57 protein-coding genes are annotated in these 55,119 nt (G+C 66.3%); 32 read left to right on the forward strand and 25 right to left on the reverse strand.

What is annotated here, in order from left to right; genetic code table 11:
* The 3 genes from ACQR1H_RS14005 to flaF all read left to right on the forward strand — a co-directional run.
* A partial coding sequence (locus tag ACQR1H_RS14005) for a flagellin (RefSeq protein ID WP_434907704.1) occupies positions 1-1,143 on the forward strand: 1,143 nt, incomplete at its 5' end.
* Between the two features lie 228 nt (positions 1,144-1,371).
* Positions 1,372-2,943 carry a flagellin gene (locus ACQR1H_RS14010; protein ID WP_434907705.1) on the forward strand — a complete coding sequence of 524 codons (1,572 nt, stop codon included), beginning with the start codon at positions 1,372-1,374 and terminating at the stop codon, positions 2,941-2,943.
* A gap of 371 nt (positions 2,944-3,314) precedes the next feature.
* Positions 3,315-3,680, forward strand: a complete 366-nt coding sequence (gene flaF, locus ACQR1H_RS14015; protein WP_315715999.1) for a flagellar biosynthesis regulator FlaF — start codon at positions 3,315-3,317, stop codon at positions 3,678-3,680.
* A 489-nt stretch (positions 3,681-4,169) separates the two neighbouring features.
* Here flaF and ACQR1H_RS14020 read toward each other — a convergent pair whose 3' ends face one another.
* The 4 genes from ACQR1H_RS14020 to ACQR1H_RS14035 form a co-directional block, all read right to left on the reverse strand.
* Positions 4,170-4,556 carry a hypothetical protein gene (locus ACQR1H_RS14020; RefSeq protein WP_316180416.1) on the reverse strand — a complete coding sequence of 129 codons (387 nt, stop codon included), beginning with the start codon at positions 4,554-4,556 and terminating at the stop codon, positions 4,170-4,172.
* Positions 4,557-4,768: 212 nt separating this feature from the next.
* Positions 4,769-5,254: a hypothetical protein gene (locus ACQR1H_RS14025; RefSeq protein WP_316180418.1), complete on the reverse strand. Its 486-nt coding sequence runs from the start codon at positions 5,252-5,254 to the stop codon at positions 4,769-4,771.
* A gap of 56 nt (positions 5,255-5,310) precedes the next feature.
* Positions 5,311-5,697, reverse strand: coding sequence for a flagellar assembly peptidoglycan hydrolase FlgJ (gene flgJ, locus ACQR1H_RS14030; RefSeq protein WP_316180420.1), 387 nt, complete (start codon positions 5,695-5,697; stop codon positions 5,311-5,313).
* Positions 5,697-6,821 (reverse strand): flagellar basal body P-ring protein FlgI, encoded by a 1,125-nt coding sequence (locus tag ACQR1H_RS14035; protein ID WP_315738786.1) that lies wholly within the window; start codon positions 6,819-6,821, stop codon positions 5,697-5,699. The genes flgJ and ACQR1H_RS14035 overlap by 1 nt, the downstream gene beginning before the upstream one ends.
* 270 nt (positions 6,822-7,091) lie before the next feature.
* On the opposite strand from ACQR1H_RS14035, the gene ACQR1H_RS14040 reads away from it, so the two are divergent.
* Positions 7,092-7,505, forward strand: coding sequence for a flagellar assembly protein FliX (locus ACQR1H_RS14040; protein ID WP_316180422.1), 414 nt, complete (start codon positions 7,092-7,094; stop codon positions 7,503-7,505).
* 16 nt (positions 7,506-7,521) lie between these two features.
* Here ACQR1H_RS14040 and ACQR1H_RS14045 read toward each other — a convergent pair whose 3' ends face one another.
* Positions 7,522-7,896 carry a winged helix-turn-helix transcriptional regulator gene (locus ACQR1H_RS14045; RefSeq protein ID WP_315804303.1) on the reverse strand — a complete coding sequence of 125 codons (375 nt, stop codon included), beginning with the start codon at positions 7,894-7,896 and terminating at the stop codon, positions 7,522-7,524.
* Between the two features lie 143 nt (positions 7,897-8,039).
* On the opposite strand from ACQR1H_RS14045, the gene ACQR1H_RS14050 reads away from it, so the two are divergent.
* The 5 genes from ACQR1H_RS14050 to ACQR1H_RS14070 all read left to right on the forward strand — a co-directional run bounded on the left by ACQR1H_RS14050 (position 8,040) and on the right by ACQR1H_RS14070 (position 13,610).
* On the forward strand, positions 8,040-8,651 hold the full coding sequence (locus ACQR1H_RS14050; protein WP_434837863.1) for an NAD(P)-dependent oxidoreductase: 612 nt from the start codon (positions 8,040-8,042) through the stop codon (positions 8,649-8,651).
* Between the two features lie 228 nt (positions 8,652-8,879).
* Positions 8,880-9,245 carry an RNA polymerase-binding protein DksA gene (dksA, locus tag ACQR1H_RS14055; RefSeq protein ID WP_170323279.1) on the forward strand — a complete coding sequence of 122 codons (366 nt, stop codon included), beginning with the start codon at positions 8,880-8,882 and terminating at the stop codon, positions 9,243-9,245.
* 238 nt (positions 9,246-9,483) lie between these two features.
* A complete protein-coding gene (locus ACQR1H_RS14060; RefSeq protein WP_434872501.1) occupies positions 9,484-11,541 on the forward strand; it encodes a sensor histidine kinase in 2,058 nt (685 codons plus the stop codon).
* A gap of 97 nt (positions 11,542-11,638) precedes the next feature.
* Positions 11,639-12,676 carry an SDR family oxidoreductase gene (locus ACQR1H_RS14065; protein ID WP_434872500.1) on the forward strand — a complete coding sequence of 346 codons (1,038 nt, stop codon included), beginning with the start codon at positions 11,639-11,641 and terminating at the stop codon, positions 12,674-12,676.
* Positions 12,677-12,818: 142 nt separating this feature from the next.
* Entirely contained in the window at positions 12,819-13,610 is a 792-nt protein-coding gene (locus ACQR1H_RS14070) for a 2-keto-4-pentenoate hydratase (protein ID WP_316238736.1), read from the forward strand.
* A gap of 358 nt (positions 13,611-13,968) precedes the next feature.
* Here ACQR1H_RS14070 and flgH read toward each other — a convergent pair whose 3' ends face one another.
* The 4 genes from flgH to flgF are packed head-to-tail and all read right to left on the reverse strand — an operon-like array spanning position 13,969 to position 17,416.
* A complete protein-coding gene (gene flgH, locus ACQR1H_RS14075) occupies positions 13,969-14,748 on the reverse strand; it encodes a flagellar basal body L-ring protein FlgH (RefSeq protein ID WP_315804298.1) in 780 nt (259 codons plus the stop codon).
* A gap of 5 nt (positions 14,749-14,753) precedes the next feature.
* Positions 14,754-15,818: a flagellar basal body P-ring formation chaperone FlgA gene (flgA, locus tag ACQR1H_RS14080; protein ID WP_316180435.1), complete on the reverse strand. Its 1,065-nt coding sequence runs from the start codon at positions 15,816-15,818 to the stop codon at positions 14,754-14,756.
* Positions 15,819-15,840: 22 nt separating this feature from the next.
* Positions 15,841-16,629, reverse strand: coding sequence for a flagellar basal-body rod protein FlgG (gene flgG / locus ACQR1H_RS14085; RefSeq protein ID WP_315804296.1), 789 nt, complete (start codon positions 16,627-16,629; stop codon positions 15,841-15,843).
* Positions 16,630-16,651: 22 nt separating this feature from the next.
* A complete protein-coding gene (flgF, locus tag ACQR1H_RS14090; protein WP_316180437.1) occupies positions 16,652-17,416 on the reverse strand; it encodes a flagellar basal-body rod protein FlgF in 765 nt (254 codons plus the stop codon).
* 376 nt (positions 17,417-17,792) lie between these two features.
* Here flgF and fliL point away from each other — a divergent pair, with 376 nt between their 5' ends.
* From fliL to ACQR1H_RS14115, 5 genes are all read left to right on the forward strand, one after another.
* The gene (gene fliL, locus ACQR1H_RS14095; protein WP_316238733.1) at positions 17,793-18,287 is read left to right on the forward strand and encodes a flagellar basal body-associated protein FliL; all 495 of its coding nucleotides are present in this window, start codon (positions 17,793-17,795) and stop codon (positions 18,285-18,287) included.
* Positions 18,288-18,307: 20 nt separating this feature from the next.
* Positions 18,308-19,510 (forward strand): flagellar motor switch protein FliM, encoded by a 1,203-nt coding sequence (gene fliM / locus ACQR1H_RS14100; RefSeq protein ID WP_315804293.1) that lies wholly within the window; start codon positions 18,308-18,310, stop codon positions 19,508-19,510.
* Positions 19,507-19,986, forward strand: coding sequence for a DUF6468 domain-containing protein (locus ACQR1H_RS14105; RefSeq protein WP_315804292.1), 480 nt, complete (start codon positions 19,507-19,509; stop codon positions 19,984-19,986). Before fliM ends, ACQR1H_RS14105 begins: the two co-directional genes overlap by 4 nt.
* Positions 19,983-20,753, forward strand: coding sequence for a flagellar protein FlbB (locus ACQR1H_RS14110; RefSeq protein ID WP_315804291.1), 771 nt, complete (start codon positions 19,983-19,985; stop codon positions 20,751-20,753). Before ACQR1H_RS14105 ends, ACQR1H_RS14110 begins: the two co-directional genes overlap by 4 nt.
* A gap of 103 nt (positions 20,754-20,856) precedes the next feature.
* Positions 20,857-24,636, forward strand: coding sequence for a tetratricopeptide repeat protein (locus tag ACQR1H_RS14115; RefSeq protein ID WP_434907706.1), 3,780 nt, complete (start codon positions 20,857-20,859; stop codon positions 24,634-24,636).
* A 445-nt stretch (positions 24,637-25,081) separates the two neighbouring features.
* On the opposite strand, the gene fliP is transcribed toward ACQR1H_RS14115, so the two are convergent.
* Complete coding sequence (gene fliP / locus ACQR1H_RS14120) at positions 25,082-25,837, reverse strand: flagellar type III secretion system pore protein FliP (protein ID WP_316238731.1); 756 nt, start codon at positions 25,835-25,837, stop codon at positions 25,082-25,084.
* Entirely contained in the window at positions 25,834-26,901 is a 1,068-nt protein-coding gene (locus ACQR1H_RS14125; RefSeq protein WP_434907707.1) for a flagellar biosynthetic protein FliO, read from the reverse strand. The genes fliP and ACQR1H_RS14125 overlap by 4 nt, the downstream gene beginning before the upstream one ends.
* Positions 26,902-27,257: 356 nt before the next feature.
* Here ACQR1H_RS14125 and flgB point away from each other — a divergent pair, with 356 nt between their 5' ends.
* The 9 genes from flgB (at position 27,258) to ACQR1H_RS14170 (ending at position 35,637) form a co-directional block, all read left to right on the forward strand.
* A complete protein-coding gene (gene flgB / locus ACQR1H_RS14130; protein WP_315804287.1) occupies positions 27,258-27,665 on the forward strand; it encodes a flagellar basal body rod protein FlgB in 408 nt (135 codons plus the stop codon).
* A gap of 30 nt (positions 27,666-27,695) precedes the next feature.
* Complete coding sequence (gene flgC / locus ACQR1H_RS14135; RefSeq protein WP_315716023.1) at positions 27,696-28,121, forward strand: flagellar basal body rod protein FlgC; 426 nt, start codon at positions 27,696-27,698, stop codon at positions 28,119-28,121.
* A 16-nt stretch (positions 28,122-28,137) separates the two neighbouring features.
* Positions 28,138-28,494 carry a flagellar hook-basal body complex protein FliE gene (fliE, locus tag ACQR1H_RS14140; protein WP_315738761.1) on the forward strand — a complete coding sequence of 119 codons (357 nt, stop codon included), beginning with the start codon at positions 28,138-28,140 and terminating at the stop codon, positions 28,492-28,494.
* A gap of 133 nt (positions 28,495-28,627) precedes the next feature.
* Positions 28,628-28,891, forward strand: coding sequence for a flagellar biosynthesis protein FliQ (gene fliQ / locus ACQR1H_RS14145; protein ID WP_008965881.1), 264 nt, complete (start codon positions 28,628-28,630; stop codon positions 28,889-28,891).
* 218 nt (positions 28,892-29,109) lie between these two features.
* Positions 29,110-29,877, forward strand: a complete 768-nt coding sequence (gene fliR, locus ACQR1H_RS14150; protein WP_315716025.1) for a flagellar biosynthetic protein FliR — start codon at positions 29,110-29,112, stop codon at positions 29,875-29,877.
* Positions 29,878-29,889: 12 nt separating this feature from the next.
* Positions 29,890-30,969, forward strand: coding sequence for a flagellar biosynthesis protein FlhB (gene flhB, locus ACQR1H_RS14155; RefSeq protein ID WP_434907708.1), 1,080 nt, complete (start codon positions 29,890-29,892; stop codon positions 30,967-30,969).
* Positions 30,970-31,124: 155 nt separating this feature from the next.
* A complete protein-coding gene (gene cckA / locus ACQR1H_RS14160; protein WP_316218141.1) occupies positions 31,125-33,692 on the forward strand; it encodes a cell cycle histidine kinase CckA in 2,568 nt (855 codons plus the stop codon).
* A gap of 167 nt (positions 33,693-33,859) precedes the next feature.
* Positions 33,860-34,825 (forward strand): Tim44 domain-containing protein, encoded by a 966-nt coding sequence (locus ACQR1H_RS14165; RefSeq protein ID WP_434907709.1) that lies wholly within the window; start codon positions 33,860-33,862, stop codon positions 34,823-34,825.
* A 107-nt stretch (positions 34,826-34,932) separates the two neighbouring features.
* Positions 34,933-35,637 carry a glutathione S-transferase gene (locus ACQR1H_RS14170; RefSeq protein WP_434907710.1) on the forward strand — a complete coding sequence of 235 codons (705 nt, stop codon included), beginning with the start codon at positions 34,933-34,935 and terminating at the stop codon, positions 35,635-35,637.
* 296 nt (positions 35,638-35,933) lie between these two features.
* On the opposite strand, the gene ACQR1H_RS14175 is transcribed toward ACQR1H_RS14170, so the two are convergent.
* The 4 genes from ACQR1H_RS14175 to ACQR1H_RS14190 form a co-directional block, all read right to left on the reverse strand.
* A complete protein-coding gene (locus ACQR1H_RS14175) occupies positions 35,934-36,158 on the reverse strand; it encodes a hypothetical protein (protein ID WP_315804283.1) in 225 nt (74 codons plus the stop codon).
* 163 nt (positions 36,159-36,321) lie between these two features.
* A complete protein-coding gene (locus tag ACQR1H_RS14180; protein WP_434907711.1) occupies positions 36,322-36,801 on the reverse strand; it encodes a hypothetical protein in 480 nt (159 codons plus the stop codon).
* Positions 36,802-36,945: 144 nt separating this feature from the next.
* Positions 36,946-37,263, reverse strand: coding sequence for a Kazal-type serine protease inhibitor family protein (locus ACQR1H_RS14185; protein ID WP_434883462.1), 318 nt, complete (start codon positions 37,261-37,263; stop codon positions 36,946-36,948).
* Between the two features lie 103 nt (positions 37,264-37,366).
* Entirely contained in the window at positions 37,367-38,047 is a 681-nt protein-coding gene (locus tag ACQR1H_RS14190; RefSeq protein ID WP_316218137.1) for an alpha/beta fold hydrolase, read from the reverse strand.
* Positions 38,048-38,163: 116 nt separating this feature from the next.
* On the opposite strand from ACQR1H_RS14190, the gene ACQR1H_RS14195 reads away from it, so the two are divergent.
* Genes ACQR1H_RS14195 through ACQR1H_RS14205 form a run of 3 tightly spaced genes read left to right on the forward strand, consistent with a single transcriptional unit; the run spans position 38,164 to position 41,150 of the window.
* Positions 38,164-39,819 carry a fumarate hydratase gene (locus ACQR1H_RS14195; protein ID WP_434907712.1) on the forward strand — a complete coding sequence of 552 codons (1,656 nt, stop codon included), beginning with the start codon at positions 38,164-38,166 and terminating at the stop codon, positions 39,817-39,819.
* A 3-nt stretch (positions 39,820-39,822) separates the two neighbouring features.
* Complete coding sequence (locus ACQR1H_RS14200; protein WP_410053177.1) at positions 39,823-40,458, forward strand: hypothetical protein; 636 nt, start codon at positions 39,823-39,825, stop codon at positions 40,456-40,458.
* Positions 40,452-41,150 carry a DUF429 domain-containing protein gene (locus tag ACQR1H_RS14205; RefSeq protein ID WP_434837876.1) on the forward strand — a complete coding sequence of 233 codons (699 nt, stop codon included), beginning with the start codon at positions 40,452-40,454 and terminating at the stop codon, positions 41,148-41,150. The genes ACQR1H_RS14200 and ACQR1H_RS14205 overlap by 7 nt, the downstream gene beginning before the upstream one ends.
* An 846-nt stretch (positions 41,151-41,996) precedes the next feature.
* Here ACQR1H_RS14205 and ACQR1H_RS14210 read toward each other — a convergent pair.
* The 4 genes from ACQR1H_RS14210 to ACQR1H_RS14225 all read right to left on the reverse strand — a co-directional run bounded on the left by ACQR1H_RS14210 (position 41,997) and on the right by ACQR1H_RS14225 (position 45,114).
* Positions 41,997-42,293: a hypothetical protein gene (locus ACQR1H_RS14210; RefSeq protein ID WP_315804278.1), complete on the reverse strand. Its 297-nt coding sequence runs from the start codon at positions 42,291-42,293 to the stop codon at positions 41,997-41,999.
* A 119-nt stretch (positions 42,294-42,412) separates the two neighbouring features.
* On the reverse strand, positions 42,413-42,964 hold the full coding sequence (locus tag ACQR1H_RS14215; RefSeq protein ID WP_315804277.1) for a septation protein IspZ: 552 nt from the start codon (positions 42,962-42,964) through the stop codon (positions 42,413-42,415).
* 25 nt (positions 42,965-42,989) lie between these two features.
* Positions 42,990-43,574: a hypothetical protein gene (locus ACQR1H_RS14220; RefSeq protein WP_316238723.1), complete on the reverse strand. Its 585-nt coding sequence runs from the start codon at positions 43,572-43,574 to the stop codon at positions 42,990-42,992.
* A gap of 115 nt (positions 43,575-43,689) precedes the next feature.
* Positions 43,690-45,114, reverse strand: coding sequence for a carotenoid oxygenase family protein (locus ACQR1H_RS14225; protein ID WP_316238722.1), 1,425 nt, complete (start codon positions 45,112-45,114; stop codon positions 43,690-43,692).
* 121 nt (positions 45,115-45,235) lie between these two features.
* Here ACQR1H_RS14225 and ACQR1H_RS14230 point away from each other — a divergent pair, with 121 nt between their 5' ends.
* From ACQR1H_RS14230 to ACQR1H_RS14240, 3 genes are all read left to right on the forward strand, one after another.
* Positions 45,236-45,952 carry a TetR/AcrR family transcriptional regulator gene (locus ACQR1H_RS14230; protein ID WP_434907713.1) on the forward strand — a complete coding sequence of 239 codons (717 nt, stop codon included), beginning with the start codon at positions 45,236-45,238 and terminating at the stop codon, positions 45,950-45,952.
* 45 nt (positions 45,953-45,997) lie between these two features.
* On the forward strand, positions 45,998-46,282 hold the full coding sequence (locus tag ACQR1H_RS14235) for a hypothetical protein (RefSeq protein WP_316218132.1): 285 nt from the start codon (positions 45,998-46,000) through the stop codon (positions 46,280-46,282).
* A 237-nt stretch (positions 46,283-46,519) separates the two neighbouring features.
* Entirely contained in the window at positions 46,520-47,185 is a 666-nt protein-coding gene (locus tag ACQR1H_RS14240; protein WP_434872488.1) for an SET domain-containing protein, read from the forward strand.
* Positions 47,186-47,211: 26 nt separating this feature from the next.
* On the opposite strand, the gene ACQR1H_RS14245 is transcribed toward ACQR1H_RS14240, so the two are convergent.
* The 3 genes from ACQR1H_RS14245 to ACQR1H_RS14255 all read right to left on the reverse strand — a co-directional run bounded on the left by ACQR1H_RS14245 (position 47,212) and on the right by ACQR1H_RS14255 (position 48,604).
* Positions 47,212-47,829, reverse strand: a complete 618-nt coding sequence (locus ACQR1H_RS14245; RefSeq protein WP_316238720.1) for a class I SAM-dependent methyltransferase — start codon at positions 47,827-47,829, stop codon at positions 47,212-47,214.
* Between the two features lie 118 nt (positions 47,830-47,947).
* Positions 47,948-48,346: a hypothetical protein gene (locus ACQR1H_RS14250; protein ID WP_434847212.1), complete on the reverse strand. Its 399-nt coding sequence runs from the start codon at positions 48,344-48,346 to the stop codon at positions 47,948-47,950.
* A 27-nt stretch (positions 48,347-48,373) separates the two neighbouring features.
* Positions 48,374-48,604, reverse strand: a complete 231-nt coding sequence (locus tag ACQR1H_RS14255) for a hypothetical protein (RefSeq protein WP_316218128.1) — start codon at positions 48,602-48,604, stop codon at positions 48,374-48,376.
* A gap of 100 nt (positions 48,605-48,704) precedes the next feature.
* Here ACQR1H_RS14255 and ACQR1H_RS14260 point away from each other — a divergent pair, with 100 nt between their 5' ends.
* Together ACQR1H_RS14260 and ACQR1H_RS14265 are read left to right on the forward strand one after the other, a co-directional pair.
* Complete coding sequence (locus tag ACQR1H_RS14260; RefSeq protein WP_315804268.1) at positions 48,705-49,523, forward strand: helix-turn-helix domain-containing protein; 819 nt, start codon at positions 48,705-48,707, stop codon at positions 49,521-49,523.
* A 66-nt stretch (positions 49,524-49,589) separates the two neighbouring features.
* The gene (locus ACQR1H_RS14265; RefSeq protein WP_315804267.1) at positions 49,590-50,255 is read left to right on the forward strand and encodes a DsbA family oxidoreductase; all 666 of its coding nucleotides are present in this window, start codon (positions 49,590-49,592) and stop codon (positions 50,253-50,255) included.
* Here ACQR1H_RS14265 and ACQR1H_RS14270 read toward each other — a convergent pair.
* The 3 genes from ACQR1H_RS14270 to ACQR1H_RS14280 all read right to left on the reverse strand — a co-directional run bounded on the left by ACQR1H_RS14270 (position 50,233) and on the right by ACQR1H_RS14280 (position 53,254).
* Complete coding sequence (locus ACQR1H_RS14270; RefSeq protein WP_434907861.1) at positions 50,233-51,375, reverse strand: GNAT family N-acetyltransferase; 1,143 nt, start codon at positions 51,373-51,375, stop codon at positions 50,233-50,235. The two genes, ACQR1H_RS14265 and ACQR1H_RS14270, sit on opposite strands and share 23 nt — an antisense overlap.
* A gap of 232 nt (positions 51,376-51,607) precedes the next feature.
* Positions 51,608-52,654 (reverse strand): HD-GYP domain-containing protein, encoded by a 1,047-nt coding sequence (locus ACQR1H_RS14275; RefSeq protein ID WP_315804266.1) that lies wholly within the window; start codon positions 52,652-52,654, stop codon positions 51,608-51,610.
* A 210-nt stretch (positions 52,655-52,864) separates the two neighbouring features.
* On the reverse strand, positions 52,865-53,254 hold the full coding sequence (locus ACQR1H_RS14280; protein ID WP_434907714.1) for a hypothetical protein: 390 nt from the start codon (positions 53,252-53,254) through the stop codon (positions 52,865-52,867).
* Positions 53,255-53,496: 242 nt separating this feature from the next.
* On the opposite strand from ACQR1H_RS14280, the gene ACQR1H_RS14285 reads away from it, so the two are divergent.
* Positions 53,497-54,993 carry a caspase family protein gene (locus ACQR1H_RS14285; protein ID WP_316182499.1) on the forward strand — a complete coding sequence of 499 codons (1,497 nt, stop codon included), beginning with the start codon at positions 53,497-53,499 and terminating at the stop codon, positions 54,991-54,993.
* The last annotated feature ends 126 nt before the right edge of the window (positions 54,994-55,119 follow it).

Raw genomic sequence — 55,119 nt, forward strand, 5'->3', positions numbered from 1 at the left:
TCGGTCGTCCAGAACGACAATACGACTCCGGCGGCGATCACCGGCTCGACCAAGCTGTCGGGTACGTCGGGCACCTCGTCGAACGACCTCGCCAGCGGCATCACGTCGGGTGAGACGCTGGTCGTCAACGGCACCACCTTCACCTTCGTCACCGGCACGTCCTCGACCGGCACCAACATCGGCATCGGCGACAGCGTCAGCAACCTGCTGTCGGCGATCCAGACCCAGACCGGCGTGACGGCGTCGATCACCGCGGGTGCGATCACCCTGACGCCGCCGGCGGCGGGATTGACGCTCTCGGGCAGCAGCGGCACCTTGGCCAAGCTCGGGCTGACTGCCGTCGGCGATGGCTTGTCGGGACAGACCTTGACGATCGGTGCCACAGGAGGTGGCACGGCGACGAGTGTCACATTCGGTCTCGGGACAGGGCAGATCAAGTCGCTGAACGACCTCAATACCCAGCTCGCAGCCAACAACCTGCAGGCCTCGATTGATACCACCGGCAAGATCTCGATCACCACGACCAACGACGCGGCGTCGGCGACGATCGGCGCGATCGGTGGTACGTCGGCTGCATCCAGCCAGGCCTTCAACGGTCTGACGGCGGCGGCTCCGGTGACCGACGCGACGGCGCAGACGCAGCGCGCGAGCCTGGTCTCCCAGTACAACAACGTGCTGGCGCAGATCAACACCACGGCGCAGGACGCCTCGTTCAACGGCGTCAACCTGCTCAACGGCGACACGCTGAAGCTGACCTTCAACGAGACCGCCAAGTCGACGCTGTCGATCACCGGCGTGACCTTCAACACCGGCGGTCTCGGCCTGTCGAACCTCACCTCGGGCACCGACTTCCTCGACAACAACTCGGCGAACAAGGTGATCACCCTGCTGAACTCGGCGAGCTCGACGCTGCGGTCGGAAGCGTCCACGCTGGGTTCGAACCTGTCGGTGGTGCAGATCCGTCAGGACTTCAACAAGAACCTGATCAACGTGCTGCAGACCGGCTCGTCGAACCTGACGCTGGCCGACACCAACGAGGAAGCGGCCAACAGCCAGGCGCTGTCGACCCGCCAGTCGATCGCGGTGTCCGCGCTGTCGCTCGCCAACCAGTCGCAGGCGAGCGTGCTGCAGCTGCTGCGCTGATCCGCACGCATCGCATCTCGACGACCAAGGCGGCGGGGGAAACCCCGCCGCTTTTTTTCGCCTGGTTTGGCCGTCCGGCCCGTATCAATACTGGTCTGGAACCGGACGCGAGTGGAGCTGAGGGATCGCAACCAGTCGTTAAGCAAGAAATTTAAAGCGCCATTAACCATGTTTTAAAAGTGGGTGGACTAGAACCTCCTGGTGAATAACTAGGAAGGTTTCACACACATGTCCGGTATCGTTCTCTCGGCTTCGGTTCGCCAAAACCTGCTGGCGCTGCAAAACACCGCATCGCTGCTGGCCACGACTCAAAACAACCTGGCCACCGGCAACAAGGTCAACACGGCGCTCGATAACCCCACCGAATTCTTCACCGCGCAATCGCTCAACAACCGCGCGAGCGACATTGCGAACCTGCTCGACAGCATCGGTAACGGTGTCCAGGTTCTCCAGGCTGCGAATACCGGTCTCACCTCGCTGCAGAAGCTGGTCGACAGCGCCAAGTCGATCGCAAGCCAGGTGCTCCAGGCTCCCACGGGCTACACGACAAAGTCGAGCGTGACCTCCGCGGTCATTCCGGGGGCGACGGCCAACAACCTGCTCGGCAGCTCCTCGAACAAGTTCGTGACCGGCTCCGCGGTCAACAACGACAACACCAGCACGGCGGTCGCGATCACTGGCTCCACCAGGCTGTCCGGCACGGCGAGCTCTACCTCGAACGACCTGGCGAGCAGCGTCACGACCGGCGACACGCTCGTGGTCAACGGCGTGGTGTTCACCTTCGTGGCCGGTTCGGTCTCGGCCGGCACCAATATCGGCGTCGGCGACACCGTCAGCAACCTTCTTGCAGCCATCGACTCCGTGACCGGTGCGACTGCGACGCCGTCCACTGTGAGCGGCGGCCAGATAACTCTCGCGACAGGCACGGCGCAGGATCTGACGGTCTCGGGCACGGCCCTGGCCAAGCTCGGATTGACGGCCGCAACCACGACGCGCAATCCGCCTGCATTGTCAGGACAGACACTGACCATAGCCTCGACAGGAGGCGGTGTCGCCACGAACATAACGTTCGGCACCGGCGCCTCGCAGATATCGACTCTGGCGCAGCTCAACACCGCGCTTGCGGCGAACAATCTGCAGGCAAGCCTCAGCACGAACGGCCAGCTCACGATCCTGACGACCAACGAATCGGCGTCGTCGACGATCGGCGCGGTGGCCGGCTCCTCCACGGCGGCAAGCCAGGCCTTCAATGGTGTGACCGCATCCACGCCGGTGGCCGACACCAACTCGCAGACCACACGCGCCGGATTGATCGCCCAGTACAACAACGTGCTGGCGCAGATCGACACCACGGCGCAGGACGCCTCGTTCAACGGCATCAATTTGCTGAACGGCGATACGCTCAAGCTGGTATTCAACGAGACCGGACGGTCCACGCTGAACATCACCGGCGTGACCTTCAACAGCACCGGTCTCGGGCTGTCGGCGCTGGTCGTCGGAACCGACTTCCTCGACAGCAACTCGGCCAACAAGGTGCTGTCGACGTTGAACAGCGCATCGACGGCGATCCGCTCCGAGGCGTCATCGCTCGGCTCGAACCTGTCGATCGTGCAGGTCCGTCAGGACTTCAACAAGAACCTGATCAACGTGCTGCAGACCGGCTCGTCGAACTTGACGTTGGCCGACACCAACGAAGAGGCGGCCAACAGCCAGGCGCTGTCGACCCGCCAGTCGATCGCGGTCTCCGCGCTCGCGCTGGCCAATCAGTCGCAGGCGAGCGTGCTGCAGCTCCTGCGCTGAGCGCGAACGCGCTGGAATAATATCTCATCGAAGCGGCGGGCCTTGCCCGCCGCTTCTGCGTTTGGCCATGCCGAGCGTGCCGGCACTGGTCTCCGTTCGATGTCGGGGAGCGGTAGTTGAGCTCTGCGAGAACGCCGTTGTTCGTGTAGTTCGCGCCGCCGGGTTGGATGAACAACGTACGATCTTCGTCCGGACATTTTGAATCAGCGCGTTCGCAAGAAATTAAGAGGTGCACCAAACAAAGCGATTTGCGGTGCTCCGTGACGCGACGAAACAAATTCCGCTAACGGCCGCTAACCATATTTTAAAGGCACACAAAGTACAAAACCTGAGCAGTTTGGTCGTGTCCCTGCGTCAGTCCGGAGTAGTTGATGTCATATGCCGCTCAAGCCTATGCCCGCACGTCGCAGACGACGGCATCACCACGGGAGATCGAAGCCCAGGCTCTGTTGAAGGCGGCACGGCAGCTGCAGGAAGTCCAGGCCAATTGGAATGGCCCCGATCGCAACATGTACAAGGCTCTGCTCTTCAATCGCCGCTTGTGGACGATCTTCATGAGCGCGATGGAGGCGGACGACAATCCGAATCCGCTCGACATCCGCCAGAACATCGCAAACATCGGCGTGTTCGTGATGAAGCAGACGATCGAGATGCAGATGGATCCGGATCCGGCGAAGCTCAAGTCGCTGATCGACATCAACTGCCACATCGCCGCGGGATTGTCCGGGCGGAGCTGACCACAGGGGCAGGGGCGGGAGGCGCGCCATCGCGACCGATATCGCCAGCATCCCGTCTGCGTCCGACAAGTCGAACCTGTTCAATACGGCGCGAAGCAACAGCAGATACGTGGCCGTCGATCCGAGCTCCATCAGGGCGGCTGGCGCGGAAGATATGCCAACGGGACGTCGTTCACGGTCTCGATCGCCAACGTCGAGGGCTTTCACGCCTAGGTTCGCTACCAGCGCGACGGCGTGAACAAGTATCAGGACATGCTGATCAAGCACAATGCGTTCAGGATCGGCGATACGAAGTTCACGCTGCCCGGCAACGGCAAGGCCTAGATCGAGAACGTGGTCACTGACGCCGCCTCGGGCCAGACCTATCTCGACACCGCCTACGCGATACGGAGCAGTTGATCCGCCAGAGCTGCGCCGCTCGATACGGCAACGCCGCCCGGTGGGGCGGCGTGCAGGCGGCGGAATGAAGCGGCTCGATCCCGCGGGGGCTCAGGCTGTGCGATCGGTCGCCACGACGCGCGGCACGTCCGCCTTCTGCAGATCCTTCTGCAGATCGAGCGTGTTGAAGTAGGCCCGGCGGCGCAGCACGGCCTCATCTGGATATTGGGTCACGACCTGGTCGGTCTTGCGGTTGACCACCTGGAACACCAGAGCGGCAGCGGCGCGATCGTAATAGGCCTGGCGCGACACCGAAAGATCGTTCGCGATGTTGACCGGGATGTCGTTGCGCACGGGGGCGCCGGGCTCGGCCGCGGTCACGGTCTGGCTGGGAGGAAGGTCCGTTGGAACAGCGCTCACCACCGCCTGGCTCGACGGTGGAATTATCGGAACGGACGCTGGCGTCCCTACCGGTCTTACGCTGAAATCGGAACTCATGGCAGCCTCCTCATGGCCATCGAGTCAATTCCCAACCCATCCCGCTTGCAACTATGCCGATGACCAATCAACGTTATGTTAGGAAATAGGATGAACGGCGCGTTGTGATTCGCCCGGGCCTTTTAAGCTTATCCGAGCGTTAAGCGGCGATGGCCGCGCGGCCCGTGAGGCGGCGCGGCGCTGCGATGCAGATGGGGGTCTGGCGGTGAGGCTCAGAGCGTCCGGCTGACGGCGAGCGGGGTGAGGTGCCGCGCCCCCGGGGCGGCGCGGCGGCCGCCGGCGGTATAGGTGCTGGGGATGTTCTTGCGCTGAACCTCGGCATTGACGCCGCGCACGATCTTTTCCGAGATCGCGTGCGCAGTGGCCAGCACGGTCAGGTTCACCTGCAGCATGGCGCGGAAGGTGTCGTGGTGACGGTGCAGGGTGGCGAGCAGCTCCGGCGCGGTCTGCTTCATGAAATTCTGGCTCGCCTTGAGGCGGCCCACGGCCGTGACGTAGTGACGGGACAGCTCGGTCTTCCTCGGGCCGAACGCCATGCCTTCGCGCAGTTTGCCGGCGCGGACCAGCTCGGTCTCCTGCTCGATGACGGCGATCAGCTCGCTCATGACGCTCACCATCTCGTCGGCGAGCGCGCGTGCCTCGGCGGCGCTGGTGGCGGCGGTGTAGGTCGTCTTCTTCGCCTGGCCCTGTGCGGTCATTTCATAACTCCCTTCGGCGCGAGCGTTTGCCGCCCACGCGCTTGTCACGCGAACATCTACGCTTTGCCGTTGGCGCCGGAGCTGCTGCCGGCCTGTTGCAGGATGAGAGTGCGGAAGACGTCGTTTGAGATGCCGACGCCGCCGGCCTTGGCGAAGTTCTTGGAATATTGCTCCGTCAGCATCGAGCGCCAGACGCCCGTGCCCGGCGTGTCGCCGAACGGACCTTCGCCCTTCACGCCGCTGGTCATCTGCGAGAACATGCTGTTGAGGAACATCGCTTCGAAGTCGGTCGCCGTCGCCTTGGCCCTGGCCTGCGCCTTGGGCGAGACCTTGGTCAGCGCCTCGGCGAGATCGAGATCGGTGCGCGGCGCGGTGACCGCCGCCGCCGTCGGCATGCTGAGGGCGACGCGGCCATGATAGGAGTCGATGAAGGACGTCGCCATCACATCACCTCGATGTCGGCTTCGATCGCGCCGGCCGCCTTGATGGCCTGGAGGATGCTGATCAGGTCGCGGGGACCGATGCCCAGGCCGTTGAGGCCGTCGACCAGCTGCTGCAAGGACACGCCGTCCTTGACGACCGCGAACTTCTTGCCTTCCTCGGTGACGCCGACGCTGGTGCGCGGCGTGACCACGGTGCGGCCGCGGGACAGCGGGTTGGGCTGGCTGACCTGCGGACTTTCGGAGATCGTGACGGTGAGGTTGCCCTGCGCCACCGCGACGGTCGCCACGCGCACGTCGCGGCCCATCACGATGATGCCGGAGCGCTCGTCGATGACGATCTTGGCGGCAAGGTCAGGATCGACCTGCAACTGCTCGATCTCGGTCAGGAAGGCGACGACGTTGCCCTTGAACTCCGCCGGGACGCTCAGTTGCACCGTCGACGGGTCGATCGGCTCGGCGGTCTTGACGCCGAGGAAATCGTTGATCGCGGCGGCGATGCGCTTGGCGGTGGTGAAGTCGGCGTTGCGCAGGGCAAGCCGTACGTTCGGCAGCCGGTTCAGCGCAAACTCGATCTCACGCTCGATGATGGCGCCGTTGGCGATGCGGCCGACGGTCGGCACGCCGCGCACGATCTTGGCGGCCTCGCCCTCGGCCTGGAAGCCGGAGATCGCGAGCGAGCCCTGCGCCACCGCATAGACGTTGCCGTCGGCGCCGAGCAGCGGGGTGACGAGCAGGGTGCCGCCCTGCAGGTTCTTGGCGTCGCCGAGCGCGGAGACCGTCACGTCCATGCGCGTGCCTTGCGTGGCGAATGGCGGCAGGTTTCCGGTGACCATGACTGCGGCGACGTTGCCGGTGCGGATGGTGGCGCCGCGGATGTTGACACCCATGCGCTCGAGCATCGCCTGCAGCGACTGCTTGGTGAACGGGATGTTGTTCAGCGTATCGCCGGTGCCGTTGAGGCCGACCACGAGGCCGTAGCCGATCAGCTGGTTCTGGCGCACGCCCTCGATATTGGCGAGATCCTTGATCCGCGAGGTCGCATTCGCAGACATGACGGTAGATGCCAGCGCCAGCACGGCGGCGCAGGCGACCTGAAACAGGCGCGTAGTTCGGACGCGTCGCATCCTATGCTCCCCTCGAACACTTCAAGTGATCACTCGGCCACTCCCATGACCGCATGATCGGCATCAACTATGCGAGCACCGTGCCAGGGCGATGCTCCGGGCTAACTCATTGAAAGAGTGTGAAATCAATCGCGAGCCTTGTTGCGATCCCGGGGTACGCCGGGGGAACGAAGCTGCCGCCCCGGCAGAATTTGCCGGGCCGTTTACGCACCGTTAACCACGACGGAGCCAATCTCCCCGTCGAGAGGCGGAAGCTTGCGGGAGCCATCGATGCGCATCTACGGACCGAAAGGCACGACGCTGGGCTCGTCGACGAGCGCGACGCGGAAGACCTCGTCCGGCGGCTTCAGGCTGCCTGATGCCGGCACCACGCAGGACACGCGCGCGACGCTCGCGCCGAAGCAGACTGCGAACATCGATGCGCTGCTGGCGCTGCAGGGCATCGAGGAGGAGCCGGCGGAGCGCCGCAAGCGCTCGGTCCAGCGCGGCAAGCGCGCGCTCGACGTGCTCGATGATCTCAAGCTGTCGCTGCTGTCCGGCAGGCTCGACACCGCGATGGCGCTGCGGCTGCGCGATGCCGCGGCCGACCTGAAGCAGACCTCGGGTGACCCGGGACTGGATGCGATCCTCTCCGAGATCGAGCTGCGCGTCGAGGTCGAGCTCGCCAAGGCCGGGCGGGGCTGAGACGCATCGCGCGCGTTCAAGCCGCCTTCGACGGCTGCTGCGCGTCGTAGCGGCGCTGCGCCGCGGTGACCTCCTTGAGATGGCGCTCGGCCCAGTCGCGCAGCGGATCGACCGCAGCGGCGAGCGTCAGCCCAAGCGGCGTGATCGAATATTCGACCGTGACCGGAACGGTCGCGATCGCGCGCCGCCGCACCAGGCCGTCGCGCTCCAGGCTCTTCAGAACCTGGGACAGCATCTTCTGCGAAATGCCTTCGATCGTCCGCCGCAACTGATTGAAGCGCAACGGTTCGTTGCGCAGCAGGATCAGGATCAGCACGGCCCATTTGTCGCCGACGCGATCCAGGATCTGGCGGGTCGGGCAGTCGGCGGCGTAGACGTTCGCGGCTCTCATCGGTTACTCCGGCGTGACCAGGTGATCTTAAAGTGCGCTCTTAACACCAGCGTTCGTTCGGCTATCTAGTCACTATCGGATACCGAGGTGGCTGCGTCCAGTCTCGGATCCGACCTCGTGATCTCGAACATAGGAGCTGCCCCATGAAGATCGCCGTCGCCGGCGCGTCCGGCCGTGCCGGATCCCGTATCACCGCCGAGCTGGCCAGCCGCGGCCACCAGGTCACCGGCATCGCCCGCAACCCGGACAAGATCGAGAAGCGCGCCAACGTCACGGCGGTGCAGGGCGATGCCAACGACCGCGCCGCGCTGGCGAAACTGTGGGCCGGCCATGATGTCGCGATCAGCGCGATCCATTTCCTGGTCAGCGATGTCGAGACCCTGATCGGAGCCGCCAAGGACTCCGGCGTATCGCGTTACCTCGTGGTCGGTGGTGCCGGCTCGCTCGAGGTCGCGCCGGGTGTGCGGCTGGTGACGACGCCCGGCTTTCCGGCCGCCTACAAGGCCGAAGCGGTGAAGGGCGCCGCGTTCCTCGACCGTCTGCGCCAGGAAAAGGAGCTCGACTGGACCTTCCTGTCGCCCTCGGCAATGATCGATTTCGGCGCCCGGACCGGCAAGTTCCGGCTCGGAACGGACCAGCTGCTGGTCGATGCCGACGGCAAGAGTTTCATCACCTTCGAGGACTTCGCGGTCGCGATGGCCGACGAAATCGAGCGTCCGGCGCACCGGCGGGCCCGTTTCACGGTCGGTTACTGAGGCCATCCACGGCGTCCCGCCGGCCGGGGTCGAATTTGCCTGTGCAACGGCCCGAACGGCGGGGCGCCCGTGCCGATGGAAATATTGTCTGTCACATGAGGCCGCTATATAACGCGGCCGCGAACGGGCGTATTCCGTCCGCCGGTGCCGAAACCGGCGCCAGCACGTACAGATGGGCTGACCTTGGAAAAGTTGAAGAACTACAAACCTTCCGAAAAAGAGCCTTTCATGAACGAACGCCAGCGCGACTATTTCCGCGCCAAGCTGCTGGCATGGAAGGAGGAGATCCTGCGGGAATCGAAGCTCACCCTGCAGGCTCTGCAGGAGGAGAACGTGAACCATCCGGACCTCGCCGACCGCGCGTCGTCGGAGACCGACCGGGCGATCGAGCTTCGCGCCCGTGACCGCCAGCGCAAGCTGATCTCCAAGATCGACGCGGCGCTCCAGCGTATCGAGGACAACACCTACGGCTATTGCGAGGAGACCGGCGAGCCGATTTCGCTGAAGCGGCTCGAGGCCCGTCCCATCGCGACGCTGTCGGTGGAGGCGCAGGAACGCCACGAGAAGCGTGAAAAGGTCTATCGCGACGAGTAGATCGCGACGCTGACCTGAACGAGCAGGGATTGCGGCCGCTTGCCGGGTGCGGCCGCAGTGTTGACGGCCGAGACGCGTTCGTGCGGTCCGCACAGGCTGTGCGGGAGCGAACGCAAGCGCCTTTGTTCTCCAAACATCCGGAACTTTTCGGCGTCTGCTGAATTATCTGCGGTTCCATCTCGGAACGCCGCGGGGAATCATGGGCGAGCCGAACATAGCCAGAGGCGCGCTGGCAACGATGCAGCGTTCCTACGGCGTCCTGAGCATCAAGGGACGCCTCCTTCTGCTGGCCGGCATTCTGTTCCTGCCCTGCGTCGGGCTGATCGCCTATGTCATCGTGTCGATGGCGCAATCTGCCGACGCCTCGATCCGGCGCGGCCTGTCCTATGCCGCGCAAACGATCTCCGGTGCCGTCGACGCCGAACTGCGGCGCTACATCGCGCTCGCGGAGGTGCTGGCGAAGTCGCCTGATCTCAGCGCTGCCGATCTCAGCAGCTTCGAGGCAGAGGCGCGCCGTGTCGGTGCGGTCAGCGGCGAAGGCTGGATCATCGTGTCCGACGCCAGCGGCCGGCTGCTGCTCAACACCATCGCAACGCCGGGCAAGCCGCTCGGCGAGCGCACTCCCGAGGGCCGGCGCTCGCAGGAGCGGGCGTTTCAGTCGGGGCGGCCGTCGATCTCGGACATCTTTACCGGCCCCAACTCCGGCGCGTGGGTGGCGACCGTCGATGTCCCCGTCTTCAAGGACGGCAAGCCGTTCCGCTGCCTTTCGATTGCCATGCCGGCCGCGAGCTACACCCGGCTGCTGGCCCAGCAGCAGCTGCCGGCCGACTGGCTGGTCGGCATCATGGACGGCCAGGGCCGCTACGTTTCGCGCATCCCGAAGAACGCGACCACGACCGGGCAGCCGGCGTCTGCCGGCTGGCGGGCGACGGCCAAGGCCGAGGGGATTGCGGAGTTTCCGTCGATCGAGGGCGATCGGGTCATCAACGCCAATGCGCGTCCCCAACTGAGCGACTGGACGGTCGGGGTCGGCATCAAGCAGGCGGCCTTCGCCCAGGCGATCTCCTCGACGGTCCAGACCGCGACCATCGTGGCGACGACGATCTGTGCCTTGGCGCTGCTGCTGGCGGCCGGCATCGGCCGAAGCATCGCCCGGCCGCTCGAAAGCATCGCCGTCAAGAGCGCCATCCCCGGCGAGGCCGCGCCCGCCGATCCCCCGGAGGTCCGGGCGCTCAACGCCCGACTGGCTGCGGCCGAAAGGGCGCAGGCGGAGAGTGCACGCGTCATCCAGGAGAATTTCGGGATGCTCGCCCAGGCCAGGGACGATGCGTCGCGCACGGCCGGGCAGCTCAAGCTCGCCGCGAAATACGGACGGCTTGGCACCTTCACCTGGGACGGCAGATCCGGCGCCAGCCACTGGTCCGATGAGATCGAAGAGCTCTATGGGCTTGCGCCGGGCACGTTCCCCGGGACCTATGACGCCTGGCTGGCGCTGGTGCATCCCGAGGATCAGGCGCGTGCCGACCGGGACAACAAGCAGGCGCTGATCACCGGGGAGCTCGATTCGGAATGGCGGGTGCCGCTGCCCGACGGCTCGATCCGGTGGATCGAGGCGCGCGCCCGCATGCTGGGCGGCGAGGGCGGCGGCGATCCGTACATGATCGGCGTGAACATCGACGTCACGGCCGCGAAGGAAGCCGACCGCAAGCGCGAGCTGCTGGTGCATGAGCTCGCCCATCGCGTCAAGAACAGCCTCGCCGTGGTGCAGTCGCTGGCGCATCAGCTGCTGCCGCGCCACGACGCCAAGGTCCGCGATTTCACCTCGCGCCTGCATGCGCTGGCGACGGTGCACACCAGCCTCGCCGAGAACGACTGGCAGGGCGCCGATCTCGCCGTGCTCATCAGGAGCCAGGTCGCGCCGTTCGCCGGCACACCGGATCAGCTCGCGACCAGCGGCCCCGCCGTCCTGGTCCCGGTCGAGCTGACGACGCAGCTGGCGCTCGTCATCCACGAGATGGCCTGCAACGCCAGCAAATACGGCGCGCTTACCACGCCCAACGGTCACGTCGATGTCAGCTGGTCGCTGGCGCAGGACGCGCTGCATGTCCGTTGGCAGGAGAGCGGCGGCCCGCCGGCAACAGAGCCGCCGGTGGTCGGCTTCGGCAGCCGGCTGCTGACCCGCACCGTCAGGCATCTGCAGCGGACGTTTGCCGAGAGCGGGCTGACCTGCCAGTTCGAGCTGCCCTGGCTCAGGACGCCTGGCGAGAGTTCGGTGGCCGCAACGGAAGCGAGCTGAGCGCCGGCGCGCGAAGCGCAGCGGGTCCCGACATGGCCTTGCCATCGCGCACTGCCATCCTTGCGCCCAGGAGTCCTGCCCGGAGAACGCAATTCTGATGAGCGAGGTTCTGGTTACCGGCGGCTCCGGCTTCATCGGGGCGCATGCGATCCTGCAGCTGCTGGCCGCGGGCCACCGTGTCCGCGCGACCTTGCGCAGTCCCGATCGGCGAAGCGAGGTTTTGACAATGCTCCGGCGCGGCGGTGCGACCGACACCGGGCCGCTGTCGTTTCATGCCGCCGATCTCAACAGCGACGAGGGCTGGTCGGCCGCGGTCGACGGGTGCGATTATGTCCTGCACATCGCCTCGCCGCTGCCAGCCGCCGTGCCCAAGGATGAGAGCGAGCTCATCGTGCCGGCCCGCGAGGGCACCTTGCGGGTGCTGCGGGCGGCGCGCGATGCCGGTGTCAGGCGCGTGGTGGTGACCTCATCCTTCGCCGCGGTCGGCTACGGCCACGAGGGGCGGCGCCGGCCGTTCGACGAGACCGACTGGAGCCGGCTCGATGGTCCGGGCATTCAACCCTATCCGAAGTCCAAGACCCTCGCCGAGCGCGCGGCCTGGGAGTTCATCGCCCGCGAGGGCGGCGCGCTGGAGCTTGCAACGATCAATCCGGTCGCCGTGCTCGGCCCTGTCCTGGGCCCGGATTTCTCGACCTCTATCGCGATGGTGCAGGCGCTGCTGGCCGGCCAGGCCCCCGCCGTGCCCCGCATCAGCTTTGGCCTCGTCGACGTGCGCGATGTCGCCGACCTGCATCTGCGGGCGATGACAGACCCGGCCGCCAACGGCGAGCGCTTCCTGGCGATGGCGGGCCGGAGCGTCTCGCTGCTGGAAATCGCGCAGGTCCTGCGCGCGCGGATGGGCGTCGGCGGGCGACGGGTGCCACGGCATGAGCTGCCTGACTGGCTGGCGCGCCTGCTCGGCGTGGTGGTGCCGCAGCTACGCGCCGTGCAGCCGCTGCTTGGGCGTTATTGCGAGGCGAGCGCCGACAAGGCGCGGCGTCTGCTCGGCTGGAGTCCACGCTCCAACGAGGACGCGATCGTCGCCACTGCGGAAAGTCTGCTCGAACTCGGTATCGTGAAACGTGAAATCGGTTGAACGAGCCGCTTGCGCCGCGGCCGCGCCGTCTCAAATTGTTGATGAAGCTGAGATGGGAGTCCAAAACTCGTTTATAAACAATCCGTTCACCATAGATCCTGCGATGCCGGTTCGGGCCGCGGGCCAGGGGAGTTGAAGGGCCATGGGAGCAGACGAGATCCTTGCCGCTGCGCGACTGATCGTGGATGCCCGCAAGCAGCGGGCGCCCCTGGGGGCTCTGCCGCCTCAGCTTCAGCCGAAGGATGAAGCGGCCGGCTATGAGATCCAGCGCGAAGTCCATTGGCTGCTCGCCGAGCAGGCCGGTGACTTCGCCGGCTACAAGATCGGCTGCACCAGCAAGGTGATGCAGGACTATCTTGGCATTCCGCATCCCTGTTCCGGCGGAGTGTTCGCGTCCGGTATTCACCAGACAGGTGTCGAACTGCGCACGGCCGACTTCGTCCGCGTGGGCGTCGAATGCGAGATCGCCGTGCGGCTCGAGCACGACCTGCCGCCGTTGGACGCGCCGTTCACCATGGATCGGGTCATCGAGGCGATCGGCGACTGTCATGCGGCGATCGAGATCGTCGACGACCGTTATGTGCAATGGCAGACGCTGGGAGCGCCGACGCTGGTCGCCGACGATTTCTTTGCTGCCGGCTGTGTCCTCGGCCCGGCGCTCCCACGCGCTGCCGTGGCGGACCTGGCCGCTGTGCAGGGCCGTGCCATCGTCAACGGCACCCTGGTCGGCGAGGGCACAGGCGCGGATGTGCTGGGACATCCGGTCCATGCGCTGGCCTGGCTTGCTAATCATCTCGCCGCGGGTGGTGACGGGCTCGAGGCCGGGCAGCTCGTCCTGACCGGCAGCCTGGTCAAGACGATCTGGCTGGGCGCGGGCGACCGGGTACGGATGGAGCTGGACGGCCTCGGCGTGGTCGAGGCCGCGTTGGTGTGAGCCGAGGTGGCGCTGGAACGCTTTGAGCTGGCGTCCATCAGCTCGGGTGTGACAACTAAAACGAACACGGCCTCCGGCAGGGGAGCTACCGGAGGCCGCGTATACATCACCCGCCGCGCCTAGGTTCGCATAGGGCAATGTGGGAGCTCGTTTTCAGAGAAGGGCGGCGGCTGCGGGGTCATGCGCCATGACCCATATCGCGCTCGGCCAATCCCTTGTCCGACCCTCCCGCCTGGGGAGGGATTTCGGTCGTGTGTCCTGGTCCTCGTTTCGATTCGCGCCTTGCGAGGTCATCGCATGGGCGGCTTCCAGTGCGACCGGGCGGCGCTCCGTCCGGTCCTTGATGCTGAGGTTTGCCTCAGAACGGCAGCAGGATGTCCATGACCTGCTGGCCGTAGCGCGGCTGCTGGATGTCGGTGATCTGGCCGCGGCCGCCGTAGGAGATGCGGGCCTGGGCGATCTTGGTGGAGTCGATGGTGTTGTCGCTCTGGATGTCCTCGGGGCGGACGATGCCGGCCACGATCAGCTCGCGGATCTCGTAGTTGACCCGGATCTCCTGCTTGCCTTCGACGACGAGGTTGCCGTTCGGCAGCACCTGGGTCACGACCGCGGCGACGCTGGTGGTCAGGGACTCCGACCGCTGGATGGTGCCCTTGCCGTCGGAGGACGAGGTGCCGTCGGCGGTCAGGATGCGGCCGGGCAGCACCTTCTGCGCCTGCACGCCGAGCGTCTTCGCGCCGATGAAGTCGGTGATGCCCGAATCCTCCTTGTTGGTGCGGCTGCGCTGGGTTTCGTTGGCGAAATTGGCCTTGTCGGAGATGCTGACCGTGACGGTCAGGAGGTCGCCGACCTGACGGGCGCGCTGGTCCTTGAAGAAGGCGCGCGAGCCGTTACGCCACAGCGAGTTCGGCGCGTAGGACACGGTCTCGGGTTTCGGCATCGGCATCTGTACCGGCTTGTAGCCCGGCTGCGTGGTCGGATTGTCGATCTCCGTCAGCTTCGGCCGCTCGCCGATCTGGCTGAGACGGTCGATCGAGGAGCATCCGCCGGCGATCGACAGCACCGCGAAGGAGACCGAGATCAGCGCGACCCGGCGCAGGCTCGATGCGCCCCGATCATCAAACTTGAACTTCGACATGAAACTTACTCGGCTTTCGGGGTGGCGGAGGTGGGAAGGCGGCTGGCGACGGCCACGGGCGCGGCGATGTCCGCTTCGGAGGTCTGCGCCGGCTTGGCGACGGCGATGTCGACGGAGACCTGGCCGCGACCCGAGACGCGGCCGGTCACGGTGCGCTTGGACTGCAGATTGAGCACGCTGACGACATCGCCTTCGGTGCCCGACTCCAGCGCCTTGCCGCGCGTGGTGAGATAGATGCCGGCGGTCTGAAAGATCAGCGTGACCGCCTGGTCGCGCTGCACGAGGTCGGGCTTGGCGAGGTCGGTGGTCTTGAGCGCCTGGCCCGCGCGCGCCGGGCGGCGCATCTGCATGCCCACCGCGAGCTCGCGCGAGGCGGGTTCGCCGCCGCCGAGCTCGGCACGCGGCCGTCGCTCGGTCTGCAGGTCGCCGGAGCGGATCATCTCGTTGCGATCGATGTTGCGGGTCAGCACCACGGCCTCGACGGTCTCGATCGCCGTGCCGGTGTAGCGCAGCTTGGTCGTACCAGCGCCATTGGCCTGGCCGAGCTCCAAGGTGATGTCGAAGCGGCCGCTGCGTGGGTCGAACCGGACGCTGGTCGGCGCCAGCGTGCCCGACATCGACGCCTCGAATTTGAGGTCCTGCACCGGCTGGTCGAAGCTGATGCTGAGGTTGGCGGCATCGCCAAGGCCGTTGCGGTGATCGAGCGCCTGGGCCACCGCCGCGCCGATCTCCTTGGCATCGACGGCGCGCGCCAGCCGCGTGACCGCGACCTCCTTGATGTCGCGGACCTCGACGCCGATCACCTGGTGGGTGCGCAGGGTCGCGATCACCTGCGCGGCCGGCAGCACGCCGGTGGTGCCGAGGTCGGGCGCGCGGTAGACGGCGATGTTGGCCGCGACGCCCGCATTGTCGATCAGGTCGCCGACGCGAACGATGTCGCCGGTGACGTTCACGGTGGAGCGCAGCACGGGCGCCTTGATCTGGTCGTCGGCCTCGCCGGCCAGCGCCGAGAGCGCAGTCGAGGCGAGCAGGGCAGCCGCAAGAAGGAAGGGACGGACGGTACGGGTCATGACGGTGATCTCCCTTCGAACCTCAGCGGAACAGCGCCGTGGTCGACTGCAGCATCTGGTCCGCGGCCGAGATGACCTTCGCGTTCATCTCGTAGGCGCGCTGCGCGGCGATCAGCTCGCTCATCTCGCTGACGACGTCGACATTGGCCTGCTCCAGGCTGCCCTGGGTGATGCTGCCGAGACCGTCCTGGTTGGCGACGCCGTCCTGCGGCGGCCCGGAGGAGGGGGTGTCGGTGAACTGGTTGTTGCCGACCGGCTGCAGGCCGGCCTTGTTGATGAAGCGCGTGATCTGGAGCTGGCCGATGATGTTCGAGGTGGTCGAGCCCGGCAGCGTCACCGAGACCTGGCCCTGCGCGTTGACCGTGATGCCCGAGGCGTTCTGCGGGATCGTGATGGTCGGCTGCACCGGGTTGCCCTGGGCGGTGACGATGCGGCCCTGATTGTCCATCTGGAAGGTGCCGTCGCGGGTGTACTGGAAGGTGCCGTCGGGCATCAGCACCTTGAAGAAGCCCTCGCCCGAGATCGCGAGGTCGAGGTCGTTGCCGGTCTGCGACAGCGTGCCCTGGGTCATCGAGCGCGGCGTGCCGACGGTCTTGACGCCGCCGCCGATGTCGATGCCGACGGGCAGGATCGTGCCCTGGTCCGACGACTGCGCGCCGACGCGGCGCATGTGCTCGTAGATCAGGTCCTGGAACGCCACCGTCTGCTTCTTGAAGCCGGTGGTGCGGAGGTTGGCGATGTTGTTGGAGATCACCTGAACGTTGAGTTCCTGTGCCGCCATTCCGGTCGCAGCGGTGTGAAGCGCCTGCATGTCACGTCTCCTTCAAGATCTGTCAGGCCGGAACGTCGGCGAGTTTCTCGATCGCGTTCTTGCGCAGGTCGCTCTGGACCTGCAGCATGTTGGCGACCTGGGTGTAGGCACGCATCACTTCGACCATCTTGCTCATCTCGCCGACCGCGCTGACGTTCGACTTCTCGATGTAGCCCTGCTGCACGGTCGACTTGGTGTCCTGCTGTGCGGTGGCGCCGGCGGCGGCGGCGTAGAGGTTGTTGCCCTGCTTCTGCGCGGCCTGCGGATCGGCGAAGTTGACGATGCGCAGCTTGCCGCGGATCGAGTCGGTGCGGTTGAGGCCCTCGACCACCGTCACGGTGCCGTCGGGCGAGATGTTGATGTCGTGGTCGGTCTGCTGGAACACGATCGGACCGCCGGTGCCGAGCACGAGGTCGCCGGCGGCGGTGACGAGCTGGCCGAGGTTGTTCATGTGCAGATTGCCATCGCGGGTGTAGCGCTCGCCGGCCGCGGTCTGCACCGTCAGGAAGCCGTCGCCCGTGACGGCGACGTCGAGCGCGTTGCCGGTGCGCTGCATCGAGCCCTGCGAGAAGTCGCGATAGGTGCCGCGGTCCTGCACATAGGAGACCCTGCGGCCGGCTACCGGAAAATTGTCCTCATGCGCGCCGGAGGAGAGATACTCCTCGAACAGCTGCTGATCGGCCTTGAAGCCGTTGGTGTTGACGTTGGCGACGTTGTTGGCAACGACGTCGAGTTGTCGCTCCAGCACCATCTGCCGCGACAATCCGATGAGAAGCGCATTCTCCACCGGTCGATCTCCCCTCTTAACGAATCCCGTTCGCGGCACCTCTCCCAAGGCGGTCTCGACCGGGTCTTCCAGAACCGTTCAGCTCTCCCAAGCCGGCGGGTTCGCAAGGGGTACAGCGAAAGCCGTGCCAACTCTGAAACTATCGATAAATCAATGGTTTGGATTTCAGTGCGGGTTCCGAACACCCGGCAATAACGTCTCGCTAACCATAATTGCCCGGCAAGTTTTTCCCACCGCCTCGGCAAAAGAAAGCTTCCGTTAACCATTGTTACCGTAGCGTTCCCTCAACAAAGCGCAGATGCGCTGGGAGCGTTGGTTTCGCGTCATTAAGCTTTCTGGCGGCATCGGCTCGATTTTCCGGAAGGATCCGAAAGCTATGGCCGAGAACGAAGCCGGAGCAGGCGAAGGCGAGGAGCAAGCAGGCTCGCCGAAGAGCAAGCTCAAGCTGATCATCATGGTCGTCGGCGCGCTGGCGCTGCTCGGCGTCGGCGGTGCGGGCTATTTCTTCTTCTTCAGCCACAAGAACGACGAGCATCACGCCGAGGCGGCGCCGCCGCCGAAGCCGCCGGCCTTCGTCGAGGTGCCGGACCTTCTCGTCAACCTGGTCGGCAATCCCGGTGACCGCGTCCAATATCTGAAAGTGAAGATCGTGCTCGAGGTGAAGGAGGAGAAGCAGGTCGAGACGATCAAGCCGACGCTTCCGCGCGTCACCGACATCTTCCAGACGTATTTGCGCGAGCTCCGGCCGAGCGACCTCAACGGCTCGGCGGGCCTGTTCCGGCTCAAGGAGGAGCTCACCAAGCGGGTCAACGTCGCGCTGGCGCCCAACCAGGTCAACGCGGTGTTGTTCAAGGAAATCGTGGTCCAGTAAGGCAAAGAAGCGCAACGATCATGGCTGGCAACGATCAAGTCGACCAAGATGCGATAGCCGCGCAATGGGAAGCCTCGCTCGACTCGGAGGATCCCACAGAGGCCGCGGAAGCCGCAGCAGCCAACGAACTCACCGAATCGATGGCCCTGCAATGGGCCGCGATGGTCGAGGACGGCAGCCGCGATTTCGGCGCGACCAAGAATGGCGGCGAGCGGGTGCTGTCGCAGGAGGAGATCGACAACCTCCTCGGCTTCACCGCCGGCGAGGTCAGTCTCGACGACCATTCCGGCATTCGCGCGATCATCGATTCGGCGATGGTCTCCTACGAGCGTCTGCCGATGCTCGAAATCGTCTTCGACCGCCTGGTGCGGCTGATGACGACGTCCTTGCGCAACTTCACCTCCGACAACGTCGAGGTCTCGCTCGACCGCATCACCTCGGTGCGCTTCGGCGACTACATGAACTCGATCCCGCTGCCCGCCGTGCTCAGCGTGTTCAAGGCGGAGGAGTGGGAGAATTTCGGGCTCGCCACCGTCGACTCGACCCTGATCTATTCGATCATCGACGTGCTGCTCGGCGGCCGCCGCGGCAACACCCAGCTCCGCGTCGAGGGCCGCCCCTACACGACGATCGAGACCAACCTGGTCAAGCGCCTGATCGAGGTGGTGCTGAGCGATGCCGAGCAGGCGTTCCGGCCGCTGTCGCCGGTGCGCTTCACCATCGACCGGCTCGAGACCAACCCGCGCTTCGCCGCGATCAGCCGGCCCGCCAACGCCGCGATCCTGGTGAAGCTGCGGATCGACATGGAAGACCGCGGCGGCAACATCGAGCTGCTGCTGCCCTACGCGACCATCGAGCCGATCCGGCCGGTGCTGTTGCAGATGTTCATGGGTGAGAAGTTCGGCCGCGATCCCGTCTGGGAAGGCCACTTCGCCACCGAGATCACCAAGGCCGAGATCGCCGTCGACGCCGTGCTCTACGAGGCCGACGTGCCGCTGAAGCAGCTCATGAAGCTGAAGGTCGGCGACACCCTGCCGCTCGACATCCGTCCCGATGCGCTGGTCGCGGTCCGCTGCGGCAGCACCATGCTGACGGAGGGGCGGATGGGGCGGGTCGGAGACCGCGTCGCGATCCGTGTCACCAAGAATTTGCGCAAGCCGAATACGACGCTTGCGATGTTCGAAGGCGCCGAAGGCCAGAACAAGTTGATGGAGGCCCAATGAACCACTCCCTCGGATTGATCATCGAAAGCCTGGTGGCGGTCCTATTGGTGCTGACCATCGGCTATTGCATGCTGCTGAATTCCAGGCTGAAGCGGCTGAAGGCCGACGAGCATTCGCTCAAGGCCGTGATCGCTGAGCTGATCACCGCGACCGAGATCGCCGAGCGCGCGATCGGCGGCCTCAAGCTCGCGGTGCGCGACGTCAACGACAATCTCGGCAATCAGCTCGCCGCCGCGACGCAGATGTCCGACCAGTTGCGCAAGCAGCTCGCCGAGAGCGACGGCGTGGTGCGCCGTCTCTCGCGCATCGCCAGCGCCGCGCGACCCATCACCTCGCCTGACGCCGCGCCCGAGCCGGCGCCGGCGCCTGTGCCGGCGATCACGACCGAGCCGGTGCGCGTCTCCGGTGCCAAGGCGGTTGCCGCCGCGGCCCAGGCATTCTCCGAACGTCGAAGGACTGGTGGCCTTGCCGCATGAATGCGTTTCGTAACATCCGCGTCATTCCCGTCGTCCTGATCGCGGTGGCCTGCCTCGCCGTCCTGAAGGTGGCCGGCCTGGTGATCGATGGCGGCTACGTTTTCGACTACGACCCTCACCCGACCAAGCGGTCCTGGGCTCAGGAGAACCTCGGCTATCCAGGCCGCGAGGACAATGACATCGTCACCGGCTCCACGCACGGCGCGCCGAAGGAGAAGAAGGAGGAGGCGCCCAAGCCCGCCGCTCCGGACACCAAGCCCGAGGGCGTCGTGATCAAGCCCGAGGAGAACCAGCAGCAGGTGTCGCCGGCGGAGAAGGCGATCCTCGAGCGGCTGCAGTCGCGCCGCCAGGAGCTCGACGCGCGCGCGCGCGAGATCGACATCCGCGAGAGCCTGTTGCGCGCCGCCGAGCAGCGCATCCAGTCCAAGACCGAGGAGATGAAGGCGATCGAGGGCCGCATCTCCGGCGCGCAGGCCGCCAAGACCGAGGCCGACAACGCCCGCTTCAAGAGCATCGTCACGATGTACGAGGGCATGAAGCCGAAGGACGCCGCCAAGGTGTTCGACCGGCTCGAGATGTCGGTGCTGATCGAGATCGCCTCGCAGATCGCGCCACGCAAGATGTCCGACATTCTCGGCCTGATGACGCCGGAGGCGGCCGAACGGCTCACGGTCGAGCTCGCCCGCCGGGCCGGCGCCGAACGGCCCGAGGCGAGCGCCGAGCTGCCGAAGATCGAAGGCAAGATCGTGCCCGTGAAGAGCAATTGAGCCGCATGTTTAATGCGCCCTTAAACGCCGGCACCTAGATTTCCGGCGTGGCGGGGCAGGCGTATCCGTCAAGTTGCGGATGTCGAACCGGAAGCTTGTGACCATGGCGCGCACGACTCCCATTGGATTGCGGTCGAAGGCCCGCGCACGGGCGCGCGCCGGCCTCGCGCTGCTGTCGGCCATCGTCATCGGCCTGGTGCTGTCCACGGTCGCGGCGGGCGCTGCACCGGTGCCGGGCGAGGCGAGCCTGTCGGCTCAGGACGGCTATGCGCGGCTGGTGCTGAAATTCGCCGAGGACGTCAGCGCCGACGTCACCACCGCCGGCTCGATTCTGCTGATCAGGTTCGATCGCCCCGCCACCGTTCCGATCGACCGCTGGGTCGATGCGGCGCCCGACTACATCTCGTCGGCCCGCGGCGACCCCGACGGCTCGGCGCTGCGGCTGTCGCTGTCGCGCAAGGTCCGCGTCAACACCATGACCGCGGGCGAGCGCGTCTTCATCGACCTGTTGCCCGACAGCTGGACCGGCCCGCCGCCGCCGCTGCCGGCCGAGGTCGTGCGCGAGCTCGCCGAGCGCGCGCGCGCCGCCGAGAAGGCGCTGCGGCTGCAGCGCGCCGAGGCGGAATCGAAGAAGCGGCCGCCGATCCGCGTGCGCGCGCTGGTGCAGCCAACCTTCGTGCGCTTCGTGTTCGAGATCCCCGACGGCGTCGGCATCTCCTCGGTGCTCAACGACCAGAAGCTGTCGCTGTTCTTCACCGCGCCGCTGTCCTTCGATCTCGCCGACGCCAAGATCGTTTCGCCGCCCAACGTCGCCGCGATCAACCAGCGCATCGACGGCAGCAGGACCGTCGTCGAGATCGGCCTGATCGGCGAGGTCGACGTTCGCGCCTTCCGCGAGGAGAAGAACTACAACATCGACGTCGCCTATCAGCAGCCGGACAAGAAGGTTTCCGCAGTCTCCTCGGACACGCTGCCGGGCGCCAAGGCGGCCGCGGCCGAGAAACCCAACGGCAGCAAGCCCAATGGTGACAAGCCGAAGCAGGCTGCGCAGCCGGAGATCGTGCCGCCGACCTCCGACACCATCGCCAAGGAGATGAAGACGGAGGCGAAGCCGGCGCCTGCGGTCGCGGCGCCAGCCACCGAGCCCGCGGCCGAGCCTGCGCCGTCGGCAGCTGCTGCTGCCGCGCCGGCCGCCGCGAAGGCCGAAGCCGCGCCCGAGCTCCCCAAGCCTGAAGCTGCCGCGCCTGAAGCTGTCAAATCCGAGGCGGCCAAATCCGAACCGGCGAAGCCCGAGGCGATGAAGCCGGAGGCCGGCAAAGCCGAAGCCGCCAAGCCCGTCGAGAGCAAGTCGGCCGATGCCAAGGCTGTAGAGGCCAAGTCAGCCGAAACCAAGCCTGCCGAAACCAAGCCGGCCGAGAAGGCAGCCAATGGAGCCGCCACCCTGGAGGCCTTGCGCGACAGCGAGGGCCTGCGGCTCACCTTCGGCTTCGGCCAGGTCACGCCGGCGGCGCTGTTCCGCCGCGGCGATACGGTATGGATGGTGTTCGATTCGACCAAGCCCGTCGACGTCGAGCCCATCCGCGCCAAGGGCGGCGCCATCATCGGCGAGGTCAACAGGATGCCGCTCGATAACGGGCAGGCGATCCGGATCCGGCTCAACCGCCCGCAGATGCATTCGCTCGGCAGCGATGATGGCGGGCGCAGCTGGACGCTGTCGTTCGCCGACAAGGGCCAGGCCAATCAGCAGCCGCTGATGGTGATGCGCAACGTCACCGATCCCGCGCTTGCCAATGTGATGGTGCCGCTCGCCAATCCCGGAGCCGGCATGCTGCACCGCCTGACCGACCCGGATGCCGGCGACACGCTGCTGGTCGTGACGGCGCCGCCGCCGATCCGGGGCTTCATCAAGCGCCAGGATTTCGTCGATCTGTCGCTGCTCGATTCCATCCACGGCATCGCGGTGCGTCCGAATTCGGATGACATCGCCGTCGAGATCGCGCCTGACAAGGTGATCCTGGGCCGGCCGGGCGGGCTGACGCTGTCGTCGATCGGCTTTTCGCCGGAACGGGCGCCGACCGCTGTCAGGCCGATGTTCGACATCGACGAATGGCAGCAGAACCAGACCCAGCCGTTCGTGCCGCGCGAGGATCTCCTGATCAAGGCCGCGGCCAACGCCGAGCCGGAGCGGCGGGCGCAGACGCGGCTGGCGCTGGCGCGCTTCTACATGGCGCGAGCGATGTATCCGGAAGCGCGCGGTGTCACCAATCTGATGATCTCCGACGCCGATCCGCGCACCGACGAGACCGCCATGCTGATGATCCACGCGGTGGCAAGCATCCTGATGGGCCGGCCGGACCAGGGCCTCAAGGATCTCGCCACGCCGTCGATCGGCAACAATTTCGACTCCCAGATGTGGAAGGGCCTCGCTTTCGCCCGGCAGGGCAAGTTTGCGGACGCGCGCGAGAAGCTGAAGAACGTCGAGTTCGCCATCGCCTCGCTGCCGCTCGACCTGCAGCGCATCGTGATCGCGGATGCGATGAAGTCGGCGCTCGAGATCAAGGATTTCGCCGGTGCCGCCAAGCGGCGCGCCGAGATCGACGTGATCGGCGTGCCCGCGGACATGAAGCCCGACATCGCCGTGCTGCGCGGCCGGCTCGCCGAGGCGATGGCGCAGGAAAAGGATGCGCTCGACGACTATCGCTTCGCCGTGAACTCCGACGACCGCCCGGCAGCCGCCGAGGCCAAGCTGCTGGAGATCAAGCTCCTGCAGAAGCGCGGCGAGATCAAGCCGTCCGACGCGCTGAAGGAGCTGGAGACCTTGCAGGCGATCTGGCGCGGCGATGCGATCGAGGTGCAGACGTTGCAGATGATGGCGCAGCTCTATGAGGAGGCCGGGCGCTACGCGGACTCGCTCGAGGCCGCGCGCCAGGCCACCCGCCTGATGCCCAACTCCGACTTGGCGCGGCAGGCCCAGGATGCAGCCTCCCGCCTGTTCTCGCAGCTGTTCCTGAGCGGCAAGGCCGACGAGCTTCCGCCGGTCGATGCGCTCAGCATCTTCTACGGGTTTCGCGAGCTGACTCCGATCGGCCGCCGCGGCGACGAGATGATCCGCAAGCTCGCCGACCGCCTGGTCGGCATCGACCTGCTCGACCAGGCCGCCGAGCTTCTGCAATACCAGGTCGACCATCGCCTCGAAGGTGCGGCGCGCGCCCAGGTCGCCGCGCGTCTCGCCATGGTCTACCTCACCAACCGCAAGCCGGACCGTGCCATCGAGGCGCTGCGCACCACCCGCATCGCCGATCTCGCGGGCGAGCTGCGCCAGCAGCGGCTGCTCTTGGAGGCGCGCGCCAACAGTGACATCGGTCGTTACGACCTCGGGCTGGACATCATCAGCAACATCGGCGGCCGCGAGGCGATCCGGCTGCGCTCCGACATCTACTGGGCGTCGCGGCGCTGGCGCGAGGCGTCCGAGCAGATCGAGCTCTACTACGGCGATCGCTGGCGCGATTTCCGTCCGCTCAATCCGGCCGAGCGCGGCGACATCCTGCGGGCCGTGGTCGGCTATGCGCTCGCCGACGACGCCATCGGCCTCGCCCGCTTCCGCGAGAAATATGCGCCGCTGATGACCGGCGAGGCGGACAAGATCGCGTTCGACGTCGCCAGCAAGCCGGCGAGCGGCTCCAGCGCCGAATTCGCCCAGATCGCGAAGATGGCGGCGAGCGTCGACACGCTCGACGGCTTCCTGCGCGACATGCGGGCGCGCTTCCCGGATGCCACCGGCAAAGGACCGGACGGCGGCAAGGATGCTGCGAAGGCCCCGTCGGAGGCGACCGGCGCCCTGCCGCGCATCCAGGGTGTCAAGCAGGCGATCGCCGGCCGTTGATCTCAGCGCAGAGCGGGAGATCCAATCAGATGACCAAGCCGGCCAGGGAAAGCTACTTCCCCTCACCCTGAGGGCCTGCCGTCGGCGGGCGTCTCGAAGGGCGGGGCCCGGATCGTGGCCTCATGGTTCGAGACGCGCCGCTATTCTAACTATTCGTCATGGCCCGATTGGTGATGCGGCGCTCCTCACCATGAGGAGCCAGCTCCGATGCCGGAGCTGGCACGCCGGCCATGAGCAGCGTGCTCGTGGAGAGGATCAAGCGCCGAGAACGGCTCTGCACACGACCATGAGGTCGCTGTGGACTCCGACAGCCCCCCTGAGAGGGTGGAGAGCGGTTGCTGCGGTCGATCTCGAAGGCAGGAGGGAGTACTTCCCCTCACCCTGAGGGCCCGCCATAGGCGGGCGTCTCGAAGGGCGAGGCCCGGATCGGGCCCCATGGTTCTTCTTACCCTCCATAGCTCTGCACCAGGCTGCCTGCCACCAGCGACCAACCGTCGACCAGCACGAAGAAGATCAGCTTGAACGGCAGCGACACCACGACCGGCGGCAGCATCATCATGCCCATCGACATCAAGACCGAGGCGACCACGAGGTCGATGATCAGGAACGGCAGAAACAGCAGGAAGCCGATCTCGAAGGCGCGCTTCAGCTCGGAGATCATGAAGGCCGGCACCAGGATGCGCAGCGACAGCTCGTCGGGCGTCGCCGGCGGCGGCTCGCCGGAGAGGTCCATGAACAGCTTCAGGTCCTTCTCTCGCACGTTCTTCTGCATGAAGCCGCGCAGCGGCACCGAGGCGCGCTGCAGCGCGTCCTCGACGCCGATCTGGTTCTCGACCAGCGGCCGGATGCCGTCATCATAGGATTTTTGCAGCACCGGGCCCATCACGAACGCCGTGAGGAACATCGCGAGCGCGATGATGACCGAGTTGGGCGGCGCGGTCGCTGTGCCCATCGCCGTGCGCAGCAGCGACAGCACGACCACGATGCGCGTGAACGACGTCATCATGATCAGGATCGACGGCGCGATCGACAGCACCGTGAGCAGCGCGATCAGTTGGACCGCGCGTTCAGTGACGCCGCCGCCGCCACCGCCGCCGAGATTGATGCTGATGTCCTGCGCAGCAGCAGGTCCCGCCAGTAAACCGGCGGCAGTCAGAACAGCGATGAAGACAACTCTACGCGGGGGAAGCAGCGATCTCACTGCGACGACTTCGGACGTCCGAGCAGCGAGGCCATCTCGTCCTCCAGATTCTCGAAGCTGGTCTTGACCGGCGCGGCTTGCGCCGGAGCCGGCTCGTTGCGCGTGGCCGCCCGGAGCGCCGGGGGACCCGAGGCCGGAGCAGCCGACGGATCGGCTGACGGACGCCGCAGCGCGGCCTCGAGCCGTTGCGCCATCTCGGCCAGATTGGCTTCGGCGCTCGAATCGGCCGCTGCGGGCGGCGGGGCAGCCGGGGGCGGTGGCGGCGGCATCTGGGCCACCGGCGGCAGCGGCGGCGCCGCCACGCGTTCGACGCGCTCGGCTGCGCGCTCAGCATTCCGCACCGGCGGCAGCCGGGGCCCCTCGGAAGCGCGCGGCGCCTCGGCCTGGCGTTGCGGCTCGGCGGGGCGCAGCGGGCGTGGCATTCCCGGCTCGCCGCGGATCACCCGCTCAGGGCGGGGCTCCAGGCGGGCTTCGTCTCCGCCGCGCGGTTCTCCACGGACGTCCGCCCGGAGGTCCTGGCGGGGATCGGGACGGCGCGGAGGGAGCGGTGGTTCCGGCGGGAATGCCGGTGCCGGCTCACGCCGCTCTGCGGCAGCCGGCGCCGTGCGGCGAACCTCATCGATGAACGACGGCCGCATCGGGCGCTGCGGCGGCTCCGGCATCTGCAGCTCGGCAGGCTCGGCGGCCTCGGTCTTCGGCTCGTTGTCGGCCCAGGACGGCGCATCCGGCAGTGGCGCAATGCGCGCCGCCGGCGGCTCGGCATTGATGCCCGGCCGCTGCGGCAATTGCTCGCGCGCCGGCATGGCGCGCACGATATTGGACTCGACCACGATGTCGGTGGGCCCGCCGATCATCAGAAGATGCTCTATGTTGTCACGGCGCACGAGCACGAGACGGCGGCGGCCATCGACGGCGGCGGCATCGATCACGGCGAGCCGGGGCATGCGGCCGCGATTCGGGTTGGTGCCGAGACGATTCCCCGCGAATCGACGAACCAGCCACGCGGCGAGGCCGATCAGCGCCAGCACCGCTACGAATGCAAAAAAGAACGTCAGTGCCTGCATCTCTGTCCCCGGCAAATACCGCGTCCTTTCGAAGTCTCTCGTCTGTCCAACGCATCGCCGGCAGCGAACGGAGCTTCAGAACCGGAACCAACCTGTTAACGCATGACGGCAGGAACTGCCGCTCGGCCTCTTAATAACCCATGAATCGGCCGGGCCAAAACGACTTCTTGGCGAGCCGTGCCGTCCCGGAATGATGCATCGGTCGGCCGGGAGCCCGGCACTTTCCTAAGAAATCGTCAAAACACCGGGATCATCCCGGGGGTCACCGCACCGTTTCTTAACTCCCTGTTAACCATATGCACGGCAATTTCTACCTACCCAAACCGTCCGGTAGTCGGACACAACCGAGCAGCGCCATGTCCATCAACGATATCCCCGTGTTGTCGGCGTTGCGGACCAAGATGCAATGGCATCAGGAGCGCCAGCGCGTGCTGTCCGAGAACGTGTCCAATTCGGATACGCCCAACTTCAAGCCGAAGGATCTGGTTGAGCCGAAGTTCGATTCAACCGGCCAGGCGGTCGGCGGCTTTGCGCCGCTGTCGCTGACCCGGACCAGCACCGCGCACATCGCACCGTCGTCGGGCGAGAGCGCGAGCTTCGACCAGAACCGCAAGGTCGGATTTCAGACGAGGCCCGCCGGCAACGCGGTGAGCCTCGAAGAGGAGATGCTGAAGGTCTCCGCCAACCAGATGGACTACGCCGCGGCGACCTCGCTGTACGGCAAGAGCCTGCATCTGTTGAAGACGGCGATCGGCAAGGGCTGAGCTCGGGTTTAAGGACGGAGACCGACAAGCATGGCAAACGACTCCAGCGATTTCTTGCGCTCGATGAGCATCGCGACCTCCGGCCTGCGTGCGCAGGCGGGACGTATGCGCGTCATCTCCGAGAACATCGCCAATGCCGATTCGACCGCCGCCAAGGCGGGTGGCGATCCGTATCGCCGCAAGGTCCCGACATTCACCTCGGCGCTCGACCGTGCGCTCGACGCCAAGGTGGTGGCACTCGGCAAGGTGGTGCCCGATCAGTCGTCGTTCCGCGTCAAATACGACCCCAGTAACCCGGCCGCGGACGCGTCCGGCAATGTCAAGTACCCCAACGTCAATCCGCTCATCGAGATGACCGACATGCGTGATGCACAGCGGTCCTACGAGGCGAATTTGAACATCATCGGCGCCACGCGCCGCATGATCCAGCGCACACTCGACATTCTGAAGACCTAGGACAGGAACGAAAGTCATGGCCTCCCCAATCTCCGCAGCGAATGCCTATGCGAATTCCGCCCGCGTGCTCGACGCCGGCGGCTCGAGCGGTGCCTTCGGCAGCCTTGGGCGCGTGCGCGACGTGCTCGGTAGCGGCAACGGCGCCGACAAGGGTGGTCCGTCATTCAGCGCGGTGCTGAAGGACGCGATCGGCAGCGTGATGGAGGCCGGACGCAAGTCCGACAGTCAGGCGGTCGCGATGGCCGCGGGCAAGGCAAACGTCATGGATGTCGTCACGGCGGTCGCCGAAACCGACGTCGCGGTGTCGACGCTGGTGTCGGTGCGCGACCGTGTGATCCAGGCCTATGAAGACGTGATGAAGATGACGATCTAGGCGCAGCTCGTAACGCTTCAGGCCGCCACGTGCCTGATGCGCCCAGAGGATTTGCCGTCTGCCGCGACTGCGCGCGATGCGCGCTGAGGCGGGGGCCGGACCGGAGCCGATCGACAGTGAGGAACGACAGGACATGACGGGAGCTGAAACGCTCGATGTGGCGCGCGATGCGATCTGGACCATCGTGCTGGTGTCGTCGCCGCTGATGGTGGTCGGCCTCGTGGTCGGCGTGGTCGTCTCGCTGTTCCAGGCGCTCACGCAGATCCAGGAGCAGACGCTGGTGTTCGTGCCGAAGATCATCGCGATCTTCGTGACGCTGCTGCTGGCGCTGCCGTTCATGGCCGATGCGCTGCATTCGCACATGATGCGGATCTCGTCGCGAATCATCGGCGGATGAGGCAATGTCCGGGGCGGCAGGGCAGGCCTGCGTGAGGGCGCTGCGAGCGGTCGTAAGGAGCAGTGCGGGGGGCGCTGCTGCTTTCGGCCGTGCGCGGGCAGCCTTTCGGGCGAGCTCTTCGCAGGCTGACTCGTCTGAGGCTGTCTATTCGCAGGTTGTCTCTTCAAAGACCGCCGTGCCGCACCAGCATGCGGTCGAAAGGGCCGTGACGGCGGACGATGCGCATCGATATTTCCTTCCTTCCGGCGCTGGCCGCCGTGTTCATGCTGGCCTTCGCGCGCGTGGGCGCGATGGTGATGCTGTTGCCGGGCCTCGGCGAGGTCAACATCCCCGTCCGCATCAAGCTCGCGACCGCGCTGCTGCTCACGATGATCGTGCTGCCGCTGCACCGTCAGGCCTATCAGGTCGATTTGCAGGCGTTGTCGCCGCTGCTGGTGATGATGGTGCACGAGATCGTGATTGGCATCGTGCTCGGCGCGACGGCGCGGGTGACGCTGTCGGCGCTGCAGGTCGCGGGCTCCGTGATCGCGCAGCAGATGGGGCTCGGCTTCGTCACCGCGGTGGATCCGACGCAGGGACAGCAGGGCGTCCTGATCGGCAACTTCCTCACCATGCTCGGCGTGACCCTGCTGTTCTCGACCGACAGCCATCACCTGGTGATCGCCGCGCTCAGCGACAGCTACAAGATCTTCGCGCCCGGCGAATTGATCCCGAGCGGCGACGTCGCCTCGCTGGCGACCAAGGCGTTTGCCGCGGCCTTCAAGATCGGCCTGCAATTGTCGGCGCCGTTCCTGGTGTTCGGGCTGGTCTTCAACATCGGGCTCGGCGTCTTGGCGCGGCTGATGCCGCAGATGCAGGTCTATTTCGTCGGCGCGCCGCTCTCGATCCTGATCGGCTTCCTGATCTTCGCGCTGGTCCTGACCGCGATGATGGGAACGTTTCTCGGCTATTTCGAAGGCGTCATGCACGAGATGATGCCGCGGTGAGGGGCCTGACCGATGGCCGATGAAGCCGATTCCGAAGACAAAACAGAAGACCCGACGCAAAAGCGGCTCGATCAGGCGCTCGAACGCGGCGACGTCGTCAAGAGCCAGGAGCTCAACACCTGGTTCGTGATCGCCTCCGCGACCCTGGTGATGTCGACCTTCTCGGGCTCGATCGGCACCGCGGTGCTGGTGCCGATGCGCAACCTGATCGCCAATTCCTGGATGATCCAGACCGACGGCGCCGGCCTGCTGTCGCTGGCGCGCGGCCTGTCGTTCGCCGTGATCGCGGCGATCGGCGTGCCGATCCTGATGGTGATGCTGGCGGCGATCGCCGGCAACATGATGCAGCATCGCCTGGTCTGGTCGGGCGAGCCGATGAAGCCGAGCCTGGGCAAGATCTCTCCGCTGGCCGGCGCCAAGCGCCTGTTCGGCAAGCAGGCCGCGGCCAATTTCGCCAAGGGTCTGTTCAAGCTCGTGCTGCTCGGCACGGTCATGGTCATGATCCTGTGGCCGGAGCGGCTGCGCCTGGAATCGCTGCTGCATATGGACGTCAGCGAGCTGCTCGGCGTCACGATCTCGCTGACGACGCATCTGATGGGCTCGGTGGTCGCGCTGCTCGCCCTGGTCGCGATCGGCGACTACCTGTTCCAGTACCGGCAATGGTACGAGCGCCAGAAGATGTCGGTGCAGGAGATGAAGGAGGAGTTCAAGCAGTCGGAAGGCGACCCGCACGTCAAGGGACGCATCCGGCAGATCCGCCAGCAGCGCATGAAGAAGCGCATGATGGCCGCGGTTCCTAAGGCGTCCGTGATCATCACCAACCCGACGCACTACTCGGTCGCGCTGTCCTACGAGCGCGGCATGTCGGCACCGGTCTGCGTCGCCAAGGGCGTCGACAACATCGCCTTCAAGATCCGGGAGGTCGCCAAGGCGCACGACATCCCGATCGTCGAGAACGTGCCGCTGGCGCGCGCGCTCTATGCCACGGTCGAGATCGACGAGGAGATCCCGGTGGAACATTATCACGCGGTTGCTGAGATCATCGGCTACGTGATGGGGCTGCGGCGCAACCTCTCGGGGCGCCCGCAATGACAACCGAGCAGGTCCCCGGACGGACCGCAAAATACGGATAAATCATGGAATATCGGCTTGACGGGCTTGCGCTTGACCCGTCGATTCAGGCAGGTGGAAGGGGGAGCCGCGCGAACGGGCTGGGGCTCCCAGCCGACAGGTCGCGTCCCCGAGCCATGAGCGCCGATTCCGACAATGATGGGTTACAGGATCAGGCGGGCCTGCCGGAGCGGCCGCGCCGCAGCGGCAGCATTCTGCTGATCCTTCTGGTGGCGTTCGGCCTCGTCGCGGTCGCGATCGCGCTGATGACGATCGGCCGCGCCCAGGCGCAGCCCTACATTCTCGGCCTGCTGTCGCTGCTCGCCACCGTCGGCCTGTTCAATCTGTTCGCGTTCGCCGCCGGCATCGTCCGCTTCGCCGACAAGTCGACCGACGATCCGGTGTTGGGCGCGATCGCCGATCACGCCTTCGATGGCCTCGCGGTGACCGATCCGCGCGGCCATGTCGTCTACGCCAACGCCGCCTATCTCAACATGACGGGAGCAGCGACCGCGCAGGAGGCGCGTCCCGTCGAGCGTGTCTTCATCGGCAATCCCGATGTCTCCGAAGCGGTGTTCCGCCTGCTCAAGGCGGCGCGCGAGGGCAAGCGGCAGCAGGAGGAGGTCCGCATCACCGCGGCCGAAGGCGCCCAGGGGCGCTGGCTGCGGATGCGCGTGCGCCCGCTCGGCCAGACCAAGCGCCATGCCCGCTACGCGGTGTGGTCGATCGCCGACATCACCCGGGATCGCGAGCGCCAGGAGGACGTGTTCCAGGAGCTGCAGCACGCGATCGAATATCTCGACCATGCGCCGTGCGGCTTCTTCTCGGTCAATCCGGAAGGCAGCCTCGTCTACGTCAACGCCACGCTCGCCAACTGGCTCGATTATGATCTCGCCGAGATCGGCTCGGGCGGGCTGAAGCTCGCCGACGTCGTCTCGGGCGACGGTGCCTCGCTGCTCAGCTCGATCGTCGCGGTGCCCGGCGAGGTCCGCACCGAGGTGTTCGACATCGACCTGAAGATGCGCGGTGGCAAGACCATGCCGGCGCGGCTCTACCACAAGCTCGCCTTCGGCGCCGACGGCAAGCCAGGCGCCTCGCGCACGCTCGTCATCAGCCGCGCCCGCGACGAGCGCTCCGATCCGGAGCGCGCCGCCGAGGTGCGCTTCATGCGCTTCTTCGACCATACGCCGATGGCGATCGCGACCGTCGACCGCGGCGGCGCCGTGGTGCGCGCCAACGCCCGCTTCGCCAAGCTCGCGCAGAGCGTCAGCGGCGATGCGGCGGCGGCGAAGTCGATCTTCCGCGCCGTCAGCCAGCGCGACCGGCATCTGCTGATCGCCGCGATCAACCAGGCGGCCGAGGGGCAGGCGGACATTCCGCCGGTCGAGGTGATGCTGGACGGGCCGAAGGAGCGCTTCGGCCAGTTCTTCGTCACCGCGGTCGACGAGGACGAGCGCGAGACGGAAGCTGCGATCGTCTACATGCTGGAGACCACCGAGCGCCGCGCGCTCGAGAACCAGATCAACCAGTCGCAGAAGATGGAGATGGTCGGCCAGCTCGCCGGCGGCATCGCCCACGACTTCAACAACGTGCTCTCGGCCATCATGATGGCCAATGATTTCCTGCTGAACGCGCACAAGCCGACCGACCCGTCGTTCCAGGACATCATGCAGATCAAGCAGAACGCGACCCGCGCCGCGACCTTGGTGCGGCAGCTGCTCGCCTTCTCGCGCCGGCAGACATTGCGGCCGCAGGTGCTCGATCTCGGCGATGCACTGTCCGACCTGACGATGCTGCTGCGCCGGCTGATCGGCGAGAAGGTCAAGCTCGACCTGGTTCACGGCCGCGACCTCTGGCCGGTCAAGGTCGACGTCTCGCAGTTCGAGCAGGTGATCGTGAACCTCGCGGTCAACGCCCGCGACGCGATGCCCGATGGCGGCAAGCTCTCGGTGCGCACCGCCAACGTCTCGGCCGACGAGGTCGCGCAGGCCGCGTACAAGGGCATGCCCGTCGCCGACTACGTCCGCATCGAGATCAGCGATACCGGCACCGGCATTCCGGCCGAGATCCGCGAGAAGATCTTCGAGCCGTTCTTCTCGACCAAGGAGGTCGGCAAGGGCACCGGCCTCGGGCTCTCGACCGTCTACGGCATCATCAAGCAGACCGGCGGCTTCATCTATGTCGACAGCGAGGTCGGCAAGGGCACCTCGTTCCAGATCTTCCTGCCGCGCCACATCGTCGTGCCGGAGGTCCAGGTCGAGCCGCAGGCCGTCAACGGCGCCGCCAAGGAGCCGGCTGCCGCCGATGCGCCGAAGCCGCGCGCCGACCTGACCGGGCAGGGCACCATCCTGCTGGTGGAGGACGAGGAGGGCCTGCGGGCGCTGAACGCGCGCGGCCTGCGCTCGCGCGGCTACAGCGTCATCGAGGCGTCGAACGGCGTCGAGGCGATGGAGGCGCTGGAGGAGTGCGACGGCGTGCTCGATCTCGTGGTGTCCGACGTGGTGATGCCCGAGATGGACGGGCCGACGCTGCTCAAGGCGATGCGCGAGCGCAATCCGGAGATCAAGATCATCTTCGTCTCGGGCTATGCCGAGGATGCGTTCGAGAAGAGCCTGCCGGAGAACCAGCAGTTTGCGTTCCTGCCGAAGCCCTTCACGCTCAGCCAGCTCGTGGCGGCTGTCAAGGAAACCATGGCGCCACAATAGGTTACCGGAGTTCCTTGGCGGATTCCTTGACCAGCCGGCCGGGCGCGTTCATCCCGCGACCCAGCGCCGCAGCCGCGCGGCCTCGTGCCGCCTTCCTTTTTCGCGGGTTGTGCCCATCTTACGGGCATCCCCATTCCGGGGAGTCATGGGAAACACAGATGAGCTTCATGCAGCGCAAAAGCGGCCTCCTCAAGGCGATGGCCGTGGCCCTTTCACTGGCGCTGCCGACGGTGCTCGCCGTCTCGGCGGCCGACGCCCGGATCGGCGGCGGCTCCAGCTCGGGCTCCCGCGGCACGCGCACCTTCTCGGCGCCGCCTTCGACCACGACCGCGCCGGGATCGGCGTCGCAGTTCAATAGGACGATCACCCAGCCGGGCCAGCCTGGCGGCTTCAACACGGCTGCGCCCGCGCGTGGCGGCCTGTTCGGCGGTCGCGCCGGTGGCCTGCTTGGCGGCCTCGCCGCCGGCTTCCTCGGCGCCGGCCTGTTCGGCATGCTGTTCGGCGGCGGCCTGCTCTCCGGCCTCGGCGGCTTCGCCTCGATCATCGGCCTGATCCTCCAGGTCCTGCTGGTGGTGTTCCTGGTGCGCATGGCGATGGCCTGGTGGCAGCGCCGCAACCAGCCGGCCTATGCCGCCGGCCCGGCGCCGGCCGACGGCCAGCAGAGCTTCCGCTCCGGCTTCGGTGGTCTCGGCGGCTTCGGCGGCCTGGGCGGCGGCAACACTGTGCCGCCGCTGCAGATCCAGCCGGCCGACTATGAGGCGTTCGAGCGGCTGCTCGGCGAGATCCAGTCCGCCTGGTCGAACGAGGATGTCGGCCGCCTGCGCCTGCTCTCGACGCCCGAGATGGCCTCGTATTTCGAGCGCGATCTCGAGCAGAACCAGGCCCGCGGCGTGGTCAACAAGGTCAGCGCCGTGAAGCTGCTGCAGGGCGACCTCGCCGAGGCCTGGCGCGAGAATGGCGCCGACTACGCCACGGTCGCGATGCGCTTCACCTTGGCCGACAAGACCATCGAGCGCGCCTCGGGCCGCGTTGTCGACGGCTCCGACCAGCCGCAGGAGGTCACGGAGATCTGGACCTTCCTGCGTCACCCCGGCGCCGACTGGCAGCTGTCGGCGATCCAGCAGGTCGGCTGACGCCATAGGTCGAACGAACATCGGGCGCCGCGGAGCAATCCGCGGCGCTTTTGCTTTGCGCGTGGTTATAGTGGCGTGCCGCGATGAACAGGCAACGAGGATGGCCCATGCGCTACGAGCTGTATTACTGGCCGATGATCCAGGGCAGGGGCGAATATGTGCGGCTCGCGCTGGAGGAGGCGGGCGCCGCCTATCGCGATGTCGCGCGCGAGGACGGCATCGGTGCGATGACGGCGATGATGGACGCCGCAAGCGATACGCCGCCGTTCGCGCCGCCATTCCTGAAGGCGGGCCGCCGCGTCATTGGCCAGACCGCCAACATCCTGCTGTTCCTTGGCCCCCGCCATGGCCTCGCCCCGAAGGCCGAGGCGGGGCAATCCTGGCTGCATCAGCTGCAACTGACGATCTCCGACTTCGTCGTCGAGATCCACGACACCCACCATCCGCTCGGGCCGACGCTGTACTACGAGGACCAGCGCGCGCCGGCCAGGAAGCGCACCGCCGAGTTCTGGGACGAACGGGTGCCGAAATTCCTCGGCTATTTCGAACGGCTCCTGGCACACAGCGGCGGCGCCTATGTCACCGGGCGACGGCTCACTTACGTCGACCTGTCGCTGTTCCAGATCGTCGCCGGACTGCGCTACGCGTTTCCCCACCGCATGACGGCATTCGAGCGCAACATTCCCGGCCTCGTCGCGCTGCACGACCGCGTCGCCGCCAGGCCGAACATCTCGGCCTATCTGGCCAGCGACCGCCGCATCCCCTTCAACGAAGACGGCATCTTCCGCCACTACAAGGCGCTGGATGCCTGAGGGCTGAGGGCGTGCAGTCATGCTGAAGCGAGCTTCGCGTGCTCCTCTGAGAGCCTCGCTGGCGCCTCGTCGGCGCTGCGCTCCCTCTCCCCGTTCTTCACGGGGAGAGGGTTGGGGTGAGGGGCGGCCGCACGGGAAGTGGGTGTCGGTAGACCTGTAACGCCTCACCCGAGCGAGCCGCGCGCGTGCTCCAAAACCACGTGGATCGCCGCGCCGCCAGGGCCCCGCTCACACGTATAGCGGCAGGCGCCTGAGGCGCCGCCGCTATACGAAGTTGGCCTGAGGGTGTGGGATCGTCAGGCGAGAATGTCGACGCGGGTGCCCTGGCCGGGCGGCAGCGGCGGACGCGAGGCCTGCTTCTCCGCGGCCGCCTCGTCGCCGGTCTTGGCGGGATTCACGGCCTGGCTCTGCTGCGTCTGGTTCCGCGCCTGGGTGTCTTGGGTCTGCGGCTTGGTCGTCTCGGTCGAGACCGGCGGCGGTGAGGGCGGCGGCGATGACGACGAAACGCTCGAAACGGACATGGTCCAGCTCCTCGCTTGGTGTTGCGACAAGCGTGGCCATCCCTGACGAAAACTTCGTCAAGCAGATCGTTCGAATTGTCTGCAACTGTCGGTGGCGCGGCGAATAGTGAACGGGTCGCTGCCGCCGGCGCAGAAACGACAGGGCTATCGCTTCGCCCCCGGCCTATTGGTCCTTGCTGCGGCTGATCGTGATCGAGGACTCGGTCTTGGTTCGGGCGCAACGCATGTCGAGCCGGCGGTAGCGGCTGGGGACGTCGTCGCCGCGGAAAATCCCGAGTCGGCGGTAACAGCGTGTGACGCCGCGCTGCATGTCGTCCTTCGGCAAGGTGAACACGATCGCCGCCGCGCTCGCCATCAGCTCGATGAAGGCCGGCGTCGGCTTTCGTTCGGATTTACCGAACAGCTGGTTGCTGACATTCTTCGATGAGCAGCCGAGCGTGATCTCGCGTGCCTTGGGATGGGCGAGATAGACCGTGCCGGCCGCGGTCTGGCCGATCTTGATGCCGTCGATGCCGTTCTTCAGTTCCTTGGCAACGTCATCGCAACGATCGGCCCGTGCCGCCTGCGGCAGCAGCGCGCTGCTCAACGCAACGAGAAAAACAAAACCGGCCAAGCGGCCAAATGAGCAAAGCGATGACTGCATTCCAAATACCCCCGCGCCATTGAAGCCTGCGCGAGGGGGGCATGCAAGCGCGATGCGCCGCAGCCGCACAAGATCATCAGCGGGTGTGGCCGCGTGTTGACGGGACGGCGGTCACATGCCGGCGGCAGCGGCGCGATCGCTTGCTCAGAACCAGCAGCGGCCCGGATGTGCGAGCGAGACGCCGGCTGCGCGGCGCTCGCAGTCGTTGCCGTAGGTCTGGAAGTTGCAGCCGCAGACCGGCATGTAGATGCGTGGGCAGAGCGTCGGCTTTCGGCGGCAGACGCCCATCATGTCGAACCGGCCGCACTGGCCGGCTGGGAATTCGCAATAGAGACCGGCATTGCAGCGAATGCCGGCGAAGCCGCCGCACGCGCGGCCGGGACCGACGGCACCAGCGGAGCCCGGGAGCAGGGTGATCAGGGCAAGGACGAATGCGATGATGGAAACGAGACCTCGTGTCATGACGCCTCCAGGAAGAAAATGAATATGTCAACAATCTAAGGTTACATAATTCGGCAACCGATCGCAATCGATCTCGTCGTGCGACACTGCACTGCTCGCGGCATCATGTTGCGGCGACCTCGCGGGCCGTCTCGATCAGCAGGTCGAACGTCTCGTCGGGGGCGTGCTGCACGACATCGTGCCCGCACGCAAATGCCTGCACGCGCCACGCGGGATCGTTGCGCAGCCGCTCATATTGCGCGGTGAACGGCGTCGCGCTCCATCCGCTGGCGTAGACGAAGGTGCGGCGCAGAGTAGGCGGCGCCGGACTGCGGAGGTTCAGGGCCTGGATGAAGGTCCCGAGCGGATGCGGCCGGCGGCGCGGGTCGGAGCCCTCGCGCGGCAGCGCCGTCAGCCCGTCATGCCCGGCGCGTTCGATCACGAACCGGCGATACGCGTCACCGGCGAGATCCCACCATGACTGACCGTTCTCGGGTGCGAAGGCATCGAGATAGATCAGCGCGGCGAGCCGTTCCGGCACGCGGTCGGCGACGCCGGTCGCGACCATGCCGCCATAGCTGTGCGCGCACAGGATGACCTCGGACAGATCTTCGGTCGTCAGCAGCTCGACGACGTCGGTGACGTGGGTCTCGAGATTGACGGCATGGGTGCGGGCGGGCGTTTCCTCCAATCCGCTCAGGGTCAAGGCATAGGCGTCATGACCGGCCTGCCGGAGCCTGGCCGAGAGCGCGGCGTACATCCAGCCGCCGTGCCAACCTCCTGGAATCAGGACAAAAGTCGCCATGATCTTACTCCTCGGCTGCTGTACGGAGACATGTCTTGCAAGGCTTCCGACGGGTAGCGTATCAGACCTGTCAAGACCGCTTTGGGCGGCCATCTTTAGAACCCCACGAGCTCGCCATGAACGCGCCGACCGCCTTCCCCGACCAGTCCAAGCCCGTCCCGCCCTACAAGCACACGCCGCTGTTTCCGCTGGGGCCGGACACCACGCCCTACAAGAAGATCACCACCGACGGCGTGCGGGTCGAGAAGGTCTTGGGCCGCGACATGCTGGTGGTGTCGCGGGAGGCGCTGCGGACCTTGTCGGAGGCCGCGTTCGGCGAGATCAACCACTTCCTGCGCCCCGGCCATCTGAAGCAGCTGCGCAGCATCCTGGAGGATCCGGAGGCCAGCCCGAATGACAAGTTCGTCGCGCTCGACTTCCTGAAGAACGCCAACATCTCCGCCGGCGGGGTGCTGCCGATGTGCCAGGATACTGGCACCGCGATCATCATGGGCAAGAAGGGCTGCAACGTCATCACCGATGGCGACGACGAGGCGGCGCTGAGCGAAGGCGCACGTGACGCCTACTTGCGCCGGAACCTGCGCTACTCACAAGTCGCACCGCTGTCGATGTACGAGGAGAAGAACACCGCCAACAACATGCCGGCGCAGACCGAGATCTATGCCGAGGGCGAGGACGCCTACAAGTTCATGTTCATGGCCAAGGGCGGCGGCTCGGCCAACAAGAGTTTTCTGTTCCAGGCGACGCCGTCGGTGCTGACCAAGGACCGGCTGCTGGCGTTCCTGAAGGAGAAAATCCTGACGCTCGGTACCGCGGCGTGCCCGCCTTATCACTTGGCCATCGTCATCGGCGGCACCTCGGCCGAGCTGTGCATGAAGACGGTCAAGCTGGCGTCTGCGCGTTATCTCGACGCGCTGCCGACCCAGGGCTCCCCGGACGGCAACGCCTTCCGCGATCTCGAGATGGAGCAGGAAATCCACAAGATGACGCAGTCGCTCGGCGTCGGCGCGCAGTTCGGCGGCAAGTATTTCTGCCATGACGTGCGCGTCATCCGCATGCCGCGCCACGGCGCGTCATTGCCGATCGGGCTTGGCGTGTCGTGCTCGGCCGACCGCCAGGTGCTCGGCAAGATCACCAGGGACGGAATCTATCTCGAGGAGCTCGAGCACCATCCGGCGCAGTATCTGCCGGAGGTCGAGCAGGCGCTTGGCGGCGAGGTCGTGAAGATCGATCTCAATCAGCCGATGAAGGACATCCTCGCCACCCTGTCGAAGAACCCGATCAAGACCCGGCTGTCGCTGACCGGCACCATGATCGTCGCCCGCGACGCCGCGCACGCCAAGCTGCGCGAGCGTCTCGATCGCGGCGAGCCGCTGCCGGACTACTTCAAGAACCATCCGGTCTACTACGCCGGTCCCGCCAAGACCCCGGACGGCTACGCCTCCGGCGCGTTCGGCCCGACCACCGCGGGCCGCATGGATTCCTTCGTCGACCAGTTCCAGGCGGCCGGCGGCTCGATGGTCATGGTCGCCAAGGGCAACCGCGCGCCGGCCGTGCGCGAAGCCTGCAAGAAGCACGGCGGCTTCTATCTCGGCTCGATCGGCGGCGCCGCGGCGAACCTCGCCGAGCACTGCATCAAGAAGGTCGAGGTCGTCGAATATCCCGAGCTCGGCATGGAGGCGATCTGGCGCATCGAGGTGGAGGATTTTCCGGCCTTCATCATCATCGACGACAAGGGCAACGACTTCTTCAAGGAGCTGAACCTCGGCTAGATCATGCACTTGTGGCGATACGTCATCACAGTGGATCACGGTAGCGCACCGAACTATGGTCCGCCCTCCGTAACGCTCGCCATATGCAAGCCGGAAATACGCAGGCTGGCTGAGGTGGGCGACCTCGTGATGGCATTCGCGGGGCGCTCGCTGCTAAGAGGAAAGGATGGAAAGTGGCATCCTGATGCAGTCATTTGGGCTGGAGAGGTCGGCGAAATCTTGAGCTTCGATCAATATTGGCGGGATTCGCGCTTTCAGACAAAAAAGCCCGACCGGAGTTCGCGTCCTGACAATATCTATCGCCCTAGAGCCGGCGGATATATTCAGGTTCGGAACTCTGTCCATCAGCTGGGAGACCAGTCTCGGGATATCGGTGGGCGCAATGTTTTGGTCATGAAGGCCGCATGGCATTTCGGCCGGAACGGCGTTGTATTGCCCGCGAAATTTCTGAAATTTCGCATCGAGATCGGTGCTCGACGTGGTCATCGCCGAAGCGAAATAGGTGATACATCAAAAAGGGCGCTTCTCGCGTGGTTTAGAGAAAGTGGCGTCCAAGTACCTAACAAGCGCACATATCCCGAGCCGCGGCTGCAGTCTTGTGGCTGCTCTCCGCGTCACAAGCTTACGCGAACGTGCTAGGCGGGAATTTCCACTCGCGGCCCTTGGTCGTCGGGCTCGACGGATTCCGCAACGGTTGGGTCGCTGTCTCGATCGATGGCGATGATCACGCGATCAGCTTCCCGGCTGATATCTCGACCGCGCTTGCAGCCCCCTTCGCCCGTGCCGCCATCGATATGCCGATTGGCATGACCGACGACGGCAATCGCGACTGCGACCAGCTCGCCCGCGACAAGCTGACGCCGCATCGCTCCCGCGTCTTCACTGGCGCGCGGCGCTGGCTGTGGGAGGAGTACACGGATCCCGATGAGGCGAATATCGAGGCCTCGCGCCGCCGCCAGCCGCGCGCCTCGCGCCAGCTCTGGCATCTCGGCCGCAAGATCATGGAGGTCGATGCCTTCGTGCGCGCGCATCGCGATCTCGACATCCGCGAGGTGCATCCGGAGCTCGTGTTCCTGCGCCTCCACGGCGCGCCGCTGCCGTCGAAGAAGACGGAGCAGGGCGCCGCGCTGCGGCGCGAGTTGCTGATCGGCGGGGGCTTTGCCGAGATCGATGACTGGATCGGCATCGCGCGTCGCGGCACCGGCGCCAAGAAAGACGACGTGCTCGACGCCTGCGCCGTCGCACTCGCCGCTTGCGACTGTGTCGGCAGCGTCCCTGAGGGCGAGCCGCCGCGCGACGCGCATGGCGTGCCGATGCAGATCTGGTTTTGAACGCGGCATATGGGCACGACGGCCGCGACAAACTCAGCCGTCATTCCGGGCGGCGCGCGCAGCGCGAGCCCGGAATCCATTTTGCCGCGCGCATTGCCGCACGATGGAGTCCGGGCTCGATGACAAAAGAGAGAGTGTTGCGTGATGCCCGGCCGGGGAGGCGAGATGGCGGCTCCTATTTCCGAAAAAAATAAATCACTTGCCAAATTTCGGAAATCGTGGTTCTCTCTCGCCATCCCGCCTCACTGCGGAGGGGCGTTGCGCGCGATCGTCACGACACGCGAGGCGGGGAGGCGATGGCCGCGGATTGCCGCAGCATGCCCTCGGGGTGTGCCGACGAACGGCGATATGCGGACGCGAAGTCGCGTGGTCCTGGCGCCCCGAAGCTGGCGCCAAGTCCGGAGGATGATGATCCTTCGGGCGACGGTGGCTAACAAGCCGGACACCGGGGAGATCGCGTATAAGCGTGAAGACCATCGCGCAGGGAAGGCCGGGTGTTCTCGGCTGCACCTGTGGTACCTGCCGCCTGCATTTCTTTCGCAGGCGGGCCGCAGGCGTCAGCCGACGCCTGGCCTTCCCTGCGCCCTCTGCATTTGGAGAGGGACATGCCGATGTATCCCTCGGGCGATGTTCGCCGCGAGTGCGCGCGCGCTTGTCCATGCTGTTTGAGATGTGAAGCGGAACAAGCCCGAGCGGCGCGGCGGTAGGGTGGGCAAAGCGGCCGCCCGCAAGGCGGTCGCGTGCCCACCGTCAGTCGGAGCATTGCGGAGCGAATGGTGGGCACGGCGCGGGAGAGCACATCGCCATCGAGTGGCGGCGTGGGCGCGCCTTTGCCCACCTTACGGATCAGCCGCGCGCGCCGGTGAACGGGAAGCTGCCCATGAAGCCGATGCCCATCTCGCCGGAGATGGTGTCGCCGGCGACCTTGCCCTTGAAGTCGAGCGTCAGCGGCATCGGGCTGGTGATGGAGACCTTCCAGGCGACGTCATCGCCGTTGACGGTGCCGTCGAAGATCTCGGCGGAATCGCCCTCGGCGGCCTGGGTGCCGGTCAGCGTCGCGCCCGAGCTCTTCACGCTCAGGGTCGCGCTGCGCTCGCCCATCGGCGTGTTCAAGGTCAGATTCCAGTTGCCGTCCACAGCCATCGATCGTTCTCCTGGCGTTGCGCTTTGCGGACCTCGAGGCGGCGGCCTCGAGGATGCGTTCGGCCGCCCCTATAGCGCATCTTTGCGCGTAAGCCCATTGCGGCGATCGGATGCAGCGGTCAGGCCCGGGCCGCCCTGAGGCGGTTGGCGACCACGAAGCGGAAGGCGATGAACTGCAGCGCGAAGGCCGCGACCTTGGCGCCGCCCGCAACCACGGTGATGTAGAGCACCCACAGCTTGATGTCGCCGGTCATGGCGACCGCGATGGTGCCGAGGCCGAGCGCGAACATCAGCGCCGCCCAGGCATAGCCGGCGATGGTGACGTATTCCGGGATGGTCTCCGACACGATCGGCGGCACGTAGCGCAGCATCCAGCCGCGCTTCAGCATGATCAGCCCGATGGCGAAATGCCCGATCGCGGGCTTGGCGAACATGAAGCGGGGATCGTTGGTCAGGAGCGTCACGCCGCCGAGCACGATCACGAGGCCGACGCTGGCATAGGCCATGAAGCTGAGGTGCACGCCCTTGATGCGCGCCCAGACCACCTGCACCACGGCGACGGCCACCGCGACGGCGGTCGCCAGCACCACGTCGTCGGTCGCGATGTAAAGGAGGAAGAACACTGCGGCCGACAGGAAGTCGGCAATCAGCTTGGCAAACACGACTTTCACGCACGTCTCCTGCAGCAGACCCCGGTCACGAATCTTGGCCGGACATTGCGGCGGCAGTCTGCGCTGCCACGTCCTTTGTTCGGCGGTAGTCAGGATACCAGCGCGTGAAATAAAGTGCACTGTTGCGGGCGGCAAAGGCGATGGCGAGGCCGGTCCAATAGGGCAGGCCGGGCACGTAGAGCGTCATCAGATTGCCGACGATCATCAGCAGCGCGGAAGCAGTCCAGGCGCCGGTGATGACGTAATTGGCGCGCAGGAAGCCCGGAATCGCCGCGGTTTCCGGAGGGACGGCCTCGAGCGCATATTGCAGCGTGAACGGCATGCGCAGCAGCATCGAGCCCAGCGACAGCGCGAAAATGCCGCAGTCGACCGCAAGACGCACCATAGAGGCGCTCGGCGTGGGATCGATGAGCTGGAGGTAGGCGGCTACGGCGGCGAACACGACGGCCGAGCCGAGGCCGAGGATCTTGATCGACCGGCCCTTGATCACATCCAGCGCCACCACCGCAAGGCACAGCGCGGCGCCGACGGCCAGGCTGAGCGTGGCCGAGACCACCATCATCAGCGCAGCATAGACGCCATAGGGCGCAAGGATGAGGAAGATCGTCATAAGTTCGCCCGGCCAATCTTTACACTGCCAAGATATTTAGAGTCCGTACGGCGTCGGGTCAAGCAAATCTTGACAGTGTCAAAATCTTGTGACTTCGCAGCTTACGCAAGGCTTTTCAATGCCTTGGATCGTCAGCCCCGACCCAATTGCCGTGGAAGCCGTCGGGCACGCGATGGCCGAGATGCACCAGTGCCACCGGCCCATTGCCGATGTCGGTGGCGTTGAACACCGCGAGGTCGGACGTGTTGCTCTCGGCGCGCCAGACCACCGTGAGCAGCCAGCCGTCGCCTTCGGCGGCATCGCGGCTGCGCGGCACGAACACCGGCTCGGACAGGGTGTCGCCAGCGGGCAGCAGGTGCGTCGCCCGGCGCGTGCCGGCGCCGTCGACATGGGCGAGCCCGGACAGCGCGCCGAACTGTGGCCCGTCGGGATTGGCGCAGGCGTACCAGCCATGTTGGCTGGCGAGACCGGCGCGGCGGTCGTCGATGCGGGGGAATTCGCCGGTGAGGTCGTCGAGATAGCTCTGCGAGAAGCGGTCGGTGTTGCCGGCGAGGTCGAAGCTCCAGCGGCACAGCCGCGCGACCGACTTGGCCGGATCGGTCGGGCGCCCGTCGGGATGCGGAAACAGCGGCGCTTCCTCGAACTGCATCACGTCGGCGACGATGCGGTTGCCGTCCTCCCAGGCGTTCATGATGTGGAAGACGTAGCAGGCGTCACCGCGAAACCAGACGATGTCCTTGATGTCGCCGCTGCGCTTCATCACACCGACATAGGCGCCCTTGTCGGGCTCCCAGGCATAAGGCGGCCTGCCGGACATTGCGCGCTCGATGCTGCCGGTGAGCGGCAGGATTGGAAACAGCACGTGGTTGGCCGTGACGATGAAGTCGTGCACCATGCTGGCATAGGGCGCCTCGAAACGATCGAGGCGCGTCAGCCTGCCGGCCGCATCGACCGTGCCGTAGGACAGCGCCGGCGTCAGCGGACCGGCGGCATTGTAGCCGAAGAACAGCAATTCGCCGGTGACCGGATCGGTCTTCGGATGCGCGGTGAAGGCGCCGCGCAGGCGGCCGCCGAAATCGTGATAGCCGCGGGTGGCGAGCGTGCCCGGCTCGATCTCGGTCGGCAGATGCGCCTCTTCGAGCGCGAGCAGGCGGCCGGCATGGGCGATGACGTTGGTGTTGGCGACGCCGCCATCGGTGACGTCGGCCGGCGCATCCGGCAGCCTGCGGCCGAAGCCGCCGAACAGGGCGCGGCCGGCCTTGCGCTCGGCCTCGAATTTCGGGGTGCGGATCCAGCGGTTGCGATAAGACGCGCGGCCGTTCTCCAGATGGAACGCGTGCAGCATGCCGTCGCCGACGAACCAGTGCGAGCCTGGCGAAGAGAATTGCGGGTTGGGGCCGTTGCGATAGAGCGTGCCGTTCAGCTCGCGCGGCAGCTCGCCGGTGATGGCGAGGAACGGCGCGTCGGCCTCGAACGGGATCGGCGCGATGTTGTCGCGCGGAGTGCGGCGCTGGACTGTTTCTTTCGACGGTCCATTCATGGCGTGTCCTTCCCCTCGATGCCAGCTTTATCTTTACGATGTAAAGATAAAGCTACCGGCCGAGAAGTCCGAGGTCAAGGCTAATCTTTACGCTGTCAAAATTGCTTGTATAAGGAGAAGCATGACGAAGATCGAACAGGCAAGACTGAGCAGGCACCGGACGACGACGGCGGCGGCCCGGACGCGATCGCGGCGCGCGGTGAGCGCGGGCGAGCCGGCCGCCCCCTATCATCACGGCGCGCTGCGCGATGCGCTGCTCGAAGCTTCCGAGCGCGTGCTGGAGCGCGACGGGCTGGCCGGACTGACCTTGCGCGCGGTGGCGCGCGAGGCCGGCGTGTCGCATGCGGCGCCGACGCATCATTTCGGCGATCTCACCGGGCTGGTCAGCGAGCTCGCGGCAATCGGATTCACGCGGTTCAATGCAGCGATGAAAGCGGCCGGCGAGCAGCCGGGCACGCCGATCGAGCGGGCGATGGCGCGGGCCCGCGCCTATGTCGCCTATGCGCAGGCCAATCCCGGCATGTATGGACTGATGTTCCGGACGGAGCGTCTGGATTATTCTCGCCCCGCGCTGCACGAGGCCGCGGAAGCCTCGTTTGCCGGACTCGCGGGCTCGGTCGCCGCGCGCAGCGAAGGTCCGGTCGGCGACGAGGAATTGTCGCTCGATCAGTCGGCAGCGATCGCCCGCGCCTGGTCGCTGGTGCACGGCTACACGATGCTGCTGCTCGACGGCCGCCTTGCCGACATCCTGCGCCGCTCGCCGCCGGGCACCACGGCCGAAAAGCTGCTGGAGGCGATGCTCAGGGCCACGGTGCCGAAGCTGCCGCCGGGCGCGTAGTTCGACGCACCGGAAACCGGGTGGGGGATCATGCGTTGGCAATGCATGGCACGAACCCCACGCGCTCCCTGGAGCAAGGCCAATCCGCGCAAGCGCGCCGGCAAGGCCTCCACCCATCTCACTCCGGCCGAGAAGGCGACGGCCAAGGCCCGCGCCCGGCGCGCCGGACGGCGCTATCCCAATCTGGTCGACAACATGCGCGTCTTGGCCAAGAAGGCGGCAAAGACCAAGACCAGCGGCCGCAAGCGGGCGGCGAAATCGAAGACCGGGAAGAGCGCATCGAAGCCAGCGAGCAGGCGCACGTCCGCCGTGCGCAAGACCGCGAAGTGACGTTCGCTGCGGCCGCCCGGCCGACGGACGCAGCCTAGAGCATAAGCGCGGCGCTGATTCGCGCCACGTCGCGATGTCGAAGGATTTCGAGCGGCAGGGCCCCTGATGACCGGAACTCGTCCTGCGCAGGACGCTGCAAGCTGGGGACGGCGCGAAACGGCGGCGGGAAACACCTGACAGCGTCGCGAATTTATCCTAGAACGGCGGCCTCGCGAGGTCCAAGTCTTCTCATCACTCATGCCTGTCATCCCGCAATCCAAACCCTATCGCATCGGTCGCTCCAAGACGGGGCTCGGCCTGTTCGCCACCCAGCCGATCAAGAAGGGCACCAAGATCATCCGCTATTTCGGTCCGCTCCTGGATTCGAAGAAGGCGGAGGAGGATGCGATCGAGAACAAATATCTGTTCGAGCTCGACAAGCGCTGGACCATCGACGGCTCGATCCGCGAGAACGTCGCCCGCTACATCAACCATTCGTGCAAGCCGAACGCCGAGTCCGACGTCAAGCCGCGCAAGAAGAAGATCTTCATCCGCGCCATCAAGAACATCGAGCCCGGCGAGGAGATCAACTACGACTACGGCACCGACTATTTCAAAGCCTATCTGAAGCCGATCGGCTGCAAATGCGACGCCTGCGAGAAGAAGCGGGCCAAGAAGAAGGCGGAGGCGCGCGCCGAGCGGGCGCGGGTGAAGGCGAAGGACGCGCGCAAGGCCGAGAAGAAGGCGAAGAAAAAGGCCGAGAAGCTGGTCAAGGACAAGGCCAAGCAGCGGTCCAAGGCAAAAGCCCAATCGGGCGCGGCGGCTCGCGGCAAAGCCAAGTCCCGGCGGCCGGCTGCCGGCAGTCGCGGCAAGACCAAATCCACCCCCGCAAAGACGCTGACCAGCCGCGCCAAGGCGGCCTGATCTGGCGGGCCCGTTTCCGGGATCTCTCAGGACGGCTTGCCGAAGGCCAGCGTCGTCCAGGTGATTCCGGCCGCCCGGTTCTCGGCGCCGAGCGACTCGCCGAGGCGGTTGAGCCGGAGCGTCAGCCCGAGCTGGCGCGCCGGCTCGATGATCGTTTCGGCCGCGACCTCGAACATCCGCCGGCCCGGCGGCACCGGCCCATGCCGCAGCGTCATGATCAGCAGTCCGCCGGGGGCGACCCGTGCCGCGATGTTGGGCAGCGCGCGTCGCCGCTGCGCCTCGTCGAGATGCATCAGAACGGCGGTCAGCATCACCAGGTCGAACTGCTCGTCACGAGCGGCCAGTGCGGCCAGATCGGGAAGGCTGTCGTCGATCCAGGTGATGGCGGGGGAGGGATGCAGTTGCATGGCGCCGACGCGTAGTGCCTCGGTCGGCTCGACGGCCACCACCTGATGTCCAAGGCTCGCAAACCAGGCGGCGTCGCGGCCCGTGCCCGCACCGATGTCGAGCACGCGCGCTGGCGCGGCGGGCAGCAGGTGAAGCACGGCGCCATGGACCTGTTCCGACGGAATGCTCTCGTAGCGCACGAAGAGACTGTCGGCCTCGGTGGCGTAGCCTTCCGTTCCGATCACCTGCGGTTGCATCGCTGCGATCCCCTGTCGATCTCAGATTATGCAGAAGATGCATTCGCCGCGCATGTCAATCTCGGTTCGGTCGCGAGCGCCGGGCCGCTCGATCATGAAGCCCGGCGCTCACCGCCGGTCAGGCCGTGACCGCGACGGTGCTCCGGCGCAAGCCCATATACTGCAATTCGGCGAAGACGCCGGTGCCCACCGCCTGCACCGCGACGAATATCTCGCCGAGCACGTTCGGTGTGACGACGCCCGAGAACAGCAACGCGATGCTGCCGACCGTCCACGCCGCATTGCCGGCGATGACCAGAAGGATCAGCGGCCTTGGAGCCATCTGCCGCCAGCCCAGCCAGCCGACGAAGCCCACGTAGACGATCAGGAACAGCCCGGTCTCGAGCAGCAGCGCGTCAGGCAGTTGCAGCAGCGTCGCCAGCGGCGAAGCGCCGAAGGTGAGCGCGAGTCCGGCAACGCCGCTGAAGGCGGCATCGGCGAGCAGGGCGCGGCGGAGCAGGGCGGACGAGGTGATCATGTCGGGTCTCCTTCAGTTGGGGGCGGTTCAACGGAACCAGGCCAGGAGCTGACGCCGTAGCCGCGCCGGGCGCAGCGAGCGCGCGGCTCTCGTCTCGATCGCGTACACCTGTGCGAAGACGAGGCTGCCCGTGACGTGCAGCAGCGACTCCGGCATGTTGAGCGAGCGCGCCAGCAGCGATGTCGCGAGACCCGCCAGCCATTGGCTGGCGGCGGTGAAGGGGAAGGAAAGGGTCTCGGGATCGCGCTGCCTGCTCATCGTCATCTCCTGTGGTGAGGACGATGACCTGCGCCGGGAGGCATTTCGATTACCTGGCAGATCATGGAGGCGCTGACGTCAGCGTGATAGGTCTCGGATCATGAATGCACAGCTTGCTTCGGCGCGCGCCGACCGCGCCAGACCCGCTCATGTCGGCGAGCACTTGCGGCAATGGCGGCAGCGCCGGCATCTGTCCCAGCTCGATCTCGCACTCGATGCCGAGATCTCGGCACGACATCTGAGCTTCGTGGAAACCGGCCGCTCCGCGCCGTCGCGCGACATGGTCCTCAAACTGGCGGAGCGACTGGACGTGCCATTGCGCGAACGCAACGTTTTGCTGGTGGCGGCCGGCTACGCGCCCGCCTTCCAGCAGCGCCCGCTGGATGATCCGGCGCTCAAGCCCGCGCGCGAGGCGATGAACCTCGTGCTCAAGGCGCACGAGCCCAACCCTGCGCTGGCGATCGACCGGCACTGGAACCTGGTCGCGGCGAACCGCATGATCGCGCCGCTGCTGACAGGGGTTTCCGAGCGGCTGCTTGCGCCGCCGCTCAACGTGCTGCGGGTGGCGCTGCATCCGGAGGGGCTCGCGGCGCGGACGGTGAACCTCGCCGAATGGGCCGGCCATCTGCTGGAGCGATTGCACCGGCAATGCGAGGCCACCGCGGATGCGGATCTGCTGAAGCTCTATGAGGAGCTGAAGTCCTATCCATTCCCCGCGCGATCGGCGCCGCTCGCGGCCGACAGCGTCGCGATCCCATTGCGGCTTCGGGTCGGCGATGACGTGCTGAGCTTCTTCTCGACGACGATGGTGTTCGGCACGCCGGTCGACATCACGCTGTCGGAGCTGGCGTTGGAGACCTTCTTTCCCGCCGATGAGCTCACTGCGCTCAGGCTGAAGGAGATGGTTACCTCGCCGTGACCCCGCTTGTGTTGGCCGCGCGTGGGCTTATGTTGGGCGCAGCCATGGGAACTTGGAGGCACGCGCATGAGCACCTTGAAGCCGCTGATCATCGATGTCGTCTCCGATGTCGTCTGTCCCTGGTGCTACATCGGCAAGAAGCGCATCGAGGAGGCGCTGAAGCTCGTGCCTGACGTGCCGGTCGAGGTGAACTTCCGGCCGTTCTTCCTCAATCCCTGGGTGCCGCGCGAGGGCATCAGCCGCGAGCAGTACCTCACGACCAAGTTCGGATCGGTCGAAGCCTACAAGGGAATCGCAGGCCGCGTGGTCGCGGCCGCGGAGCAGGAGGGGCTGAGCTATCATCCCGATCGTGTCGCCCGTCAGCCCAACACGATCGATTGTCATCGCCTGATCCGCTGGGCCGGCGAGATCGGCAAGGCGCCGGAGATGAAGCAGCGGCTGATGGAGTTGTACTTCCGCGACGGCGGTGATCTGACCGACGTCGAGGTGCTGGTACAGGCCGCAGCGGATTGCGGGCTCGATGCCGAGGTGGTCCGCAAGATGCTGGCGACGGACGAGGATGTGGCGCTGGTCTCGGCCCAGGCGCAGGAGGCCGCAGAGAAGGGCATCTCCGGAGTGCCGACCTACGTCTTCGCGCAGAAATACGCCGTCTCCGGCGCGCAGGATCCGCAGATGCTGGCGCGCGCCATCCGGCAGGTGTCGGCGGAGGTCAACGCCGAGGCGGCTGAGTAGTCGGCCGGCGCTTTCGGAGGGCGCGGATCCCGTGCACCGCGCGGCGTGCGATGGTCAGGCCTTCGCGTCGCGCAGTCAACGCGCCGTGAATAAGCTCGACGACCGGATCGCGCGCATAGAGCGGGATCATCACGTCGCCGATGGCGAGGCGTTCGCGCCATATCGGGTTGATCATGGGATGGTCGGGACCGGCGGTGGAGTCGGCGGCGTTGATCTTCGGATCCGCGCAAAGGTGCCGCGTCAGGTCAAGTGTCAGCTGGACACCGGGCGAGTATTTCGCGAAGCGCTCGTCGACGCCGAGCTTGAAGAAGAAGGCGCGATCCTGATGCCGCAAGACGACGCCCGCCGCAACGGTGGTGTCGCCCGCCATGAGGCTGATGATCTCGCAGGCCCCGTGCTGTGCCAGCGCCGGTGCAGCGCGTCGGATGAACGCCGCGTCGCCGTCGTGCTGGATCAGCGCAGTGCCGCGATGTCCCTTCCAGCCGCTCGCCTCCAGCACCAGAAACGTCTCCAGCGCAGTCGAAACGTCTCCGGGAGAACGCGCGACCTCGAAGCGAACCTCGCCATGCTCGGCCAGCCGATGACGCAGGCGGCGCAGCTCCTTCAGCTTCTTGGCGCCAAGCGCGTCATGCAGCACCTGGTCGCCGACGCCGGTCGCATCGAGAAAGGCTCTTTCATAGGATTGCAGCACACGCGGGCGCAGATCCCCACGACGAAGCGCCGCCTCGAACGCCTGCATCACGGAGCCTGCCAGCGACATGTCGCGCAGCAGCAGGGCCCGAGCGCCCGTTCGTCGCGCGGCATCGAGCAGTTGCGCCGCAGCCCGCTCCGCGCGCACGGCGTCGAGCAGCGGCGTGCACAGCGTGCCGTAGGGATGGCCGCTGGCGAGCGCAGGCAGGGGAAGCCTGCAGGCATGCCATAAAGAGGTCGTGGGCATCAGGCCGATGAGACGCGAGGGCTGATCGTCATCCCATGCGCACAGCGCCGATGTTCCGGTGCGGCCGCGCGCCGTGGCGTTCACCGCGCGTTCCCAGCCGGGCAGGTAATAGCCGTTCGGCTCGCGCGCACGCTCCGCCAGATCCTGCCATGCCTGCGGTGAAACGGTCTCCAGCGGCACCAAGTCGGCGGCGCGCTTGCGCGCGAGCGGACCGGCCTGCTGGTTCCCTGCCGTCGATGAAGCCGTTGCAATCGCGCGATCGATGATCTCGGCCACGTCCCGATAGTCCCCTCGCGGCGCGGACAACCCGCACCGCGTGGGCGACACTAGCGCAAAGCTGACAAGAGACGCTTGCCGCCGGCCAACAATTCGAATGGATGCGTTAACGGCCGGTTCAGCATGTCGCCGGATGCGGTCAGCGGATCAGCGCGACTTCGCGGAACGCGCCGATCAACGGCTTCTCGAGCTTGCCCTCCATCCCCTGGAGGATCTCATAGGCCTTCTCGCGCGTCATCACCGGCTTGTAGCTGCGATATTCGATCAGCGCCGAGAAGATGTCGGAGATGGTGAGGATGCGCGTCAGGTCCGGGATGCTGTCGGCCATCAGCCCGTCGGGATAGCCGCTGCCGTCGAGAAATTCGTGATGGTTACGTACCGCCTTCAGCACTTCGTCGGTGATCGCTGCGTTGTCCTTCAGTGCATCGTAACCAGCCACGGGATGGGTTTCCACCAGCGTGCGTTCCTTGACGTCGAGCCGGCCCGGCTTGTCGAGAATGGTGAGCGGGATCTTGGCCTTGCCGATGTCGTGGAACATCGCGGCCATGTAGAGACGCTCCAGATCGGAGCTGTGGACGCCGAGGCTCAAGCCGAAATCCACGGTGATGCCGGTCACCAGCAGGCAGTGCTGATAGGTGCCTTCGTGATGGCGGCGAACGGTGGCGAGCCAGTCGGACAGACCGTTTTCCGCTATACAGTCGGCGATCCGCTTGCCCGCCCGCCGGGTCTCCTCGACGTCGATCGCAGTACCGCCCAGCACGGCTGCGAACATCGAGGCGATGCAGGACGCGCCCGCAAATGCAGCCTGGCGGTCGTCGGTCGCGATGCTCTTGGCTGCAGAACCGGGGCGCGCATCGAGCAGCTTTCCGAGCAACTGATTGCGGCTCGGCGTGCTCGACAGCACGCTCGTCGCACCGAGCGCATAGGCCTGGACCGTCGACAGACGGGATTTGTTGTTGGTCAGGAAGATCCGCCGCGGAATACGCGAGAGCCGGTCGGAGATTTCCTTCAATGCGGTGATGTTGTCGACGTGGCGCAGATCGGCGGCCACGACAATCGCGTCGATGTCGCCGCCTTTGAAGTCGGCATCACCGATCAGTTCAGATGTGAGCGAGCAGCGTTCGGCCAGCATGCCGCGAAGCATAGCGAGCTTGGCCGTGTCATCGCCGACGAGGTGAACGTTCATGGAAAACCAGGTCCAGGGTCATTCCGCGTTTGTGGGCCCCGATGTTCCGCAGGAATCGTTAAATTTGAGCCATTCGTTCGCTGTGCGGTTGCGGATTTGCGTTAGCTAAGAACTAACAATCTGCGAGCGGTGCGGTAGTCCGTTCCTGCACGCCCGCCGACAGGGCGAGTTCCAGTCGAGTTGGCGGATCCAGCTCGTCTTCGGAGGGAATTACTTCGTCGGCAGGACGGCTTTGTAATCTTCAGAAGCACAGTCGTTGCTGGCCGCCGCGCGCCGCCGGTCGATGATCTCGTTGTGCCTGATCATGAGCCGATAGGTCTGGCGCCGAAGCGCGGTTCCACTGGCGGATGTGATCTGAGCCCGCACGCAGGCGGTCCATGTATCGCCGCCATCGGAATGTCGGGCGGATGTGGCCTCGAGATCGCGCGGCAGCGTCGTTGCGACGAAGATCATGTCGAGATTCTTGCGCACGAGAAGCGCGACGTCCGGCGCGGCTTCGGGCGGTGGCGGCTCGGGCGCCTTGGCCCGCATGAAGGCCGGCAGGCGCGCATTGCTGTCGGCGGCGCAGCCGGTCAGAAGCAGGGCCGAGAGCAGCCCCACGTGTGACGCAATCCGCCGCATGTCGCCTCGCCCCCCGTTTCGGCGCGGACGCTAGCGGGTGATCGCGGCATTGCTGCGGGGATCCCGTGAAGCAACGATGTCCGGTCGCGGCCGGAGGCCGTCATGCGCGCGAACGGCGCCTGCCGTGCGGCATCGTGCCCACCGGATTGTGCCCGTCGGCATGAACCGGGCCGTGAACCGGCTCGACCAACAGGGCACGCCATGAGCAGATTGGAGATCCCATGTTTCGGCACGCTCTCAGGGCTGCATTGCTCGCCGGCGGCCTGTTTGCCGGCCTTGCTCCCGCATTGGCCGAAGGCAGCAGGCTGGCGCTGGTGATCGGGCAGTCGGCCTATCGTTCGGTGACGCCGCTGCCGAACCCCGCCAACGACGCCAAGGCAATGGCGAAGATGCTGGGTGAAGCGGGGTTCGACGTGACGACCGCCGCCGATCTGTCGCAGCGGGACCTCAACAAGGAGGTGGGCGACTTTGCTGCCAAGATCGCGGCCAAGGGACCCGACACGGTGGCGCTGGTGTTCTATGCCGGCCACGGCTTGCAGATCGATGGCGAGAACTATCTCGTACCCGTCGACGTCGATCCGCGGCGTGAAGCCGACATTCCGCTGCAGGCCGTGCGTCTCAACGATCTCCTGAACACGCTCAATTCGGTACCGAGCCGGATGCGCATCCTGCTGCTCGACGCCTGCCGCAACAATCCGTTTCCCGCCATCAGCCAGAACGCGGGCCGCGGCCTTGCGCTGGTCGACACCAAGACCGGAGCGCCGGGCACCTTCCTGTCCTACTCGACCTCGCCCGGCGCGGAAGCCGAGGATGGCACCGGCGCCAACAGCCCCTACACCACGGCACTGCTGCAGGCGGCGCGGGAGCCGGGCCTCCCGATCGAGCAGGCATTCAAGCGCGTGCGCGTCGCGGTGAACAAGGTCACTGAGGGCCGGCAGACGCCGTGGGATTCGTCGTCCCTGACGGAGGATTTTCGCTTCGTCGGGTCGGCAGATGCGGGCGCTGCCAATGCCGGCCCGCGGCCGGTCGTCGCCAAGCGCAGCGTCGACGAATGGAAGCGCAGCCTGGAAGGCAAGCCGATCGAGGCCGCCAACGAACTTATCGTCGGCGACGGCAGCGTCGAGGCCTATGAGGCGTTCGTGGCGCTCTACACCGCGCCGCCCTATGGCCCGCAGGCGCGGGAATGGCTCGACCTCCACAACAGGATGGCCGCCTGGAACGAGGCGGTGCTGATCAATACGGTGGCGTCCTATCAGGGCTTTCTCGACCGCTATCCGACTAGCGACCTGACCCCGACCGCGCGCAAGCTGATCGAGCGCCTGCGCAACCGGCCCGTGGTGACGCCGGTCGTGGCGGCCGCCAATGCAGCGATCCCGGCCGCTTCGGCAGCCCCGCCGGTCGTGCCGGCCGTGGCTGCGGCAGGCCCGACCTGCCCATGCTCGCAGACGCCTCCGCCGGCCCGGAAGTCGGAGAAGCGGGTCGAGGAGAAGCCGGCGAGGAAGCGCGACGAGGACCCGCCCAAGCGCGCCGGCCGCACGCCCCGGCGCGACCCTGGCGACGATGTCGTCGTCTATGCGCCGCCGCCTCCGCCGCGCGTGTATTATGGACCGCCGGTGCGCGTGGCGCCGCCGGTGAGCATCGGGATCGGCGGCGGCTATGGCGGCGGCTATGGACGGGTGCCTCAGAACTATCCGGTACGGCGTGGTTACGGCTACTGAAGCTTGCTGACATCCGTGCATCGATGTGGCCGCCCGCAGGGGCGGCCATTGACGTTGGCGGGGGATGTTCGTTCGGGTCATCCTCTCGGTTCTGCCATTCGTCATCGCTCCTCACCACTCGTCCCG

It is taken from the genome of Bradyrhizobium sp. HKCCYLRH2015, from assembly GCF_051168215.1.
In the GTDB taxonomy this organism is placed as follows: Bacteria; Pseudomonadota; Alphaproteobacteria; order Rhizobiales; family Xanthobacteraceae; genus Bradyrhizobium.

Bases quoted from the DNA above. Each gene is read 5' to 3' on its own strand.
- ACQR1H_RS14010 (WP_434907705.1), top strand. From the start codon at position 1,372: ATGTCCGGTATCGTTCTCTCGGCTTCGGTTCGCCAAAACCTGCTGGCG.
- flaF (WP_315715999.1), top strand. From the start codon at position 3,315: ATGTCATATGCCGCTCAAGCCTATGCCCGCACGTCGCAGACGACGGCA.
- ACQR1H_RS14020 (WP_316180416.1), bottom strand. From the start codon at position 4,556: ATGAGTTCCGATTTCAGCGTAAGACCGGTAGGGACGCCAGCGTCCGTT.
- ACQR1H_RS14025 (WP_316180418.1), bottom strand. From the start codon at position 5,254: ATGACCGCACAGGGCCAGGCGAAGAAGACGACCTACACCGCCGCCACC.
- flgJ (WP_316180420.1), bottom strand. From the start codon at position 5,697: ATGGCGACGTCCTTCATCGACTCCTATCATGGCCGCGTCGCCCTCAGC.
- ACQR1H_RS14035 (WP_315738786.1), bottom strand. From the start codon at position 6,821: ATGCGACGCGTCCGAACTACGCGCCTGTTTCAGGTCGCCTGCGCCGCC.
- ACQR1H_RS14040 (WP_316180422.1), top strand. From the start codon at position 7,092: ATGCGCATCTACGGACCGAAAGGCACGACGCTGGGCTCGTCGACGAGC.
- ACQR1H_RS14045 (WP_315804303.1), bottom strand. From the start codon at position 7,896: ATGAGAGCCGCGAACGTCTACGCCGCCGACTGCCCGACCCGCCAGATC.
- ACQR1H_RS14050 (WP_434837863.1), top strand. From the start codon at position 8,040: ATGAAGATCGCCGTCGCCGGCGCGTCCGGCCGTGCCGGATCCCGTATC.
- dksA (WP_170323279.1), top strand. From the start codon at position 8,880: ATGAACGAACGCCAGCGCGACTATTTCCGCGCCAAGCTGCTGGCATGG.
- ACQR1H_RS14060 (WP_434872501.1), top strand. From the start codon at position 9,484: ATGCAGCGTTCCTACGGCGTCCTGAGCATCAAGGGACGCCTCCTTCTG.
- ACQR1H_RS14065 (WP_434872500.1), top strand. From the start codon at position 11,639: ATGAGCGAGGTTCTGGTTACCGGCGGCTCCGGCTTCATCGGGGCGCAT.
- ACQR1H_RS14070 (WP_316238736.1), top strand. From the start codon at position 12,819: ATGGGAGCAGACGAGATCCTTGCCGCTGCGCGACTGATCGTGGATGCC.
- flgH (WP_315804298.1), bottom strand. From the start codon at position 14,748: ATGTCGAAGTTCAAGTTTGATGATCGGGGCGCATCGAGCCTGCGCCGG.
- flgA (WP_316180435.1), bottom strand. From the start codon at position 15,818: ATGACCCGTACCGTCCGTCCCTTCCTTCTTGCGGCTGCCCTGCTCGCC.
- flgG (WP_315804296.1), bottom strand. From the start codon at position 16,629: ATGCAGGCGCTTCACACCGCTGCGACCGGAATGGCGGCACAGGAACTC.
- fliL (WP_316238733.1), top strand. From the start codon at position 17,793: ATGGCCGAGAACGAAGCCGGAGCAGGCGAAGGCGAGGAGCAAGCAGGC.
- fliM (WP_315804293.1), top strand. From the start codon at position 18,308: ATGGCTGGCAACGATCAAGTCGACCAAGATGCGATAGCCGCGCAATGG.
- ACQR1H_RS14105 (WP_315804292.1), top strand. From the start codon at position 19,507: ATGAACCACTCCCTCGGATTGATCATCGAAAGCCTGGTGGCGGTCCTA.
- ACQR1H_RS14110 (WP_315804291.1), top strand. From the start codon at position 19,983: ATGAATGCGTTTCGTAACATCCGCGTCATTCCCGTCGTCCTGATCGCG.
- ACQR1H_RS14115 (WP_434907706.1), top strand. From the start codon at position 20,857: ATGGCGCGCACGACTCCCATTGGATTGCGGTCGAAGGCCCGCGCACGG.
- ACQR1H_RS14125 (WP_434907707.1), bottom strand. From the start codon at position 26,901: ATGCAGGCACTGACGTTCTTTTTTGCATTCGTAGCGGTGCTGGCGCTG.
- flgB (WP_315804287.1), top strand. From the start codon at position 27,258: ATGTCCATCAACGATATCCCCGTGTTGTCGGCGTTGCGGACCAAGATG.
- flgC (WP_315716023.1), top strand. From the start codon at position 27,696: ATGGCAAACGACTCCAGCGATTTCTTGCGCTCGATGAGCATCGCGACC.
- fliE (WP_315738761.1), top strand. From the start codon at position 28,138: ATGGCCTCCCCAATCTCCGCAGCGAATGCCTATGCGAATTCCGCCCGC.
- fliQ (WP_008965881.1), top strand. From the start codon at position 28,628: ATGACGGGAGCTGAAACGCTCGATGTGGCGCGCGATGCGATCTGGACC.
- fliR (WP_315716025.1), top strand. From the start codon at position 29,110: ATGCGCATCGATATTTCCTTCCTTCCGGCGCTGGCCGCCGTGTTCATG.
- flhB (WP_434907708.1), top strand. From the start codon at position 29,890: ATGGCCGATGAAGCCGATTCCGAAGACAAAACAGAAGACCCGACGCAA.
- cckA (WP_316218141.1), top strand. From the start codon at position 31,125: ATGAGCGCCGATTCCGACAATGATGGGTTACAGGATCAGGCGGGCCTG.
- ACQR1H_RS14165 (WP_434907709.1), top strand. From the start codon at position 33,860: ATGCAGCGCAAAAGCGGCCTCCTCAAGGCGATGGCCGTGGCCCTTTCA.
- ACQR1H_RS14170 (WP_434907710.1), top strand. From the start codon at position 34,933: ATGCGCTACGAGCTGTATTACTGGCCGATGATCCAGGGCAGGGGCGAA.
- ACQR1H_RS14175 (WP_315804283.1), bottom strand. From the start codon at position 36,158: ATGTCCGTTTCGAGCGTTTCGTCGTCATCGCCGCCGCCCTCACCGCCG.
- ACQR1H_RS14180 (WP_434907711.1), bottom strand. From the start codon at position 36,801: ATGCAGTCATCGCTTTGCTCATTTGGCCGCTTGGCCGGTTTTGTTTTT.
- ACQR1H_RS14185 (WP_434883462.1), bottom strand. From the start codon at position 37,263: ATGACACGAGGTCTCGTTTCCATCATCGCATTCGTCCTTGCCCTGATC.
- ACQR1H_RS14190 (WP_316218137.1), bottom strand. From the start codon at position 38,047: ATGGCGACTTTTGTCCTGATTCCAGGAGGTTGGCACGGCGGCTGGATG.
- ACQR1H_RS14195 (WP_434907712.1), top strand. From the start codon at position 38,164: ATGAACGCGCCGACCGCCTTCCCCGACCAGTCCAAGCCCGTCCCGCCC.
- ACQR1H_RS14200 (WP_410053177.1), top strand. From the start codon at position 39,823: ATGCACTTGTGGCGATACGTCATCACAGTGGATCACGGTAGCGCACCG.
- ACQR1H_RS14210 (WP_315804278.1), bottom strand. From the start codon at position 42,293: ATGGCTGTGGACGGCAACTGGAATCTGACCTTGAACACGCCGATGGGC.
- ACQR1H_RS14220 (WP_316238723.1), bottom strand. From the start codon at position 43,574: ATGACGATCTTCCTCATCCTTGCGCCCTATGGCGTCTATGCTGCGCTG.
- ACQR1H_RS14225 (WP_316238722.1), bottom strand. From the start codon at position 45,114: ATGAATGGACCGTCGAAAGAAACAGTCCAGCGCCGCACTCCGCGCGAC.
- ACQR1H_RS14230 (WP_434907713.1), top strand. From the start codon at position 45,236: ATGACGAAGATCGAACAGGCAAGACTGAGCAGGCACCGGACGACGACG.
- ACQR1H_RS14235 (WP_316218132.1), top strand. From the start codon at position 45,998: ATGGCACGAACCCCACGCGCTCCCTGGAGCAAGGCCAATCCGCGCAAG.
- ACQR1H_RS14240 (WP_434872488.1), top strand. From the start codon at position 46,520: ATGCCTGTCATCCCGCAATCCAAACCCTATCGCATCGGTCGCTCCAAG.
- ACQR1H_RS14245 (WP_316238720.1), bottom strand. From the start codon at position 47,829: ATGCAACCGCAGGTGATCGGAACGGAAGGCTACGCCACCGAGGCCGAC.
- ACQR1H_RS14250 (WP_434847212.1), bottom strand. From the start codon at position 48,346: ATGATCACCTCGTCCGCCCTGCTCCGCCGCGCCCTGCTCGCCGATGCC.
- ACQR1H_RS14255 (WP_316218128.1), bottom strand. From the start codon at position 48,604: ATGAGCAGGCAGCGCGATCCCGAGACCCTTTCCTTCCCCTTCACCGCC.
- ACQR1H_RS14260 (WP_315804268.1), top strand. From the start codon at position 48,705: ATGAATGCACAGCTTGCTTCGGCGCGCGCCGACCGCGCCAGACCCGCT.
- ACQR1H_RS14265 (WP_315804267.1), top strand. From the start codon at position 49,590: ATGAGCACCTTGAAGCCGCTGATCATCGATGTCGTCTCCGATGTCGTC.
- ACQR1H_RS14275 (WP_315804266.1), bottom strand. From the start codon at position 52,654: ATGAACGTTCACCTCGTCGGCGATGACACGGCCAAGCTCGCTATGCTT.
- ACQR1H_RS14285 (WP_316182499.1), top strand. From the start codon at position 53,497: ATGTTTCGGCACGCTCTCAGGGCTGCATTGCTCGCCGGCGGCCTGTTT.